This is a genomic window from Acinetobacter qingfengensis, from assembly GCF_008693185.1.
Lineage (GTDB): Bacteria > Pseudomonadota > Gammaproteobacteria > Pseudomonadales > Moraxellaceae > Acinetobacter > Acinetobacter qingfengensis.
Genome location: NZ_VXKN01000003.1, coordinates 115,344 through 173,014, shown reverse-complemented (window position 1 = coordinate 173,014; position 57,671 = coordinate 115,344). Strand labels below are relative to the sequence as shown.

The following is a 57,671-nucleotide window of genomic DNA, read 5'->3' as shown; positions in this document are numbered from 1 at the left end:
ATAAAGAAGGTTGGTCGTTGACATAAAAAAAATTATACTATCGCCAATCATTTATATCAGGTGAAGCCGCAGTGCCTATTCAAGAAATCCGCCATCCATTGATTCGTCATAAATTAGGTTTATTACGCCGCGCAGACATCAGTACGAAAAATTTCCGTGAATTGGCGCAGGAAGTCACCATGTTATTGACCTATGAAGCCACTAAAGATTTGCAACTTGAAGATCATGTGATTGATGGCTGGGCTGGAAAAGTGCACGCACAGCGTATTGCCGGTAAAAAAATTACGGTAGTACCGATTCTAAGGGCGGGAATTGGCATGCTTGACGGTGTTTTAAATTTGATTCCAAGTGCCAAAGTGTCAGTACTGGGATTAGAACGAGATGAAGAAACTTTACAGGCAAGAACATACTATAAAAAACTGGTGCCTGATGTTGCAAACCGTATTGCCATGATCATTGACCCAATGTTGGCTACAGGAAGCTCCTTGGTCGCAGCCATTGATGTATTAAAGGCCAGTGGTTGTAAGGATATTCGGGTGATGGTATTGGTCGCTGCACCTGAAGGTATTCAAAAAGTAGCAGAGCTTCATCCTGATGTGCTGATCTATACAGCGTCTATTGATGAGAAGCTTAATGATCAAGGATATATTATTCCGGGATTAGGCGATGCTGGTGATAAAATCTTTGGCAGCGTACAGAAGTAAGCTTTTGATTAACAGGATATAAAAATATTTACATCCTGTTAATCGTGATGAGAATACAATTTAAATTTCTTTATTTACCTGATCTTCACAGAATTGCATGAAGGCTTTTAGTCCTGGTCCCTGATATTTTTGTCGATGAATCAGCATAAATAATGGACGAGTAAGTGTCCAGAAAGGTGTATCCAAAATCACCAGTTGACCTTGTTCCTGCAAAGGAGTGATAGTTAATTTAGAAACACAAGCTACACCTAAACCCCCAGCAACAATTTTTAAAATCGCTTCATTATGTCCCAGTGTCAGACGGATATTGGCATCCGGTAAATCTTGTAAAATACTATTATCGAAAACTTCTCTTGTGCCGGAACCCTCTTCACGCAAAACCCATTCAACAGCTTTAAAATCTTCAACAGTTAATATACGATCAAGTTGTGCTAAAGGATGTGATGGCGCACAACATACTGCCAGCTCATCGTCTTGCCAATGAATACATTGTAATTGTGGTAAATGACAGGAACCTTCAATCAGCGCTAAATCCAGTTGAAATTGACTTACTGCTTCAATGATTTGTCGAGTATTTCCAACCTGTAATTGTAAATGTGCCTGTGGTTGTTGCTGCAAAAAATTCGCCATTAAATCTGGAATAAGGTAATCACTAATGGTCAGGGTCGCACCTAAACGTAGATCAATACCTTGTAGTTCACCTTTCGCTGCTTGTTCAAATGCTTCACAGCGGCCTAGAATTTCTAATGCCTGCGGTAACAAGTAGCGACCTAAGTCATTGAGTTGTAATCGTTTTCCTTGACGGTCAAATAAAGGTGATCCTAAGCCATCCTCCAGATCAGACAGTGCCATACTTGCTGCACTTTGAGTCAGCTTTACTGCATCACTGGCACGAGTTACGGTGCCTTCCTGAGCAACAGCAACAAAAACAGCCAGTTGGCGAAGTGTCATACGCATGGATTGACCTTTAAATAAGATAAGTGTTAAGACAGAACAACTCATGCTACCATGAGCGCTTTATAGTATGCCATGAAGTTATGATGACTGAGGAAAAATATACTTTAGAAACGGTGCTTTCTGTCAAAAAATGGGCTGCAAACCTGTTTAGTTTTACCATGACACGTCCTGCACATTTTCGATTTACTGCTGGGCAATTTGCCAGAATTGGCCTTCAATCAGACGGCGAATTAATTGTTCGTGCTTATTCTGTTGTGTCATCGCCCTTTGATGAAACACTGGAGTTTTTCTCTATTGTTGTGCCAGATGGTGCATTTACTTCTAAATTACAAAATCTTAAAGCAGGTGATCAGCTTTATCTGGAAAAAATTCCGTATGGATTTTTAACGCTGGCACGTTATCAGCAGCCTACACCTCATGATTTGTGGTTATTGGCTACGGGCACGGGTCTTGCACCATTTTTATCTATGTTACAGGATTTTGATACATGGCAAAAATACCGTTATATTGTTTTGGCATATAGTGTACGTACATCAGATGAGTTAGCTTATGTTGAACGGATCCGTGAAATTCAACAGATATTTGCACAGGAAAGCGATGCAGAATTCATTTTTCTACCTATCATTACCCGTGATCCATTTGCCAGCCTTAATCAGCGTTTACCAAAACTGATTGAATCAGGTCAATTGGAAAAGGCTGCTGATTTAAAGCTGCATATAGAAACTAGTCATGTGATGCTATGTGGCAATCCGCAAATGGTTGAAGATACCAAAGAGGCTTTGAAATCCATAGGATTAGTGATGAATCGTCGTGGTGTAGGGAATATTGCAGTGGAAAATTACTGGTAATCTTCTTCAATGCACAAACATATCCATAAACTCACGGATTTCCTTAATGGCATGATTTAAATCGGTATTTAGCCATGTTGCATCAAAAATTCCTGCATAGGCATCCATACGATCATGAGGAATAATGAGTCGGATTGGGCAATCTTCTTCTTGAAGACGCCAAGGTGTTAAAACCGCATCATTATCAATAAAAGCCTGAAATTCCTGAATATCAATAATCATGGCTTGAATACATTCTGGAAAAGGCATGACTGACATTTCTTCAATACGGCGACGGCAATATTCTATATCTGCCCAAGTAAATTCAGTTTCAGGTTTACTAAATTTTAGAATGCCAATCAAATAATTATCGCGGGTACGATGAAGCCAGCACTGATGAGAAACATCTGTAGCCAAAGACAAATTTACAGGGATAAGACGATAAGCCATAAGTGGCCGTACCAAGAAAAAAACTAGGGTATTATAGGATGACTGAGGCAGAGTGCAAGCTATACTTGAATAAGGATAAAATGTACTTCAAAAATGCCAACAAATTCACATTATAAAATAATTAAAATGATACATTTGCTTCATTATTGATCTGCTAGACTAAAAAATATACAAAAAATCACAAGGGAGGATACAAAAATGTGGTCAAAACAACCTCAACAGGATCCGCAGGAATTAAATCCAAAAGAGAAGACCAAACGTGTTAGATACATCACGACAGCAATTATTTTATTTTTTCTAATTGTCTTGGTCTTTATGCTTTTCAATATGTAACGATAAATAAATTTTTTCAGCCTAATTCCTATCTTGTAACAGATGTGATTTGAAACCACTTGCTTGATGTGTCAGCCGAAATCGGTTGGCATAAATTTATACACAAATGTATGTGTTCAATGACGTAAATAATTAATTTACATCAAAAAAATAACTGGAGAGAGAGTATGAATAATGGGTTCGGTATGGGCAATGCGCCACAGCGTTTTGACCTGTATTATTTCTGGGATCAATTTCACCCTGTACTAGGTGCAGTCGTCATCTTTATTGTTGGATGGATTATTGCATTGCTAGTTTCAGGTGGAATTAAAAAACTACTGGCAACTGTTCATCTTAACCAAAAAGTAAATCAGTCGACACAATCGGCTGCTTCTCCAGATGTAGAACAGATCCTTGCCAGAATTGTATTTTGGTTTATTTTGATTATTGCAATTGTCGCAGGTTTGAACGTATTAAATTTACATGCGGTAAGTGCGCCATTCTCGAATATGATTGGTGAAGTGTTAGCATTTATTCCAACCCTTATTGCTGCCGTAGTGGTTGCTCTGGTGGGTTGGTTGGCAGCAACTTTGGCTAGAACTGGCTTAAACAAAGCTCTTGCTAGAACTCAACTGGATGAAAAACTTAGTCAGGATGTTGGTGTTGCACCATTAAGCCAAAATATTGCTGAAATTGTTTATTGGTTAATTTTATTACTATTTTTACCAATTGTTTTATCAATACTTGGTTTAAATGGACTACTGGCACCTGTTCAGGTCATGTTAACTGATGCAATTTCTTATATTCCAAATCTATTTATTGCAGGCATTATTGTTTTTGCAGGTTATATTCTGGCAAAAATTTTGCGTGGAATTGTGGAAGGCTTGGTTAACAGTGTTGGTTTACAGACGCAAGCAGAAAAAATTGGCGTATTTAAATCAACTAACTTGGGTAAATTACTGGGTTCATTTGTTTTTGCTGTAGTGATTATTACTGCATTGATTATTGCATTTGATGCACTAGGTGTAGAAACCATTTCTCAACCAGCAACAGCAATGCTTAATCAATTCTTGCTTGCCATTCCAAATATTCTTGCGGCTGTGGTCATTCTGATTATTGCTTATGTCGTGGCAAAATTTGTAGGTAAACTGGCAACAGAAATTTTGGCTGGCACAGGTGTTGACGAATTACCTGAAAAAGTGGATTTACAACGCTTTTTAGGCACACAAAAAATTTCAGCAATTATTGGTTGTTTGATAGTATTTTTTACCATGTTATTTGCAATTTCTGAGGCAGCTAATCGTTTAGGCTTCCATCAGGTGAGTGAGTTAATCGCAATCTTTATTGCTTTTGGCGCGCAGATTTTATTGGGTGCTGTTATTTTGGTGATTGGTTTTTGGCTTGCCAATGCGGTTGCCAATGTTGTACAACGTGGTGAATACAAAAGTTCTCGTTGGTTGGCAACATTAATTCGTGTGTTGGTGATGGGATTGGTATTGGCAATGGGATTGCGTGCAATGGGGATTGCAGACTCAATTGTTAATCTGGCGTTTGGCTTAACACTTGGTGGTGTTGCGGTTGCTTTTGCACTGGCATTTGGTTTAGGAGGGCGTCAACCAGCCGAACGTATCTTGACCAAATTGATCGATAAAGCAGAAAAAGAAGCATGTGAGCCTAACCCTCAACAGCCATCTGCATCGGATGCTCAGGTTAATTTACCGGTAGGTGTAGAAAATATTAACTTACACCCAGAAGATCCTGTGAATCCAGTTCAGGATGATCTAAATAAACCTTAATCAGCAACATTGTACATACAATTTGTAAAAGCCACTGCGGTGGCTTTTGCTATATGATCAGAATTAAGATAAAAGAGTGAGCATATCGCAATGAAAAAATTTAATAAAAAACTACCACCATTATTGATTGCTGGCGCAGCAATTTTTGCTTTAGGTACGGCTTATAAATTTGTTTTTGGCAAAAAATCCGTTGATCAGATTGCTGATGACACGCCAGAACCAATTGATCAAACTCAGCCTCAACATGATGCGCAAACACCTTTATCAGATCGTAATGAAGAACATGATGAAGCCGCTACAGCATCATCAGACGCGACTGAAAAATCTCCAAATGCGTAAAACATAATTTGAGTTGTTCAGTTACACAACTGTTCCAGCAGCATAGGCGGATGACCAAGCCCATTGAAAATTAAATCCGCCTAAATGTCCCGTTACATCTAGCACTTCACCAATAAAATATAGTCCTTCTTGCTTTTTACTTTGCATTGTTTGAGAGGAAACTTCATTGGTATCAACACCACCTAAAGTCACTTCTGCGGTGCGATAACCCTCTGTACCTGAAGGTTTTACACGAAAACCATGTAGTTGATTTGCAATCAATTGTAGTTGTGCATCGCTAATATTGCCAATGGCTGTTTCACTTTGTGCTGACCAAATCAATTGCTGTAATTCTTGTATAATGCTTTTGGTGGTGAAAACTGTCAGTAGAGTGCGTAATAAAACTTTGGGTTGCGATAATTTTTTTTCTTTAAAAAAAGCATATAAGTCTTGAGCTGGGAAAAAATTAATTTGAAAATCTTCACCACTTTGCCAATAATTGGAAAGTTGTAAAGCGCTTGGCCCACTTAATCCGCGATGAGTAAAGAGTAAGGCTTCATGAAAACTGTTACGGTGGTTACTCAAACTCACATCAAGGGCGTTACCACTTAAACGAGCCATGACCTCTTTCAATTGGTCAGAAAAGGTAAATGGAACCAAGCCTGCACGAGTTGGATACACATGATGTCCAAATTGTTGTGCCACTTCATAACCAAAACCAGAGCCACCTAAGGTTGGGATAGATAAGCCACCTGTCGCGACCACTACAGCTTCGCATTGAAAATCACCCTGATTGGTTTGAACATTAAATCCACCCTGTGTTAAGGCAATGACTTTTTGTACTTCACACTGGGTTTGAATTTCAACTTTTTGGGTGTGATGACATTCAGTAAACAGCATGTTTAAAATGTCTTTTGAACCGTTTAACGTAAACAATTGACCGTGTTTTCGTTCTTCATAAGCAATACCATAGTCGCAAACTTTAGCAATAAAATCCCAGTTGCTATAGCGGGCAAGGGCAGAAATCACAAAATGTGGATTATGGGAAATATAGTTGTCGGGTTCTACATATAGGTTCGTAAAGTTACATTTTCCACCACCAGACATTAAAATTTTTTTACCCACTTTATTGGCTTTTTCCATTACCAGTACTTTGCGACCACGTTGTCCTGCATGTACTGCACACATTAAACCGGCAGCACCTGCACCAATAATAATGACATCGACATGGGAAATAGACATAAATTTACTCGTTTATGAATGGTCAGAAGAAAAGGGCAGTAGTTTAGCATGCAGAATAACAAAGCAAGGCAGACCCTTGAGTCAAGCTGCTTGTTTTTTGTTTCAATGACAGATATCAAGTTTAATGAGTGGTGTGATTATATCTTTTCCATAATTCAAGAGAACAATATGACTTTTACAATTTAGTCTTTGATCAAAGTTCCTAATCAGTTTTATTTTGAAAGGCGTAAAATATTGATGATTATTTTTTGCTTCCAATCACTCCCAGGTGAGTAAAGTGAAATCCATTGGAGTACTTAAGGCCATAACCTAACATACGATCAAAGCCAATGTGAGCAGTCCAAATAATAGCTGTAGCCCACATAATTGACACATTAAAGTAGATTCCTAGTCCCAGGATCACAAATGGAAGCAAGTATGAATGTGCTGCATTATAAAAAACAGAGCCGATTTTTGAGTTTAATAAATATCCGAGCAGAGAAATATCTGGAGTAAGAAAAAATATAGCAAACGTACCCCAACCTATTCCGAATTTTTCATAGACGATTAGAGATAAAACCAATACACAAAGACCTTCAATCTGTAGGATTTTTCTAACGTTACTTTGAGTGGATGTTAATGTATTTTTCGTATCGTTCATTATTCTCTATTCGCTGTATGATATATAATTATATTAACAAAAGTTTTATTCAAATGTATTACTTCAGGATTATTTTCGATCTATTTTTATTTTATTTCAATCTGTCATTCCGATGATTTTTAGTTTTAATATGATACTTTTAAAAATAACAAGAATTACTTAATAAATGTGTGAAGCAACGTGGAAATAAAATTGAAAGAATAAAAAATCAACGATAGATTAAATATTTATTTGCCTTGTAGTCCACCCGAATGGATCACTAATATTCGGGTATTTGGGGGAAAATAGTTTTGTTGAATTAAATCAGAAATCCCCATCATCATTTTCCCAGTATAAATAGGTTCTAAGGGGATCGAATAATCTTGTTTAAAATCTTTGATAAAATTTAATAATTCAGTGGTGGTTTTAGCATAGCCGCCACAACAATAGCTATCGATGATTGACCAATTATTTTTTTTTGTCCATTTGCGAATATCATGATCTAAAAAATTACCTTTTAACGCAGAAAAGCCTAAAATTTTTTGCTGTGCTGAACTGGCATTGATTAAGCCGGATATTGTGCCGCCTGTGCCCACTGCACAACAAATCACATCAAAATTTTGTAAATCTGTATCATTCAAAATTTCCTGACAACCTTGTACTGCCAATGTGTTTGTCCCACCTTCTGGAATGATGTAACTGTTTGGAAATTGGTGTTGAAGTTGTTTTAAATATTCAGCTTCATGTCGTTTTCGATATTCAGTTCGAGTAACGAAATGCAATTGCATGCCTAAATGTTGTGCTTGTTGTAAGATTGGGTTTAAAGCTCGATCTGCCAGCTCATCACCACGAATAATGCCAATACTCTGAAAACCATAAGTTTTCGCTGCATGTGCCAAAGCAAAAATATGGTTAGAATAAGCTCCACCAAAACTTAATAATTTTTGATATCCAAGACGTTGTGCTTCAAAAAAATTATATTTTAATTTAAAAAATTTATTGCCGGAAATTTTTGGATGAATCAAGTCAATTCGTTTGATGGTCACAGAAATGTCATGTGTTAACATTATGGTTTGATAAGGGACATCAGATGAATTAAACATGTTTTACACGCAAGATTGGAAATTTTAGCTTTTCAACCGCAACAGAACAGCGGAAAATAGCCTTCAGTATAAGTAAGTTGGTCAAAAAAATCATGAATCAAGCATTGCCCCTTTATGTCACTAGTGGAGAACCTGCTGGTATTGGGCCGGATATTTGTCTGGATTTGGCGCAACGTCATGATAGTCGTCCGATTGTGGTTTTGGCGGATCAGCATCTATTACAGCAACGTGCGCAAATCTTACAAAAACAGATTCAATTTATTCCTTATCATGGTCAGAGTGAACCCTCATCCAGAGGGCAACTTTATGTACAACACATTGCACTCAATCGCGATGTACAATGTGGGCACTTGGATGTTGACAATGCTGATTATGTGATCCGCCAATTAAGTTTTGCTGCTGATCAGGCTCTGGCACATCACAGTGCTGGAATTATTACAGCGCCTGTACAAAAATCAGTCATTAATCAGGCAGGGTTACACTTTAGCGGACATACTGAATTTTTTCAGGAAAAAGCAAGTGTTCCACGTGTAGTGATGATGCTTGCAACTAAAACTTTACGTGTTGCTTTGGTAACAACGCATTTACCTTTAAGGCAAGTTGCAGATGCCGTGAGTAAATCGCGTTTGATACAGGTTTTGGATATTTTGCTTGCAGATTTAAAACAAAAATTTAAAATCGCATCACCTCGTATTCTGGTCTGTGGTTTGAATCCACATGCTGGAGAAGGTGGCTATCTGGGAAATGAAGAAATAGAGATCATCAATCCGGTACTGGATTGTTATCGTCAGCAAGGTATCCAAATCAGTGAAGCATTGCCTGCGGATACTTTATTTACTCCTGAACATTTACAACATGCCGATGCAGTGTTGGCAATGTATCACGATCAGGGGTTGCCTGTGCTAAAATCACAGGGTTTTGGTGAAGCTATAAATATTACTCTTGGTTTACCGTTTATTCGCACATCGGTCGATCACGGCACAGCATTAAGTCTGGCAGGTACAGGTCTGGCAAAAAGCTCAAGTCTGATGGTTGCCACAGATCTGGCATTAAATATGGCAGAATCAGCATAATTTAAATTTTTGATGTCAGGAAGAATTGCATGTATCAAATTAATGCCCTAAACCCTAAAGAAGAAGGGCATCAGGCTCGAAAACGTTTTGGTCAGAATTTTTTACACGATCAGCGGGTTATCGAAAAAATTGTACGTGCGGTTAATCCCCGTCATGATGATAATCTGGTTGAAATTGGACCGGGACTTGCTGCTTTAACTTCCCCATTAATCGGGGAAGTAGATCAGCTAAAAGTTGTCGAACTGGATCGTGATCTTGCAGCAGGATTGCCATCTCGAGTCCCGCATCCAGAACGTTTACAAATTATTGAAGCCGATGCACTTAAATTTGATTTTGCGACATTGGTTCAAGATAAACCTTTAAGAGTAGTGGGTAATTTACCCTATAATATTTCGACACCATTACTTTTTCATCTGGTGCAACAGGGCGTAGCCATTCAGGATATGCACTTTATGCTGCAAAAAGAAGTCGTGGAACGTATTACGGCAAAACCCAATAGCAAGGAATATGGCCGCTTGTCCATCATGTTGCAATATTACTGTAAAGCAACCTATTTGTTTGAAGTTCCGGCAGGTGCATTTAACCCACCTCCAAAAGTTACTAGTGCAGTGTTTAGACTAGAACCTTATGCAGAAAAACCATTGACTGCGCAAAATGAAAAAAACTTTGCGGCATTGGTTGCTCATGTGTTTACCCAGCGTCGTAAAACTTTACGCAACAGCTTGAAAGGCAAATTGGATGAAGCAGGCTTTATACGTGCTGGTATTGATCCAATGGCTCGTCCAGAAACGCTTTCCCTTTCAGAGTTTGTAGCATTGTCTGATGCCTGTGTTGAGCTATTTTAATCGAGTAAAGTTATGAAAAATTATCGTCATGTCTATGCAATTGGAGATTTGCAGGGATGTTTTGCAGCATTAAAAGCACTATTGAAAAAAATTCAATTTGATCCTACTCAGGACTTTATTTATTTTGCAGGAGATTTGGTTGCACGTGGTGAAGATTCTTTATCAACATTACGCTTTGTAAAAAAACTGTGTGATCAAGGGGCAGCAGCAACAGTATTAGGTAATCACGATTTAACCTTGATTGCCTGTGGGCGAGGTTTTAAAAAAGTAAAAGACAAAGATCAGACCCAACCCATATTTGATGCACTTGATGGTAGTGATTTAATTGATTGGTTACGTCATCAGCCCTTACTTATAGAAGTTGATTCGGTACATGTGCTCACACATGCAGGTATTCCACATATTTGGTCACTTGAGCAAAGCAAACAATATGCGCATGAAGTTGAACAAGTATTACAGGCAGACTTGCCTGATTTGGATCATTTTTTGGCAGAAATGTACGGTGCGCAACCAGATATATGGTCTGATGCTTTGCAGGGAAATGCCCGATTGCGTGTAATTACAAATTATTTTACTCGTATGCGAATTATCGATCAGCAGGGCCATCTGGATTTTGTGTTCAAGGAGAGTTTGGATGATCCTATGCCGGCAGGATTTTCGCCGTGGTTTAGGTATCAAAATCGAGTCACAGCAACACATAAGATTTTATTTGGACATTGGGCAGCATTACAGGGCCAGGAAATTCACCCACAAATCATTTCACTTGATGGAGGTTGTGTTTGGGGAGGGGAGTTAATTGCCTACGAATTGAAAAGTAGACAAAAATACTCAGTTTTCAATCCTTTGTCAGTGGTTTAGCTTTTAAAGTAAAGTGTGATTAAGTTAACAAATTATATTTTACAAAAGCATAAACAAAGATTGGAAAAGCCACTAAACTGTGTTAAAAAAAGAGCTTGAAAATGTAGTTTATTGTTACTGAAATGCTACGGGTTTGAAATTGGGATAACGAGTAAAATGAAAGATAAACTAAGCGATCTAAAAGTCATGATAGTTGATGACTCAAAAACAATCCGCCGTACAGCAGAAACATTGTTACAACGTGAGGGGTGTCAGGTTGTAACAGCTGTCGATGGATTTGACGCTTTATCCAAAATTGCTGATACCAATCCTGATATTATTTTTGTAGATGTTATGATGCCACGCTTAGATGGCTATCAAACTTGTGCCTTGATAAAAAATAATCAAAATTATCAAAACATTCCAGTCATTATGTTATCTAGCAAAGATGGTCTTTTTGATCAGGCAAAAGGTAAAATTGTCGGATCAGAACAGTATTTGACCAAACCATTTAGCAAAGATGAGCTATTCGAAGCCATCAATAATCATGTTGCTGTGTAATGTTTGCACATTGATCAATAGGAAATCAAAATGGTTCGTATATTAATTGTTGACGACTCACCAACAGAAACATTCAGATTTAAGGAAATCTTGGTCAAGCATGGTTTTGAAACATTAGAAGCTGCTAATGGCGAAGATGGGGTAACTTTAACTAAAACTGAACAGCCTGATTTGGTATTAATGGATGTTGTTATGCCTGGTGTGAATGGTTTTCAGGCCACACGACAAATTACACGAGCACCGGATACTCGACATATTCCAGTCGTGATTGTCAGTACTAAAGATCAGGCAACAGATCGCCTTTGGGGCAAAAGACAAGGGGCAAAGGATTATCTGGTTAAACCAGTTGATGAAGTACAATTGATAGACACGATTAAACAATATATTAATGTGAACTAATTTATGGCCGCCAAAGGTTTTATTGAACTGCTACGTCTGGCAGATCGGGGTAAAAAACGTCAGGTTAGTCAAATTGACCAAACGTTACGTTGGTCAGGTGTTGCATTTGAGATTTTAGGAAGACAATTTGTAGCGCCTTTGGGTGATATTGCAGAAGTGATCTATGTACCTGAATGGACACCTGTTCCAAGCACACAGAAATGGGCATGTGGTGTCGCGAACATTCGTGGTCGCTTATTATCTGTAAGTCATCTGGCCGCATTTTTAAATCATAGTGTAAATGAAGTCAAAACTGACAGTAAAGTACTCTGTCTAATGCATCCCAAACATTATTGTGGGGTGATCGTTGATCAGGTTTTCGGGATTCAGCATTTTAATCAGCAAAGCTATTTCAAACAAGCGAATGATTTGCCCCCGGAACTGCAAGAATTTTGTCAAGGCTACTTTATGTACCAAAGTAAACCTTGGCATGTCTTTATGTTTAGAGATTTACTAAATAATCCAAGATTTCTGTCCCCATCTCACTAAGCTCGAGATGGATAAATATTCAGGGGAGAGCTTACATGGCCTTTGGTCTAGGTAAAGGTAACAGCACTGTTCAGGCGAAAAAAGATCGTCCTGTGTTCCAAAAAGCAAGTAAAATAATTGATCAGTTAGCCGTATTCTTTGGTGGAGATCGTGAGCAGGTTACACGTTATCTTACGCTACTTTTACTGGCATTAATTATTTCGGTTGTACTGTTTGGCGTACTGTTATGGGGTAATAGTAAAGAAACTTCCCTGACTCGAGCGGTGGGGGATTTACGTTATCTTTCACAACAAATTTCTCGTCAATCCAGCGAAGCCGCTGTAAGCGGTGACGATAAAATTGTGGCTGAACTGAAAAAAAGCCAGACACAATTTAGTGATGCATTGAAAGTTGTTGAGAGTTCACACAGTGATAGCACCAATGTAAAACAACTAGAATCGCAATGGAATACAGTAAATGCTGGGATTAATACCATTGTACAACATCAAAAAACAATTAATACCTTACAAACATTAGGTTTACAAATTACCGAGTCTGTTCCGGGTATTCAGTCTGAATATAATTTGTTGGTTGACCAGATGACTCGCTCTGGTGCTTCTGCATCACAGGTCGCCTTGGCAAAAAATCAGGTTTATTTGGCAGAACGTATTTTACGATCAATCAATGCGGTGTTGACAGGGAAGCAAACTGCCATTGAATCAGCAGAAAATTTTAGTAATGATACCGAAACTTTTGGTACATATCTAAAAGGTCAGATTCAAGGCGATGCTGTCAATGGCGTAGAACGTATTGCTGATCCTAAAATGCAGCAAATTTTAGCAGGTATTCAAACTGAATTTGATCAGACTCTGAAACATACTGCTTCACAGATTTTGGATAATTCCAAACAGATTCTGGCGGTAAATGAAGCTTCTGGCAAAATCTTTGCAACGTCAGATGAGATGTCAACGGTATTAAATACCATGGCTGAGGATACCAAATCTATCTGGTTAACGCTTTTACCAATCTTATTGTTGCTTTCTATTTTGATGGTTGCTTTTGTTTTATTCAAACTGGTTACTTTGCGTAATAAGGGAGATCAGAAGCGAGTGCTGAGTTTGCAGGCTGAATATGATCGTAACCAAAATGCAATTTTAAGGTTACTAGATGAAATTGCCGACCTTGCAGATGGTGATTTACGCTCTTATGCGACAGTATCTGAAGATTTTACTGGTGCGATTGCAGACTCTATTAACTTCGCAATTGACCAATTGCGTGATCTTGTGGCACGAATTCATACCACCTCAGAAGAAGTATCCAAATACTCTCTGGAAACACAACAATTGACCATGCAATTATCGGAAGCTTCTGAACATAATGCACAAGAAATTGCAGGTGCGTCAGCAGCAATTAATCAAATGGCCATCTCAATTGACCACGTATCTAATAATGCATCAGAATCTGCTGAAGTGGCAAAACGTTCGGTAGATATTGCCGCTACGGGTGCTGATGTGGTAAACCGTACGATTGAAGGAATGGATACTATTCGTGAACAAATTCAGGAAACTTCTAAACGTATTAAACGTTTGGGTGAGTCTTCACAAGAAATTGGACACATTGTATCTTTGATTAACGATATTGCCGACCAAACCAACATTTTGGCATTGAATGCGGCAATTCAGGCATCTATGGCAGGTGAAGCTGGTCGAGGTTTTGCTGTCGTTGCAGACGAAGTACAGCGTCTGGCAGAACGTTCTGCGGCTGCAACCAAGCAGATTGAATTGTTGGTGAAAACCATTCAGACCGATACTAATGAAGCAGTAACATCAATGGAATTAACCACTACAGAAGTGGTAAAAGGAACAACACTGGCTAAGGATGCAGGTGTTGCACTGGATGAAATTCAAAATGTATCCGGTACATTGGCAAGCTTGATTGAAAACATTTCTGATACTGCAAGAGAACAGGCAGGTTCTGCAAGTCATATTTCTCAGACCATGAATGTGGTACAGGATATTACTCACCAGACAACATCTTCTACTATGGATGCTGCACGCTCAGTAACAGAATTGGCACACATGGCAGAAGCATTGCGTGAATCTGTAACCGACTTCAAGTTACCAGAAAATATGTAAATTAAATATCAGGAGTTGATCTATGTATTATCTCCTGAATCTATATAAAATTGTTTTATTTGACATGATGCAATACAACTCATGTACAGTGCTTTAAGCTTGATGAAATAAAAACAAATTAAAGCATTTGTGTTGTGTTGATCATTGTAGGGGTTTAAAGAAGCAAGCTTATGAGTCAAAGTTTAAAAGAAATCGTTCACCATATAGAGCTTCCTCCTGATCAATTACAAGATCAGGATCCTGAAATTCGAGAAATTTTTGTTGAGGAAGTACAGGAAATTCTGGAATTTCTCGATGATGCCATTCCTAAATGGATTAAAACACCGTCAGATAAAGATTTACTCACAGAAATTCGCCGATCTTTTCATACATTAAAAGGTTCGGGTAGAATGGCTGGTGCAGTGCAATCTGCAGAATTGGCATGGGCAATTGAAGACATGCTAAATCGGGTCATGAGTGGTAGTATCAAATTACATCAACAATTACAAAAATTAGTGTATTCAGTTGCAAGATTATATGAAGTTCTAGTGAAGGATTTTATCAAGGCGCAGGCACATCAAATTGATTTACGCCCATGGATTTTGACCGCAAATCTGCTGAGAGATCAGCAAGAGATAATGACCGCTTTAAGCTACACGATTGATTATTATCAAACACACGATATTCCTGAACAAGAGACTATTATTGATGATACATCACATCTTGAGCAACAAGATAATGTTGATGTTTCTTCATCAGATCGTGCAAATGTAAAAGAAACCGTAATATTGGATCCGACACTGGAAATTTTTCTGGAAGAAAGCAACGAGCACTTACAAACTATTTCCGAGTTCTTACATCTGGATCATGCAGCCAATATTGATGAATTTAATCAGTTATTACGTGCTTTACATACCATTCGGGGGAGTTCCGGAATGGTTGAGCAAAATGCTATTTTCTCAGCAAGCAGTCAGGTAGAACAAATATTTAAAGGCTTCGACATCGAAACCTTGCAGCAAAATGAAAAAACACAACAATTATTGCTGAATTATTATAATTATATTTCAGCCAGTTTAACTGTACTTGCAGATAATAATAAGGAAAAATTAGAGCTTTTAGACACACAATTTACCCAAAATTTACAGAATTATCAGGCGCAACAAAGCCCAAATACCGAAGCATCTACACAAGGGGTTGTTGCACAGTTACTCGAATTAAATATCAACGATTTGCTAGATGCCGAGTTTACTTTTGTTGAGGAAATTCAAAAAAATGCCTCAAATTACTTGCAGCATTTAATTGAACAAGCTGACATACTGATTGTGCATACAACTAATGCACAAACTGCAAACCTGAATATCCTGGCAAATGAATATCAACGTTGCTATCAGGCATTATTTGAAACGCCTCAAGCACAATATAGCATTGAAATTCTTGAAACTGTTCAGGGCTTACATCAATATTTGATAGATGTATTTGACGGATTGGCATCTGGACAAAATGTCACTATTACTCACTTAATTGAAGAAGAATTTGAACAGGTATTAGGTCAGATTGCACAAGTTTCTACTGATAACAAAGCTGATGTAAACAAAGTTATTGTTGAAGAAAATACGCATCTTAATGTCAATCTGAAAACAGCTACGCCAGTAGAAACTGGACAAAATCAACATATCGAATTTGATCCTGATCTATTGGCCATTTTCCTTGAAGAATCTGAAGAATTAATCAATCAGATGGATCTGGATTTTTCTTTATGGGAAAAAGATTTACAAAATAATCAGGTTTTACAGCATTTATTTCGTTATTTACATACGCTCAAAGGCGGTGCAAATATGGTACAGGCAACACAGCTTGGCCTGTTGGCACATGAATTAGAAACAATTTATGATCGTATCCTAAAAGGTGTATTGAAACCTTCTAGCAATGCAGTACAAATGATTCGCTACGTACAGGATAATATTGCGATCCGTTTACAGCGTTTACGCGATGAAAATATTGATCTAGATGCAAGTGCAATGATTCAGCAGCTTCAAGCAGTTATATTACATGGTGCTGAATTAACGACCGTAACTAATTTAAATCAGGCTTCAGATCTGGAAAACTCTGTGCGTCAAAGCGGCACACAAGAAAGCAAACTTCAGTCAGAAATTATAGATGCAGTGACTTCTGAAGCTGCTTGGCAACCAGTTAATCACCACGTATCGATAGATAAATTAGTAACTGAGTCGAAAATAATCCAGCACCAATCAGAAATACGGCCAGCAATCGTACAGACTGATCATCATGACATTGAAGAAAAAAATGCATCATTAGAATTTGATTCTGAGCTTCTGGCAATTTTTGTAGATGAATCGACAGAATTACTGGAATCTTTAGATGAGAAATGGCTTGAATTACAGAAACAATCTATTAATGACGAACTGTTAAATGCTATTACCCGTGATTTGCATACTTTAAAAGGTGGTGCAAATATGGTGCAAGCAATACAACTAGGGCAAAAAGTTCATGCGCTTGAAAGTGTTTATGAAGCAATTATCCGTCATAAATTAACTCTGTCTGATGAGCTGATGTTGCAATTGCGTACAGCTCAGGATCGATTACTAACTCATGTTCAGCAATTAACTTATCAACAGATTGATTCGGACAGTGCAGATTTTGTTGCTCAAATGCACAAGATACTGACACAAAATCAAACACCTGTGCTTGCTGTAACACCAATTGTATCGACTCAAGTAAATGATGATGTTGTTAGCGTTAATGAAATAAATCCCTTGCTTGAACATGCAAGAGCGACAGGGGATGATCAGCATGTTGCCATGGTTGAAAGTTATCTGGATGAAGCTAATGAGCAACTTACAGAAGGTGAAGCATTATTTGCTAAATGGGCAAACCAGCGTAATAATCGTAATCTATTATTGGTTTTACAACGTAACTATCATACTTTAAAAGGTAACTCACGTCTGGTTGGCGAAGAGTTGATTGCCAATATGGCTTATCAACTGGAATATGTGTTTGAACAATTTGCCTTACATCAATTTACCGCAACCCGTTATGACGAACTGATTCGTCAAACGCAAGCATGGTTAAGACAAGCCATCGAACATGGCTTATACGAAGGTGCAGAGTCTTTGCAACTTCGTCTAACAGCAATGAGTTTTGAAGCTTTATTGGTAGATGATCTGGAACAAAACGCTACAGATCACGTAAACTTTGACCATTATAACGAAATTAAAACTGTGCAGGGCGATGGTTCCCTGCCACCAGCAATGTATGCTGATTACACATCAAATCAGCCAAAACAACATTCTCAGGAATTGATACGTATTTCTGCTGATCTGGTTGAAAAAATGATTGACCTTTCAGGAGAAAGTGCCATTAACAGATCAAGGATCGAACTTGATCTGGGACAAATGGCTTTTACTCTGACAGAAATGGAGTTGGCCATTCAACGTTTGGCTGATCAGTTGCGCCGAATGGAAGGTGAGCTGGAAACACAAATTCTGACTAAACATGAAAGTGATGCTTTACGTTATGAAGATTTTGACCCACTGGAAATGGATCAATATTCTGCATTGAATCAATTGTCCAAATCTCTTGCCGAATCTGCCTCAGATTTGATTGATTTTAAAACCACACTTGCAGATAAGATTCGAGATACAGAGAATCTATTATTACAACAATCTCGTATTCAGAACGAACTTCAACAAAATCTAATGGGAACACGACTGGTTCCATTTTCACGACTGATTCCTCGATTACAACGTCTAGTAAGACAAATCTCTACACAGCTGAATCGTCCGGCTGAATTATTGATTGACAATACGGAAGGCGAACTGGACCGTAATATTCTGGAACGTCTGGTATCGCCCTTAGAACACATGCTGCGAAATGCAATTGACCATGGTATTGAAGATCAGGAAACTCGTTTGCAGCTAGGTAAACCTGCCATAGGCAGTATTCAACTTTCCATTGCCAGTGAAGGGCATGACATTCTTGTGATGTTCTCTGATGATGGGCGTGGTATTGATACTGCGGCAGTCAAGGAAAAAGCGATTCGTAATGGCTTAATTTCACCTTCAATACAGGTAAGTGATGATGACCTAATGCAATATGTGTTCCATTCGGGTTTAACTACGGCCAAACAGGTGACTCAAATTTCTGGACGTGGTGTCGGTCTGGATGTGGTACAAAATGAAATTAAATCTCTTGGTGGTAACGTAAGTGTTAGCTCAAAAAATGGGCAAGGCACTGTATTTACTATTCGTGTACCAACTACCGTATCAGTGAGTGATGCATTGATGGTAAAAGTAGCTGATCAACAGTTTGCTTTACCACTTGCACAAATTGAACGTATTGTACGCGTTTCCCCAGTAGCCTTGATGGAATATTATGACGGTGATCGTGAGGAATTTACTTTGGATCATCAAACGTATCGCTTGCGTTATATGGGTGAGTTTATTCAGGGTAAACATCAACCCGAACTAACCAATATGGGTTCTTCTGTTCCTGTCATTATTTATAATAGTGCAGGTCGATCTATTGCCTTGCAGGTTGATCAACTGGTCGGTTCTCGTGCGCAAATTGTAATGAAACCCATTGGTGATCAGTTATCATCTGTCGGATATTTAGGTGGTGCAACTATTCTTGCAGATGGTCGGGTTTGTTTAATTCTGGATGGTGCAAGTATTTCGCGTAGAGTATTGACGACTTCTCGTATTCATCAACAATCACAACCTGTACAGCCATACGAAGTTCGTCAAGCCAGTCGTAAAACCATTATGGTTGTCGATGACTCCGTGACAGTAAGGAAAGTGACTTCACGGTTACTAGAGCGTCAAGGTTTCGAAGTCATTACAGCAAAAGACGGTGTCGATGCAGTTGAGAAACTAACACAAGTAACTCCAGACTTGATGTTACTGGATATCGAAATGCCAAGAATGGATGGTTTTGAAGTGCTTAATTTTATTCGTCATGATTCCAAACATAAACAGCTTCCAATTGTTATGATTACATCGCGTACTGGGGAAAAACATCGTGAAAGGGCATTTGGTCTGGGTGTAAACCGTTATATGGGTAAACCATTCCAAGAAGCAGACCTGATTGAAAATATTCAGGCTTTACTTGAAGAAACACAGGTTCATTGATTGTAATGAACCTTAAAAGGAAGTTTTGTCATGCAGAATAATTTAATTCACCATACTGTTGCACATTTATCGCAAGAAAATTTACAAAGTTTGATTGCAACATCAACGGGTTTTATTGATGCATACGATATTCCTGTCCATGATGATGCAAATATTTTATTGCCGCAGAACATGGTACTATCTGCCATGAAAGTTGGCGCAAATAGTCATTATGTGGAATGGCATGAAAAGCAATTACCGACTTACAATTTGTGTACACCAGAAGCCGATGATGTGACTGCGTTAGTCATAGAGGGCGAGGAAGAAAATACACGTTTTGCTTTATTGTGTGACCATATGCCTGAATCTCTGCGATTACGAATTTCGCAGGTGAGTGATATTAATAGACCAGTCTCAGATACAGTTTATCAATATGTTGAAGTAGATGGTCATGTGTATCAAATTCCAAATTTGGCTAATATACAAAAGCAATTATTTACTAAAAAATAATCAGCTCAGTTTTAGGATAAATGCTTATTGCTATATACAATAAGCATTTTTTATAACTAAAATTAATTTAAGCCAGTAGATTAACTAAAGTTTGTTCATAGATCTTGGCTAGAGGTTCTAGATCATCTACATTTACGTGTTCATTAATTTGATGAATTGTTGCATTTAATACACCAAGCTCAATAACCTGAGCTCCTGTTGGTGCAATAAAACGTCCATCTGAGGTACCGCCACTCGTAGAAAGCGTCGTTTCACTTCCTGTAACTTGCACAATTGCTTGTTGTGCAGCTTCAACTAAATCTCCTACAGGTGTTAAGAATGGTAAACCGGATAGATTCCATGTAATATTGTAGTTCAAATCATATTGATCCAGAATAGCTTTTACACGTGATTTAAGTTGCTCAACAGTTACTTCTGTAGAAAAACGAAAATTAAAAGTTACAGTCAAGATATCGGGAATGACATTGGTTGCTCCAGTTCCAGCCTGAATATTTGAAATTTGGAAACTGGTTGCCGGAAAATATTCATTGCCGTGATCCCAAACTTCCTTACATAAATCATCAATTGCTGTAGAGGCAAGGTGAATTGGATTTTTGGCAAGATGTGGATAGGCAACATGCCCCTGTTTTCCTTGAACAGTTAATATGCCATTTAAAGAACCTCGGCGGCCATTTTTAATAATATCGCCAAGTTTATTGGTGCTGGAAGGCTCTCCGACCAAACACCAGTCAATTTTTTCCTGACGAGCTTCCAGTGTTTCAATTACTTTGACTGTTCCATTAATTGCAGGTCCTTCCTCATCGGATGTAATTAGATAGGCAATAGAACCACGGTGATTAGGGTATTTTTCAACAAAGCGTTCGGTTGCAACCACCATTGCGGCCAAAGCTGTTTTCATATCTGCACTGCCACGACCGTATAACTTACCTTCGCGAATTTGAGGGTCAAATGGTGCAGAATGCCAAGCATCTGATGCGCCAGTTGGTACAACATCGGTATGACCTGCAAAGCAAAAAACTGGAGATTCTTTTCCACGGCGTGCCCATAAGTTATCTACATCAGCAAAGCGCATAGATTCAACATTAAAACCAATATTTTTCAGGCGATTTGCCATAATGGTTTGACAATCGAAATCGCTAGGAGTAACAGAGGGTTGTTTCAATAATTCTAGGCTAAGTTCAAGCGTATCAGAGTGTGGCATAAAGTAATGAAGTTTTATAAATTAGAAAAGACAGCTAATATCTTAGCGTATTCGCTACAGTTATTATAAAAATTATTTTAAATCTATAAAAAATTAAAGAAGACCATGATTAGCCTTCTTTAATTACACTGGTCAGATTACAGTTTGTCCTGTGTTTTCTCAGCAGTTTGAGATACTTTATCACCAGCTTTGGACACATCCTGACCAATCCCTTTAAATGTATTACAGCCTGTTAGTAATACTGCTGAAGCGATGGCTAAAGTTGCTAGAATTTTCATGTTATTACTCCTCGGGTTTTTAGAATCGTCTTGTTTGTAAGTCATTGGACGTTTTTAAGATTGCTGCTTTTTGATCAAAAGAACAGTATTTGCCTTGTTAATTGGTGTAATAATTTGTATAAAAAATAGTTATTTTGTAAAAATAGTTCTGAAATTGAGATCTAATTTTAACATTAAGAAATAATTGTGATCAAATTGGTAATATAGTCCATCAGTCCACCAATATATTTTTTGTTGGTTTGAATAATGTTGCTCATATACTGGACATAACCATTCTTGCCGACTTAAACGGCGTAAACCAGACAGATGTTCAGGAATACGATTTTGCCAAGTGCCTAATCTCCTCTCAATATTAATCCATGACGGAATTTTTTGATGGTTCCAAGGTAAAAATAATTGTCCTTTAATAACTATCCAGCGTTTTTCGATAGGGTGATTTAAAGCTCGTTGGAATTTAAATTGTTGTTGAACCAGATGTTGTAATTTTTGTAAAAAGGTATCTTCAGGATTTAAACCGATCCAGCCATGAATACTCAAATTAGGTTCTGCCAGATAGTACTTTAAACAAACTTCCCAGTGTTCAATTTCCCCCGTTTGTCGATTGCGTAATAAAAAATCAATTTCCCCTAATGTTATGGAACCCTGATGGTATTGGATGCTGTGACCAAGTAAATCATAGTAACCATTACAGGAATCTTGTAACCAAAACCAAAGTAAGCCTTCAAATCTTAAACCTAAACGAGTACTCTTAATTTGAGATAAAAAATCCAGTAATTGTTGCGGATATTGATCCAAAAAATGTAGACGGGCGTGGTAATGTTTAAAGCAATTTTGCCAAAATGTTGATGAATGCATTTGAATATCTTGATTCAAATGCATACTTTTAGGAAATTGTGTAATTAAATCAGGGCTGGCAATTGCAAAAGCCAATTGACGAACAATTGGATGCTTGAATTCCAGCCAAGGCTCATAAAAAGACATGAATACCTTTCATTGATTTCGTTAATATATAGGATAAGAAAAATCACGGTACATCATGGATGAAAATAATTATACTAGCAACATAGTTTTTTTGAGTACACATTATGCGGATTTTTTTCTGGCGCATTTTGGTGATTTTTTTTCTTATTCTTGCCATGATTGGTGCAATTTTACCAGGTATGCCAACCACAGTTTTTCTGATTCTGGCAGCATGGGCAGCATCAAAAGGATGGCCAAGTATGGATGCATGGTTACTGAATCATCCTAAATATGGACCAACATTGCGTCAGTGGCGAGAGAATGGCAGTGTACCACGCAAAGCAAAATGGATCGCTTCAATCATGATGCTGATCAGTGCAATTATCATGTTATTTACCACAGCACCTTTTTGGGTGAAATTAATGACAAATAGCATTATGTTTGTGGTTGCAATCTGGCTTTGGTATCGTCCAGAATCTGATTTTGTGGAAAAAATTGATATGGAAAAGGATTAGATTTGCATAAATAATCAACGATTTAAGTGTTACTACAAATAATTTATTTATTTTTTATACAAATGAATGTGAAAATTAAAAAAAACGGCAAAAGCGTTTGACACGGCAATAAGAATCTCTATAATGCACCTCACAAGTTAAACACTATGGGCGCTTAGCTCAGTTGGTAGAGCGTCTGCCTTACAAGCAGAATGTCGGCGGTTCGATCCCGTCAGCGCCCACCATAGTTTTTATACAGATTGTTAAGTGCAGCGGTAGTTCAGTTGGTTAGAATATCGGCCTGTCACGCCGAGGGTCGCGGGTTCGAGTCCCGTCCGCTGCGCCATTTAAGAATATGTAATCTAAAAATTTTGTGTTGACTTAAATTTTCTTGCAAGTGCAGCGGTAGTTCAGTTGGTTAGAATATCGGCCTGTCACGCCGAGGGTCGCGGGTTCGAGTCCCGTCCGCTGCGCCATTTACAAGAAATCTTATTAAAATTGGTTATCTAACTAATTTTACATAAGGGCGCTTAGCTCAGTTGGTAGAGCGTCTGCCTTACAAGCAGAATGTCGGCGGTTCGATCCCGTCAGCGCCCACCATAATATTTATTTTATTATTTTCAAATTTACCTATATCCTACAATTCTATGTTAATCAAACATTGCTAATATTCGTTAAGTTTTATATTTTAGGTTTTTGTTGATCGATACTTGATGTTTTTCTACTTTTGTTGAAGAAAAAATAGAAGCGTAATCAATACGTTTATCAGGTTGTATTTTTAGCTTTGGTTTATTTTTAATAACACATTTTAGATTAAAAATCCCCAACTTGATCTGGAGTTGGGGATTTAAAAGATCAGTAGGATATATTAATACACATCACGGCGATAGCGATCATTTTGACGTAGTTCATCAACCTGTGCTTCCCCGAGAAGTTCATTTAGAGCTTCATCCACTCCAGTTGCCATTCCTTCGATGCTGCCACAAATATAAATTACAGCACCTTCATCTAACCAAACTTTTAAACGTTGTTCCTGCTCACGAATTTTATGTTGTACATAAATTCGTTGTTCCTGATCTCTAGAAAATGCAAGATCTACATGTTGCAAATGACCTTGTTGTAGCCATAGCTCAATTTGATCATGATAAAAATAATCTACAGCCTGATGGCGTTCACCAAAAATCAGCCAGTTTTGATGGAAACCCAACTGTTCACGTTGTTTCAGTAAGCTTAATAAACCGGCGATTCCTGTACCATTACCCATAAATATAGCTGGTCGATTATCAGTAATTAGATGAAAACTACTGTTTGTGCGAATACGTACAGGAATATTTTGTTGTAGTTCAGCATGAGCAGTTAGCCAGCCTGAGCCTAGTCCTAGATCTTGTGAGTATTGTTTTTGACGTACAACAAGTTGTAACTGTCCCTGTTCAGGAAGACTGGCGATTGAATACTCACGAGAAGGCAATTGATCAAGTTGTGTGATCCAATCGGATTGTGTGCAATCGACTTGAAGGTTTTGGCTTAAATCTTTATAACGCAATGCATTCATCAATTGTTCAGTTGTGTTCAGTTGGTGCGTTTGTATAAACTGTTCAATACGCTCCAGACTATTCCCTGGTTGTATTTCGGCAATATCTCCCGCCTGCCATATTTGTTGATTGAGTGGTTTTAGACAAACTTCATAAGCAGGTTCACCAACACTATTTGCGTTGAGTAGACTACGGGAAATGAGCAGCCAGTCATCAAAGACTTTCTCATTAATCACGGCGTGTACATCTTGTTGTGTAATTCTGGCTAATTGCGTAAACCAGTTTTCAAGATCTGTACTACTACCGTTATCTACTTCAATGACATCAAAAATTGGTTGTGCCTGATTTTGTTTTAACCAGTGATACAATTGATGTCCAAATAGGCAGTAAGTTTCTGCATATTCCTGTGAGCCCATGGCTAAAACTGCACATTTTACCTGAGAAAAATCTACTTGTTGATGCATGTATTTTTTTACAAATCCTGTTGCGAGATCTGGTGCTTCTCCTGTTCCGTAGGTACTCACCACAAATAATATTTGTTGTAACTGCTGTATTTTTTCAACATTCACATCTTTGAGTGCAATAACTTCTGTAGCAATACCTGCTTGTTGTAGACTGGTCGAGGTGTTATAAGCGACTTGCTCTGCCATTCCAGTTTGAGTGGCGTAGATAATGGCCCATTTTTCTGTATTAGTGTCAAATGGCAGGGCAGTGCTTGTTATAGCACGGGCTGCAAGGGTAAGTTTTTTCTGTCTGCGGCGTTTTAAATATAACATCCAGCCAGTGATAAAGAATAAAGGCATGGCTAAAGATGCTAATGCGGCAATGAAATGATAAACGGGACCAAAGAAATTCCCACGATGCACAGGTAACATACTACTCATGATTTTTTCATTCAGTTTTTTATCTGCGTATAAAATAACTTTTTCCAGTTTACCATCCTGATAATTATATATTGCACTATTACGCGCCCGATCATGTTGTTGTTCTAAATCGAAGAAGCTAAGTTCTATTTTACCCTGATTATTTTTGGGTAAATTTAATGTTACCGATGAATACTCACGTTGAATTTTCTGATTAAAGCCAGCCCAGGTTAAATCAAGCGCATTAATCATTTCTACAGAGCTTAATTGTTGTTTATCTTGTTGTTGTGAATTGCCACGATTCTGCTGTGATTGCATGGAGTTTGATGTACGTTGATTTCCTGTTATTGCAGCTGGTGAAGAATGATCTGTATTTGCTTGTATTCTTGGGCGTTCGCCACGAGCTATATTCGGATTCGGTACATTTGCTGGAGTGCGATTATTCCCCGGTTGCATTTGCATTGGCTGAGGACGTTCTACGCCTAATACTTTAAACATTCCATTACGCCACCATTCGTATGACCAATATAAACCTGTCACGGCAAAAATCAGATAAAAAACAATGACCCATGTTCCTACTACAGCATGTAAATCCCAAATAAAGTTACGTCCTTTAAGTTTGGGTTTGACAAATAACCATTGCTTTAAGGTATGTTTTTTTGGCCAGCGTAAATAAATACCACTAAGGACAAAAAATATCAGCATTAAGGTACACGCACCTGTAATTTGCTTACCTACTTGACCTACGGTTAGATTACGGTGTAATTGCATGATGAACATGAAAAAATCACGACCTTTGATCTCTGGCAGGATTTCTGCATTATAAGGGTTGACCATGATATTTTTGCCACGGCGTTCACCTTCTTTTGCGATATTAATAGATGACGACTCTGTTGGTGTTGGTGTAACAGTAATGCTATTAATCTTAAGATTGTTATCTTGTTGAATAAAATGTTGATAAAGTTGTGCAGGCGTTAATTTTGGCTGAGCTTGTGCAGTAACAACATAACTATCCTGATTAATCCATTTGAGGATTTGCTGGTCGTATGAGTAAATTGCTCCGGTAATTCCCATTAGTGAGAGAATTAATCCAGCAGTGATCCCTAAAAACCAGTGGATCTGGAAAAAAATTTTCTTGATCATGCGTAAGAAATGAAAGTATGAAAAGTTGCGCTGAATTATACGTGAATAATGATTAAATTAAATATTTTTACGAATAATATTAATTATCATTATTATTGTTAAAAGTTTATTTTGGCTAAATTATTGAATTATAAAAGGGATCCATGCTAACTAGCGGATCCCTTAATCCATTTGAAATTTGACTCTTTAGATTTTTTTCGGCTCACCGACAGAATCTTTTAAATGTTTACGAATGGTGGAAAAAGGAAAGTTTTTATTGTCCATCCGTTTTGGTAAAAAGAAAGAACCCTGTTGGCCTTTTGCCGTAAATGTCATTAGGATAAAGTCTGGATGATCATACCATTCAGAAACATCTTTCCAGCCAATATTTGCCATGCCTTGTTGCATGCCCATTTGTTGTTGCATGATCATGCCATGAGGTTGTACGCCTAATCTAATACCTTTAATTTCCTGTACAGGAAATTCCCGCATCTTGCGTTTGGCATACCATTCCAGACCATAAATACGTACAGCAATAAAGATAATTAAACAGATTAAAATTACCCAGCAAAAAATAGTGGAGTAGTTCTGAATAAAGATTAATCCTAAAATGGCAAGAAGTGATAGCACGCCTATAATTAACCACGTACGGGTACTGATTTTATTGCTGCTACGCCACATCATAAGTTGTGCGGCACGTTGTTCTTCTTCAGAAACTGCGTAAGGGACTGGCTGTAAAGTATAAGCGTAGTTGGTCGATGTCATAAGTGTTTACAAGTGAACAAAATCATTACAGTATTTTATCATTAAACCCTGCGCAAAAGGGAATCTTTAATACTATAAAGATGCAAGTGCGGTTGCATGAGGGTCATCTGTATCGTTCAAATTTTGTTTAAGCTGGCTAAGTTCAGGTAAAATATTGAGCATTAAGACAATTTGTTGCAAGACTAGTGTGGCAGGTTCACTGATTAAAAGATGGTCTTTTTGAATATGTTGTCTGAGTGTTTCAATGGCTGCTTGTGCTTTAAGCTCAGGTCTTTCATCAAATAATAATGCACCTTGAATATCTGAAAATGCCTGATCCAGAACATCGAGAATCTCTTGTTCATCCAGTTGTTGTCGGTGGGCTCCTAAAGCAGCAATATAGCTTAACATTGTGTGATTTAGACATAAAAATTTAAAAGCTTGTTGTTTTCTTAATGCATCAAATTCAGGTTCAGTGGCTAACGTGGAAATCAATGAGGCTAGCTCAGCATCCATCACATGTGCCTGACGGCGAACCAGACGATAATCCAGTCCATTATTTCGACCGTTATGATATTGTTTTACAATTTCAGCAAGATATGCACACTGATTAGTTAAGGTGCGTTGTAATACATTGGGTAAGCGACGAAATTTCCAGTCCGGCCATATAAACATGACACCAAACCATGCTAGACAACAGCCAATAATCGTGTAAATTGCTCTTGGTAAGGCAGCATTTAATTGTGGATCGGCAAAATGGAAATTAATGAGTGCCAATAGTGTGATAAACATTGTTGCTTGCGCATATTGTTGCGACCGTAATTGCAAAAATAACACGCCACTGATAATAGAAATAATCAATAAACCTTCATTGGACGGAATAAAATGCAGAAAAAATGTTCCCAGTAATACACCAGCCAGCGTGCCAATAATCCTGAGTTTTAAACGGCGTCGTGTTGCATTAAAATTTGGTTGGCAGACAAATAAAACCGTTAATAAAATCCAGTAACCGTATTCTAGATCCATCAGTTGTACCACGACGTGAGAAATCAGCAAGAGAATTGAAAGGCGTGTGGCATGACGAAACAATCCTGATTCAGGGCTAAAATTACTCAATATACGTTGTTTAATGTCTTTCCAGCCAGTTAAGTCATCATCTTTGAGTGCATCATCTTTTTGTAAAGTCTTATTCTTCATAAAAGCACGTTCAGACTCAAGATTGAGTAACTGTGCATCAATTTCTTTTAAATTCTTTTGTAGAGAATATAAGGATTTAATCCAGACCATATCATAATGTTGTTCCTTGGTCAGTTGTTCAAGGGAGTTGTTTAAATTTTTAAAAGCATATTTAAAGCGGGAATTGTGGTGGTAGGGTTGTCTGTTGGAAATTGCGTAGGCCAAATCCTGACAAGCTTTGGCCTGTAGACTCAATATTCGTTGAAAGCGAAATAAAATATCTCGATGCTGAAAAACCTTTGCTAATTGTAAATAATCAATGTGTGCCGAGTCAGTGCGCTCATGGATATCTTGTGCAATAAAGTAATATTGTAGGCTGCGCCGAGTATCTTTTTGTCCACGGTCACCTTTAAGACGTGTCAGTAGCGCAACGCGTGTTTCATTAAAAATACTGATCACTTTCCCACTGGCTAACGATAAGTCGATCATGGATTGCTGATAACTTTCAGATGTCATATCTACATCAAATAAATTTGATTTTACAAATAAGAAGTTACCAAGCTGCCGATAACATTGATCCAGTTGATCCTGAACAACTCGTACAGGAAACAATAAAAAACTGATGGTGGATAATATGCCATACCATGCTGCCCCTGCTACCAACAAAGCAGGTTGTTCATACCAGTTGGGAAATAAATCTACTCCTAGCATGGTGTAGACAGAAATGACCAAACAACCATAACTAATCGTTGCATAACGTTTACCAAGTGATCCCAGTAAAATTAAGCTAAAGCACATTAAGATCAGCGCAAAAGCAAAAAGAATCGGATGAGGGAAAAGTACTTCAACCAGAGCTGCAGTGGTAAAAAAACCGACATAGGTAAAAAGTAAATTACGCAAGCGAACGGAAAATCGGTCATCGATATCGCTGAGTGCAGCAGCAACAACACCAAGTGTCAACGGAATAGATAGAATCTGATAATTAAGCCAATAGGGGAAAAGCGCTGTGCCAACAAAGGCTATTGTCATTCTAACATTATACATTACGGTAGAATTATAGCCCAAGCGTTTTATTGTAGTGAGATCAATCACAAATACATCTCAGTTATCGACTTTAGGGTCATATTATATGGAAAATATGTTGTTGACCAAATTAAAATTGATGCATATAGCTTATTTTATTTTTTAATGGTCTTTGGCATTTTTGTGGTGTAATCCTATTTGAGTCAAGGCAAATTTTCTATATAAATTCTTTATAAATCCTAGATGAATTGATACTCTTATTGCACTCTGATAGTTTGAAAATTTATGACAACCTCCAAAGTACAATCACAGTCTTCCTCTACACAATATTCATGGCAGTGGATTACCTTGCTTGGGTTGTTGACAGCACTTGGCCCTTTATCTATAGATATGTATCTGCCAGCATTACCAGAGATGGCAGCACAATTTAATACAACCACATCTAGTATTTCCAGTTCAGTACCAGCTTATTTTCTAGGATTGGCAATTGGACAATTGATTTATGGCAGTTTGAGTGATCGTATTGGACGTAAGAAACCTTTGTATATTGGTTTGGTTATTTATATTTTAGGTTCAATGATCTGTGCAATGACAGCAAATGAATGGATGCTTTATCTGGCACGTGTATTACAGGCATTAGGGGGATGTGTTGGTGTTGTGATGGCACGTGCTGCCATACGTGATTGTTTTGATATGAATACTTCTGCGCAGGCATTGGCACACATGGCCATGATTTTGGGTATTGCGCCAATTATTGCACCAATGGTGGGATCAGTTCTTATTTCATTTTTTAGCTGGCAAAGCATTTTTATTTTACTTAGCCTGATCGGTATTATTGCTTTATTTTGTGTACATTTTTTCTTTAAAGAAACTTTGCCTGTAGAACGTCGCCTACATTTAAATTTATCTCAAATTATCATCATGTATGGCAGTATTTTTACGGATTCAAGTTTTCGTACGCCAATGTTGGCAATGTCATTCTTTTCAGGTTTGATGTTTTGTTATATTACTTCGGCTTCTGCTTTATTTATGGAATCTTTTGGTTTTAGTCAAAAACAATTTGCGTTGGTGTTTGGATTGAATGCCTTGGGTCTTATGTTATTTTCATTTATCAATAGTAAAGTTGTGCGGAAAGTTGGTCCTTTGCCTTTATTACAATTAGGGGGAACTATACAACTGGTCGGAGTGATTTTATTAAGTTATGTGGCATTTTTAAAACTTGAAAATCTTCATATTGTAATGTTTGGGTTATTTTTGGTTGTGGCAGCCATTGGTCTGACGGGGCCAAATGCGACAGCATTGGCTTTATCAAAACAGCAACAACGTGCTGGTATGGCGAGTGCATTGATAGGAAGTATTCAGTTTGCTTTCGGTCTATTGGCAGGGATTATTCTTCATTTATTTGATGGTTCACAATTACAAGATATGGCATCTGCCATGTTGGTTTATGCGTTGATCGGTATGAGTTGTGTATATGTTTTGAGATTTCGACATCGTACATAAATTCGGATAATTATTATAGTTGCATTGGTTTGTTTGAGTTTTATTCATTAACGAATTTAAAATAAAGCTTAATAAATTTTGTCGATGTGCTGATGGATCTTTTGGAATAAATTTTTGTGAAAGTATTGTCATCGATTTAAATATTATTTAACGCTTGAAAATTCAGGAACTTTCTCAGCCACGTTAAGTTTAATCTTGCAAAGATTATCAATTTTTGTAGAGCTAAAGGCATATTTTTGATATACGTCTTAATATTTTATCTTTGAATTATTTTGTTTAAAAAATATTTATAAAATCTAAGAAAACCAAGTAATTTTTCTAATCTAAAGTATAAGTTAATTTAAAAATGATTATAAGTATATGAATATTAAATATAATTTTAGGTATTAGACTTTTGTCTAATTAGGGTTATTTTTTTTAACAAAATGTTCACAATAGAGAAACAGTTTTGAAAGAATTTGAGTGGATGGATTTTATCAAAAGCTCAGGTTTATTTGAGGAAAGATTGCCAGTTGATATTAACCAATATAAATGGGGCAAACTGGCGTATTGGATTTTTTAGGAGAGATCAATGAAATTAGCTTTAAATCAAAAGGGATTTGTGAAGAAAGCAATTGCAGTGGCAGTGGTAACATCTGCAATTCAGTTTGTACATGCAGGGCCTGAACAGTCACAAAGTGAAATTGAACAACTTCGCGCAGAAGTTGCAGAGCTTCGTGCTTTAGTACAGCAACAGCAGAATGTACAGCGTGTAACTCCACCGCCAGCACCACCTACTGCACCAGCAGTACGCTTTGATCCAAAAGATCTCAAAGTAACCACTCAAAAAGGTGCTGAAGTTAAGTTGTATGGTTTTGTACGTGGTGATGCAAACTATATTATTGAAGGTTCTGATACCGACTTTAACGGTGTTGCTTCAAGTACAGGCGCAGCCAAAGACAAACTACGTGCGACTGCGCAAACTACACGTTTAGGTCTGGATTTTAATACGCCGGTTGGAGATGGTAATAAAGTCGGTGGTAAAATCGAAGTTGACTTTGGTGGAACAAATGAAGCATTGCGTATTCGTCATGCTTATTTAACGTATAACAACTGGTTGTTTGGTCAAACAACTTCTAACTTCCTGTCTAATCATGCCCCTGAGATGCTGGATTATGGTACTAACGTGGGTGGCGGTACTTCACGTATTCCTCAAGTACGTTATGGTTTTAATTTGGCACCAGCAACGAAAGCATTTGTAGCATTGGAAGAAGGGCAAAGTTCAGAGTCTTATCTTAACGGTTCTACAGTTGCAACACGTGATTTAAAATATAAATTACCAGTGTTGACTGCAAAACTGACCCAAGGATTTGCACAGGGTAAAGGACAAGCATCTGTACGTGGTCTGGTTGAGCAATATGATTTAGCTGCTGGTACAGGGAGTAATGGTTCAGATAAAACCGGTTGGGGCTTAGCAATTGGTGCAGATTATCAAATTAGCCCAGAGTTAAAAGTCTTTGGTGATTATTCACATGTTAAGGGTGATAATAAATATCTTTATGCAAGTAATACCGCTGCAACGATTGTTAATGGTCAAGCAGAACAAAATGAGTTTGATACTTTTCAGGCAGGTCTAACTTATAAAATTTTACCAAATTTGCGTACAACTTTAGCGTATGGTGGTATGTATGCTGATGATAGTAATGCATATGCTAACCAATTACGTACATATGAAATTGCTGGATATGGTAATGCCAATAAAGAAGTTCGACATGCATGGATTAACTTGGTTTATACACCAGCTAAACCAATTGACTTGGGTATTGAATATGTTGATGGTCAGCGTAAAACGTTTGATGGCAAAAAATATGATGATAATCGTGTTGGTTTAATGGCAAAATATTCATTCTAAATATTTATTTAACTAAACGAATTGAAAAAAACAATCTCAAGAGATTGTTTTTTTATATTTGATGAATAAGGCGTAAGTTACATTGAGTCACTTACGCCATAAATTGAGTAATAATTGATTACTCAAGGAATTTAACGGTTACACCCGGTTTTACTCGTTTTGCCAGATCTCCTGCATCCCAGTTCGTCAAACGAATACAGCCGTGGGAAGCAGTTTTGGAAATTAAAGATGGGTTTGGTGTCCCATGGATACCAAATGATGGTTTGGATAAACCAATCCACATATTCCCAACAGGATTATTAGGACCCGGTGGTAATGAAAGCGGTTTAGTGTTTCCACCTTGGATAAAGTTTTTAGGATTGTAGCCATACCATGGATTTGGTGCAATATTTTTGACCGTATATGTTCCTGCTGGTGATGGTGTATCTGTACTACCAATCGTTGCAGGGAATGAAGCGATCATTTTATTTTTACTATTAAATAGATACAGTTGTTTTGCACCCTTATGCGCAATAATCAAGTGAATATCTTCTGGTAGATTATTACGTACATTGGCAACAATAATTTTTTCCCCAACTTTATTAAAAGTTGCTTTAGGATTAAGTTTTTTCAGGAATGTTTCATCCATGTGGAATTTTTCACCCAGCATTTCAGTTACACGGGTGTAATACAGGCCTTTCATTTTGGCCTGATCTGCATAGTTTGATGGAATAGCATTTGCGTAAGGACCTTTAAGATCTGCCGCAGTAATGGTGTATTCTTCAAATACAGGTGTATTTTCCCCTGAGTTTAAGCTTTGCCAAGTTGCTTCATCTAGATTGCCTGTTGCAGTTAAACCGTTCATGGTTTGATAGGCAGAAATCGCTTTTAGGGTATTTTTACCTGTTGCACCATCAATTGCACCTGGAGATGCATGTTTACGATTTAATAAAACCTGTGCTTTTGCATAAACTGGTAATTGGCCACGTTGTAGATTGTTTGACCATGTTGCATTGTTTAACGCATTCAAAGACCATCCTGTCGCAGATGCTGTCGGTGAACTGTTTGTTGGTGTACTTGTCGGTTGTTCAACTGGTGTAGGTGTCGATGGACTTTCGGCAGAGTCAACTTTTGTACTATCGGTTGGTGTTGTATCTACTGCTGAAGCATCATCGCTTGCAGGTGCCGGATTTCCGCTACTTTGAGCAACTGGAGCTGAAGTTGCTGCTGGTGCAGAAGCAGCCACAGGTGCAGATGTACTTTGTGACAATGCATAATTCTGAATTCGTGGGCTGCTACCTGTAGCGGGTGCATTTTCTGCAAAAGCAACAGACGACATTGCACAGCCTAAGCTAATGGCAAGTATTGTGCGTGAAAACATAAATCATCCTAAGTTATACATTACTTTTATTGATGGTTTGCGTAGTATGACAAAGGATAAACTGAATTACATTATCTTTTTTGTACGACTGATTCATGTTTTGTAGAAAAATGATATCGAGTTCAAATAAATAATTAATTGCATAATAAAATATATAGTTCATCTCGTGAATTGTCTTAGCCTTGTGGGATTAAATTTTAAAATATTCACGATAAGGAATGAATTTTGTTATGATGCTGAGCAATGTAAAAAGTTCAGCGGATCACTATGACCACGTTAAAAAATGATCGATTTCTACGTGCCTTGTTACGTCAACCTGTAGATACTACCCCTGTATGGATGATGCGTCAGGCTGGGCGTTATCTCCCTGAGTATCGAGAAACTCGTGCGAAAGCAGGTGATTTTTTATCGTTATGTAAAAATACTGATTTTGCCTGTGAAGTAACTTTACAGCCTTTACGTCGCTATGATCTGGATGCGGCAATTTTGTTTTCTGATATTCTAACAGTTCCTGATGCGTTGGGATTGGGCTTATATTTTGAAACTGGAGAAGGGCCAAAATTTAAAAAAACCATTCGAACCGAACAGGATATTGCAGGGCTTGGCAAGATCAATGTTGCTACAGATCTAGACTATGTCGTAAATGCAGTGCGCACGATCCGTCAAGCATTAAATGGACAAGTACCGCTTATTGGTTTTTCGGGAAGTCCTTGGACATTGGCCACTTATATGATTGAAGGTGGTTCGAGTAAGGAATATCGTTTCACCAAAGAAATGTTATATAAAACACCAGAATTGCTACATGCATTACTGGATCATCTTGCCGATGCAGTGACTGACTATTTAAATGCACAGATCGAAGCTGGTGCGCAGGTTATACAAATTTTCGATAGTTGGGGTGGGGCGTTGGCACATCGTGAATATATCGAATTTTCGTTAAACTATATGAAAAAGATTGTGTCTGGTTTAATCAAAGAAAAAGACGGTCAAAAAATTCCAGTAATTTTATTTACTAAAGGTGGTGGACAGTGGCTATCACAGATGCTGGATAGTCACGCAGATGCATTAGGTCTGGACTGGACAACTTCGTTGACGCATGCGCGCCAAGTTGTACAGGGTAAGGTTGCCTTGCAAGGAAATCTGGATCCTGCAACTTTATATGGTACGCCACAAACCATTGAAAAAGCAGTTAAGTTGATGCTGGATGATGCGTATGCTGGTGGCGAAAAAACAGGTTATATTGCAAATCTTGGGCATGGAATTACGCAATGGGTTGATCCAGCACAGGCAAAAATCTTTATTGATACCGTACATGATTATAGCCAAAAATATCTAGGGTAAACTTTGCGTCATTTCATTTTATGTTGTGGGGAATTATTCTCTAAGGCAGTTTCGGCTGCCTTGTTTGGTATTTTATTACTGTTGGCATTTATGCTGACGGCACCTATGGCTGATCAAGCTTACTGGGGATTATATCGTTATGATTATTTATTAATTTTTGCCTTACTTATTCAAATTTTATTGTTGTACTTTAAGCTGGAAAGCTGGGCTGAAGCCAAGGTTATTGCACTATTTCATATTATGGCTATGGGGATGGAACTGTTTTTAACACATCCTGCGATTGCTTCATGGCAATATCCTCAACCTGCGATTTTTAAACTTTATACTGTGCCATTGTTTGCCGGTTTCATGTATTCGGCGGTAGGGAGTTTCTTTGCCAGAAGTTTGCGGTTATTCCATGTACGTTTTCAAAATTTGGCTAATTTTAAAGTTATGCTTATGTTGGCTGTTTTGTCTTATATTAATTTTATGAGCAAATTTTTTATTCCTGACATTCGTATGATTTTATTTGTCTGGTCAATTTGGATGTTTTGGAAAAGTAAAATCAGTTTTTTAATTCAAGGAAAACGTTATCAACTTCCAATGTTGCCAGTTTTGGTATTATTGGCATTTTTAATCTGGATTGCAGAAAATATCAGTACTTTTTATAAAATCTGGTTGTATCCAAGTCAGATTGAGGCTTGGCACATGGTCGGCTGGGAAAAACTGGGATCGTGGTATTTATTATTGCTATTAAGTTTAGTGCTAGTGATTCGTGTATTGACGAAAGATTCATTGGTGCAACAGAAAAATAGTCATTAAATTTATTTTTTATATATATTTTATAAAAACTATCTACAACTTTAGTCAAATAAAAGTAATGCTCTATATATAATTTCTAATGTTTTTAATTAGATAAGAAGTATTGGTCATACCAATAATTTTTTTAATGTAAGTTGTGTGTTGTAATTAATCATTTTATGATGCAAATGCTGAAATAAGCAGGGTATTTGTTTTTATTTTAAAAAATTGGTAATACCAATATACAGATTTAATCAGTTCAGGATTGAACAGATTTAGACAGCATCGAAGGAGATGTCCATGTCCACAATTTGGCAACAAGTGTATGACCCTATTGGTAATATTTGGCTATCGAGTTTAATTGCACTTATTCCGATCATTTTTTTCTTTCTGGCTTTAGCGGTATTTCGCATGAAAGGCAGTATCGCAGCCACCATTACGGTATTGTTAGCGGCTGGTGTAGCTTTATTCTTTTACCAAATGCCGGCATTAATGGCACTTGCATCTATTGTTTATGGTTTTTTCTATGGTTTGTGGCCAATTTCATGGATTATTATTGGCGCTGTTTTTCTGTATAAGGTATCAGTGAAAACTGGGCAATTTGATGTCATTCGCTCAACTATTTTATCTATTACTGAAGATCAACGGCTTCAGATGTTATTAGTTGGTTTTGCTTTTGGAACATTTTTGGAAGGTGCAGCAGGATTTGGTGCGCCAGTTGCGATTACAGCAGCTCTACTGGTTGGTTTAGGATTTAAACCTTTATATGCTGCCGGATTGTGTTTGATTGTCAATACAGCTCCAGTGGCATTTGGTGCCATGGGAATTCCAATTATTGTAGCAGGGCAGGTGTCTGGTGTAGATACCATGGAAATTAGCCAGATGGTGGGACGTCAACTTCCATTCCTAACCATTATTGTGCTGTTCTGGATTATGGCAATTATGGATGGCTGGCGTGGTGTAAAACAAACCTGGCCGGCTGTTGTGGTGGGCGGTGGTTCTTTTGCAATTGCGCAATATTTGACTTCTAACTTTTTAGGGCCAGAATTACCCGATATTACTGCTGCAATTGCATCCTTGGCGAGTTTGACAATTTTACTCAAATATTGGCAACCTAAATACATTTTCCGTTTTGACTCAGAACAAAATGCGAATGATGATTCAACGATCGCTACACAGCAGAAATATAGCATTGCACAAATTATCAAAGCATGGTCACCGTTTGCTATTTTGACAGCAATGGTAACAGTTTGGAGTGTTCAGCCATTCAAAAAATTATTTGCTAAAGATGGTTTGCTTGCGGATTGGGTTATTTCTATTAAAGTGCCATTTTTACATCAACTGGTTGAAAAAACTACACCGATTGTGAGTCAACCAACTCCGTATGATGCCATTTATAAATTTGACTGGTTTTCTGCTACTGGGACGGCGATTGTGATTGCTGCAATTATCAGTGTAATTTTTCTGAAAATGCGACCTGCACAAGCAATTGCGACATTTGGTGAAACCATTAACGAATTAAAAGTACCAATTTATTCCATTGGTATGGTGTTGGCATTTGCTTTCATTGCCAATTATTCAGGAATGTCTGCAACATTGGCACTGGCTTTATCACATACTGGACACCTATTTACATTCTTCTCACCATTCCTTGGTTGGTTGGGTGTTTTCTTAACCGGTTCGGATACTTCATCCAATGCATTATTCTCTGCATTGCAGGCGACCACTGCCCAACAAATTGGTGTACCGGAAGTATTACTGGTTGCTGCCAATACTTCTGGTGGTGTAACAGGAAAAATGATCTCTCCACAATCGATAGCAATCGCCTGTGCGGCAGTCGGTCTGGTTGGTAAAGAATCAGATTTATTCCGATTTACGGTCAAACATAGCATTATCTTTACTATCTTTGTTGGTATCATCGTGTCGGTGCAGGCTTATCTTGTCCCGTGGATGATTCCGTAAGGTAAATATTTGAGATGGTGGTATGAGAATATCTGATCAGTTGGTCAAACAGTTACAGCATTTAATTGCACAGCGAAATCTGAAAATTGGTGATCGGTTGCCTGCTGAGCGACAATTGGCAGAGCAACTGGGAATTTCTCGTCCATCATTGCGTGAGGCTATTCAGCAATTGAATAGTCTTGGTGTATTAAAAAGTCGCCGCGGAGATGGCACGTATATTCAAGTGTTACCTGAGCAATGGTCACAACAAAATATTGTTGATCCCATTAATATGTTAATGGAAGATGATCCGTTATATCGATTTGATGTACAGGAAACCCGGTTAATTTTGGAAGGTGGGTGTGCATGGTATGCTGCTTTGCGTGCGACAGAGCAAGATCGTGCCAAAATTCATCGTTATTTTGATGAAATTGCTTTACATCAAAATCAAGGAGATTCTGCCAAGGCAGCTATTGCAGATGCCAAATTCCATCTTGCGATTGCCGAAGCATCGCATAATGCAGTGCTTATTCAGATTATGCGCAGCGTCTTTGATTTATTGCGTTATAACGTATTTTTAGGGCGTAAAAAAGTCTATAGCCATCCTTTGAGTGCAGAACAATTGAGCGATCAACATTTACAGGTCATGAACGCAATTGATCGTCAAGATGCACAAGCAGCTAAAGATGCCATGTGTGGACATATTAATTTTGTTATTCATTTTGTTCGTTCTCTAGATGAAGATGATGCACGTTTAAAACGTGTCACCCGATTACACAGGATTCAAGACTCATGATTATTTCCTCATCCAATGATTATCGTGCTGCCGCAGAAAGCCGTTTACCACCGTTTTTATTTCATTATATTGATGGTGGTGCTTATGCTGAATATACCTTAAAGCGTAATGTCGAAGATCTTTCCAAAATTGCATTGCGTCAACGTGTATTAAACGATATGTCACAATTGGATTTATCAACAGAAATTTTTGGTGAAAAATTATCAATGCCATTGGCACTCTCTCCTGTGGGCTTAACAGGTATGTATGCACGCCGTGGTGAAGTGCAGGCCGCAGTTGCCGCAGATAAAAAAAATATTCCGTTTACTTTATCTACAGTTTCAGTTTGTCCGATTGAGGAAGTTGTTCCAGCCATCCAGCGCCCAATGTGGTTTCAGTTATATGTGTTGCGGGATCGTGGTTTTATGCGAAATGCGCTGGAACGTGCCAAGGCAGCCGGTTGTACTACACTCGTATTTACCGTTGATATGCCGGTTCCGGGAGCGCGTTATCGTGATGCTCACTCAGGTATGAGTGGACCAAATGCAGCCATGCGCCGTTATTTACAAGCATTTGCACATCCGCATTGGGCTTTAAATGTTGGTCTATTGGGACGTCCGCATGATTTAGGTAATATTTCCAAATATTTAGGTAAACCAACTGGATTAGAAGATTATATTGGTTGGTTAGGCAGTAACTTTGATCCGTCTATTTCATGGAAAGACCTGGAATGGATTCGTGAATTCTGGGATGGTCCAATGGTCATCAAAGGTATTCTGGATCCCGAAGATGCAAAAGATGCGGTACGCTTTGGTGCTGATGGTATTGTTGTATCCAATCATGGTGGACGTCAACTGGATGGTGTGATGTCTTCTGCTCGTGCATTGCCACCGATTGCTGATGCCGTTAAAGGTGACATTAAAATTTTGGCAGACTCAGGTATTCGTAATGGTTTGGATGTGGTACGTATGATCGCTCTGGGTGCCGATCTTTGTATGATTGGTCGGGCTTTTGTCTATGCACTGGGGGCAGCAGGACAGGCTGGTGTATCTAATCTATTGGATTTATTTGATAAAGAAATGCGTGTTGCCATGACATTAACTGGTGCAAAACGTATTACTGATATTACTCCGGACTGTTTGGTACGTTATGAACAGGCTGTTCAAAATGCAATGGAGTAATTAGAGTATGTCAAATCGCAGCACTTCAGCCACAATTATTGATGATTTAAATGCCATTGTCGGTTCACAACATGTTCTGACCGATGACCAGCAAACCCGATTTTACCGACAGGGCAGACGTTTTGGTGAGGGTAAAATTCTGGCAGTAGTCTGTCCAGGAACATTGTTACAGCAATGGCAAGTGCTTCAGGCTGCAATTGCTGCGGATTGTATAGTGATCATGCAGGCAGCCAATACCGGATTAACCGGAGGATCAACACCTTATGGTGATGATTATGATCGTCCGGTCATTGTGATGAGTACACGGCGTTTAAAAGGTATTCAGGTCATTCATGATGGCAAACAAGTCATTTGCTTACCTGGTGCAACACTAGATAATTTGGAACAAACGCTTAAACCCTTTAATCGTGAACCTCATTCGGTGATTGGCTCTTCTTGTATTGGTGCATCTGTTTTGGGGGGCGTATGCAATAACTCCGGTGGAGCATTGGTTCGCCGCGGTCCAGCTTATACCGAGCTTGCTTTATATGCACAGGTCAATGATCAAGGGGAATTAAAACTGGTTAATCATCTGGGCGTACATCTTGGAACAACACCAGAAGAAATTTTAACTCGTCTGCAACAGGCACAATATCAAAGTGCAGATATTTTTGATGATCCTAATAAACAGGCTTCAGATCAGCGTTATGCTCATGATGTAACATTAGTAGATGAGGATAGCCCAGCACGGTTTAATGCAGATCCATCCCGTTTATTTGAGGCTTCAGGTTCAGCAGGTAAAGTTTGTGTGTTTGCCGTACGTTTGGATACTTATGAAAAGGTATCGAGTAGTGTGTTTTATATTGGAAGTAATGACCATCAGGATCTAACCGCTATTCGCCGTTACTTGCTAACATCCTTACCAAGTTTACCGATTGCAGGTGAATATATTCATCGGGACGCTTATTTGATTGGCGAAAAATACGGTAAAGATACTTTTATGTTTATCGAAAAATTTGGTACGGTTAACGTACCTAAAGCTTTTGCATTAAAAGATAAAATAGATGGTTGGCTGGAAAAATTTTCTATTAAAGGGCTTACAGATAAAGTATTACAAATGATCACTGCAATCTTGCCGGATCACTTACCGCAACGAATGACACAATTCCGCGATCAATATGAGCATCATTTGATTATTCGAGTCGAAAATGACAGTAAATCAAAGACACAGGATTTTCTGACAGAATATTTTAATGTGCACCATTCAGGTGGTTTTTTCCTATGTGATGATGATGAAGGACGTAAAGCTTTTTTACATCGCTTTGCAGTTGCTGGTGCTGCCATTCGTTATCGAGATACGCATCGCAATGAAGTAGAAGATATTGTGGCATTAGACATTGCTCTACGGCGTAATGACCATGAATGGGTTGAAACTTTACCGCAGCAAATGAATGAAAAAATCCTGCATAAATTGTATTACGGACATTTTATGTGTCATGTATTCCATCAGGATTATATTGTAAAAAAAGGCGTCAATCCTTTGGATATGGAACATCAAATGTGGGCATTACTGGATAGTCGTCGCGCTGAATATCCGGCGGAGCATAATGTTGGGCACTTATATATTGCCAAACCAGCCTTGGCGAATTTCTATCAAAAACTGGATCCGACCAATAGTTTTAATGTTGGTATTGGGCATACCTCAAAATTAAAATATTGGGGTAAAACCAGCATAAAAAAAGAGAAGCAATGAGGCTCTCTTTTTGAAATATGCATCTAGACAGGCAGTTTTAGTATTGCCAGTCTAGCTTTAATAAATAACTACGTGGCGTGCCATAGAAATTATTCATACCGTTGATACGGGTACGTTGATTTTCATAATAACGTTTATCCGACAGGTTTTGCCCAATCAGATTTAAGGTAAGATTTGGAGTAAACTGGTAGCGGATATTGGCATTGTATAAGGTATAACCACCCTGTTTAACATCATATAGACTACTTGTATCTGTCTGTGCGCTAATGCCTGCGCCTATACTGAGATTTTCTAGAATACCACTGAATTGATAGCTGCTATAGGCTCTAAACATGTGTTCTGGTGTGTGCTTGCTAAAATTACTACCTTCAGTATAACGTGTGCTTTCTGTTTCTAGATACTTACTCTTATTATAGGTATAGCCGGCAAAAAGTTGCCATTGTGGCAAGATTTTGCCTGAAATTTCTAGATCTAGACCACGACTACGTACTTTACCTTCTGGAACAGAATAATTTGTACCTGATACAGAAATAGCACGATTTTCCTGTTCAATTTGAAACAGTGCAGCAGAAAGATTAAGATCACCGTCAAATAAAGCTGACTTTATGCCAAGCTCCTGATTTTTACCGACCACAGGATCTAGTAATTTACTACTACTATCTATATTACTTTGCGGTTTAAAAATCTCGGTATGGCTGATATAGGCACTGGTTGTTGAGCTAAGATCAAAAGTTAAGCCAGCATAAGGAATAAATTTTTTCTTGTTAACATCAGTATTTTTACCGTATTCCGAATCAGGAGCACCTGCCCAAGTATAATATTGATAATCGCCGCCTGCTTTAAAGTCGGTATAACGACCACCGGCAATCAGGTGTAAACGATCCAGTAGATTAAACTGAGTACCTAAAGAAATGGCTTTTTGTTCGATATGATTTTTATTTAAAACATCACTTTGCAAAATTGTAGAGTCGTTCCAGTCCGGTTCGGAAATTTGTGAAGATTGGAATGTATAAACATTATATGGTGTTTCGTCTATATGCCATCTCCAGTGAGAATCGTGTTGTTCCTTGTTATAACTAATTGTGCCGAATAATTGATGCTGTTGTCCAAATAAATAATATTTTCCAGTTAAGGTGCTGTTTATACTCCATTCCTGACTTTTGTTGTCATAAAATTGCATATTATTTAATTGAAGTAATCCGTTGGTACCAACACCTGTGTAACTGGTGCTACTATTGGCCAGTCCTGCAAATTTCTGCACAGACTCTGACCATGTAGCATTGGCTTTGGTACTCAATTTCCAGTCTTCAGAAAAATTATGTGTTAATTCAGCAAATATATTTGATTTTTTAAAATTATCTATAGACCAGTCTGCACCAAGATAAGTATTTCGATTTAAATTTAAGTCTGTAGCATTTGTACCCATGGGTAAACCATACATATCGGGAGTTTCTTTAACTTGTTGGTACAATGCACCGATACGGAATAATGCTTTATCACTCAGATCAAAATCCAGTACACCGTAAATGGTCTGATTATTTTTTTCCACAGATTTTTTGAAGGAATTACTATCACCGGCAACAGCAACCAAACGCCCACGTATACTTTTATTTTGATTTAAGCTGCCAGATACATCAATACTGGAACGAATATTATCCCAGCTACCATATTGCACAGAACCATTGGCTTGAAATTCTTCCGTTGGCTTTTTTCGCACGGCATTAATGGTGCCACCCGGTTCACCATTACCTTGGGTTAAACCTGAGGCACCTCGTAAGACTTCAATATGGTCATATATTTCCAGATCTGTCATGCTTGAAGCTGAACGATAAGCATTACTTGATGAGCCAGGAACAGTACTGCTCATACCATCTTCTTCAATCTGATCGATATAAAAACCACGGGATTGAAAGCGATAACGACCAGCTTCTCGAATAACATTGATACCTGTTGTTTGTTTGAGCACATCGGCAGTAGAGTTGAGACCAAGATTTTTGATTTCATTCTGATTAATTACACTGATAGATTGAGGTGTTTCCTTTACTGTGAGATCCATACCTGTTGTCGTACTCATAACGGAAGAAGGAATGGCTTTTACAATAATCACATCCAGTTGTTTAAGTTTTTTATTTTCTTCAGTCGTTGATTGTTCAATGATATTCTCATTATTTGCATGAACATAACTACAGTGGATCAGCAAAATGGCGAGGGAAAGTTTTGTTATGGAGATTTTCGGAAAATATGGCATATAAAATTCGCAATATTAAATTAAGTAAATAAATGTAACTTTATCTTATAATTAGTGATAATTATTATCAACACTATTGTTATTTAATTTTATAATTTAAGGTATTTGATATTTTTATATTATTCATGAGTATTTGTTAGGACTGGATCAATAGGTTGTAATCATTGCTGAGTTTTCAGCAACTTTTAAAGGTTTATGGTTAAAATTTACATAAATGTCATGACTTCCACTTAATACTTCATTTTGTCGTTTTAGCAAATAACGTGATACATGGGTAAAATGTCAATAAGGGCTAATTTAAGGTTTTAGCATTGGTTCAATATATTGCCAGGCAGAATTGAGTAAGAGAGGTTGTGCTTTGGCATTTGGATGAATAAGATCGTTTTGCATTAAATTACGATTACCTGCAACGCCGTGTAAAAAGAACGGAAGAAGTTTGATCTGGTATTGTTTTGCGATAACTGCATAGTTGTTTTCAAACGCTTTAGTGTATGCTGTACCATAATTTGGTGGGATTTTCATGCCAAATAATATGACTTGCGCCTGACCACGCTTGCTTAGATTTATTAGTTGTCCAAGATTTCTTTGGATAATTTGTGGGGGTTGTCCCCGTAAGCCATCATTACCTCCCAGTTCGATAATGACAATATCGGGTTTATGCGTACTCAGTAATTTAGGTAAACGTGCCAAAGCACCGCTGGTAGTTTCGCCACTCATACTGGCATTGATCACATGGTGTTGTTTTGGGTATTTTTGATCCAGACGCTTTTGTAAAAGTTTTACCCAGCCTTGTTCTGGTGTCATACCGTATGCTGCGCTAATGCTATCCCCAACAATCAGAATGGTTTTGGCCTGAGCAAAACTGCTGATGAATATCAGGATCAGGATTGATAGGGATAGATGTAGTTTTGGCATATACTGCTCCATTGATGTTCATCAATTTTTATTTTCAGGTTATATACATCATGCCACAAAAGCCACAACAACAGGTTATTCACACTAAAAATCTTTCACAAGTGATACAGTTTCATGATCAACAATTACATGTATTGCGTTCAATTGATTTAACTATTTTTGCACAGGAGCAGGTTGCCATTACAGGACGTTCTGGCTCTGGTAAATCGACCTTACTGGGAATTTTGGCAGCACTGGATCAACCGACTGAAGGTGAAGTCTGGTTATGTGGTGCTGCAATTCATCAACTAAATGAAGAACAACGTGCCAGAGTTCGATTGGAAAATATTGGTTTTGTCTTTCAATCTTTTCAGTTGTTGCCACATTTAACTGCGCTAGATAATGTATTGTTACCCTTACGATTACAAAAAAATTATGATTATAAAGTTGCTAAAAAACAAGCAATTGAAATGTTACAGCGAGTCGGTTTAGTGAGGCAGATTATGCAAACACCGAAAGTATTGTCTGGGGGGGAGCAGCAACGGGTTGCTATTGCTCGTGCGTTGGTGACACAACCTAAAGTGGTTTTTGCCGATGAGCCAACCGGAAATCTGGATGGTGAAACAGCTAGAGAAATTGAGCAATTATTATTTCAGATGAATCGTGAATTAGGTACAACACTGGTTTTGGTCACACATGATCCTAAACTGGCTGCACAATGCCAGCGGCAAATTTATCTTGCAGATGGTCGGCTTGAAGATCAGCTTCAGTATCAGGAGGCTTGATGATGTTGCGTTTATTCTCCAGTTTATTTCGACAGAGTTTATTTAGTGGCGGTATTGCATTATTAATTTTGGCTCTGTCCTTGGCGATTAGTGCGACAACAGCATTGAAATTTGCCAATCAGCAAATAGGTTATGCGATTGAACAACAGGCAGCAGAACTTTTGGCAGCAGATCTGGTGATTAGTGATAATCAGCCAATCGATGCCTTATGGCAACAGCATGCGCAGGCTGCCGGTTTAAAGATTTCCAATAATCTTGTTTTTGGTTCAATGGCACATAACGATGAAAATTTTGTTATGGTAAATGTTAAAGCCATTGATGACACATTTCCTTTGCGGGGCCAGTTACACATTTCTCCTCAACAAAAAAGCGTGCAACAAGGACAAATCTGGTTAAGTCCTCGTGTATTTGATTTGCTGAAAGTTAAAATAGGGGATCGTATTGCGATTGCAGATGCTGAATTTCTCATCAGCGGAAAAATTGATCTGGATACGAATCAGGAACTGGGGTTTTCAGGATTTTCCCCAACTGTTGTGATTCATCGGCAGGACGTTGCCAGAACCAATGCCATTCAGGTGGGTAGTCGGATTGATTATCGTTTATTGATGTCGGGAGAGCCTGAACAAATTAAGGCTTTTGTAACTCAATATCAGTCACAGATTAAACCACCTTTACGCTTACGTCAGGCAAATGATGATGATTCACGTTTGATGCGTCCGATTGATAACCTGTCAACTTATATGCAACTGGCAAATTTATTGACCTTGTTATTGTGTGGAATTGCCATTGCATTAACCTGCCAGCGTTATGTCAGTCAAAACCAGGATCATATCGCCATGCTGCGTTGTCTGGGCGCATCAAGAGTACAGATTTTGGGAGCATTCACAGCTTTATTGGCAATCATTGCAGCAATTGCAACACTGCTGGGTGGAATTTTAGGTGTAGCTTGTGGTTATGGTTTATTGCAGATTATGTTGCTAACCATGCCTCAGATCGAATTGCATTTTTCTATATGGTCAGTGATTTTGGGGCCATTACCAAATGCAATCCTGACTTGTTTAATCGTATTGGCTGGTTTTGTCTTACCAAGTATTTTTCATCTTGCCAAAGTCCCTCCTGTACGTGTATTGCGTCAGGGGCAACTTGATCAGGTGAGTGTCATTATTGTCATGGTTTCAGCGATAGCAAGTCTGGCTGTTTTTACTTTATATCTGACTGAAAATATATTATTCAGCCTAAGTGTCATGGCTGGCATTGTCGTATTATGTCTACTGTTGTTTGTTATCGCATGGAGTACTCTCAAGATACTAAAGCAACGATTTTTGCATTTGGAGCAGTGGATTCGTCAACCAGCCAAAATGAGTTTGCAAATGACCGCATTGGCTTTGGGATTAAGTCTGATTTGTGTATTATTTCTGCTTCGTACAGATTTGCTAGAGCGCTGGCAACAACAATTACCTGAAAATACGCCCAATCAATTTGTATATGGTTTACCACCAACTGATAAAGTTGCATTTGAGCAAGCACTATTACAGCAGAATTGGACTGCAACGCCACTCTATCCTAATGTTAGAGGACGGTTGGTTGCTAAAAATCAGCAGGCTTTTAGCCAGCAATTACGTGATCAGAATAATAGTTTGAAACGAGAGCTTAATCTGACTCAAAGTAATATTTTTCCTAAAGATAATTTGATCGTGGCGGGGCAGACACACTTTCAGCAGGCTAATCAGGTATCTGTAGAACAAAAAACAGCACAGGAATTAGGTATTCAGTTGGGAGATACTTTAACGTTTGATTTACCAGATGGTGCGGTCACCGCCAAAGTGGTGAGTTTTAGAGCCGTAGAGTGGGAAAGTTTTAGTCCAAACTTTTTCTTTATTTTTTCACCAAATACTCTGGATGAAAATGCTGGAAGTTATCTGGGCAGTTTTTATGTACCGGATACACAACATCGTCAGATGACACAGATGATTCAACAGTTTCCAACAACGGTATTTATTGATGTTAATGCCATTCTGGATCAGGTGAAGCGTTTGGTGGGCGTGATTACGCAAATTGTGACATTCCTTGCGGCGTTGGTGTTTACTGCTGGTGTTTTGGTTTTGTTGGCATGTCTGAATCTGATCATGGATGAACGCCGTCAGGAAGTGGCTTTATTACGAGCAATTGGTATGTCACAACGACAATTAAAACGTTATTTGACTTTAGAAATGGCATTCACTGGATTTGGTGCGGGTATTTTATCAATTGCATTTGCCGAGATTGTATCCTGGATTGTGGCACAGCGACTGGATTTGATTTGGGGTATTCATTGGCAATATTGGTTAATTTTACCGCTTGGCATGGCTGTATTGTGTGGTTTGATTGGTCGTTATCGTCTGAGAAAACTTTGGCAAATTGCACCATTACTCAGTTTAAGGCAGTTGAATTAGATGGTATGAGAAATGGACTGTGTGATGTAATTCAGTTTGGGTAAATATTTGTAATATTGCTACTGTTTTTACATCAAAAATGATCGCAGATCCATTTTTAGAAACGTTATACTGTAATTATTCAGGACACAGGATAAATCATGCGTGGCTTATACTTAATAACTAATGACGATCCACTTGATCTATTACTACAGAAATTGCAAGCTGCGATGTCAACAAGGCAGATTGCGTTGTTGCAATATCGGCGTAAAAAAGTCGAAAAAATTGAACAAACTGTGGAAATTGGCAGTATTCTGGCTTTAACAGAACGTTATGATGTGCCTTTGATCATTAATGATGATTTGGATCAAGCCAAACAATTTTCTGTCCATGTACATTTGGGACAAGATGATGGCTCTATTCAGAAAGCAAGGGCACTGCTTGGATCGGAAGCGATTATTGGACGTACTTGTTTAAACTCTCTGGAATTGGCAGAACAGGCGATTGCAGAAGGTGCAAGTTATGTGGCTTTTGGTGCAATTTATGGTTCTACGACCAAGCCGGAAGCAAAAAATATTGGATTAAGTGTGATCCAACAGGCCAGACAACACATTGATGTGCCGATTTGCACGATTGGCGGACTGACTGCCGAAAATTCTGAACCCGTGATTGCTGCCGGAGCAGATCTTTGTGCTGTGGTCAGTGATATACTGGCACTTGATGTCGCACATATCCCTGAGCGAGTAGATGCTTGGGCAAAACTTTTTTAACCTCCTATTGATCAAACAAATTAATCGAGATTGCTTATGTTCGTTTCTGCAAAACAGGCACAACTTTTTGAAGAAGCCAGTAAACACATTCCGGGAGGTGTTAATTCACCTGTTCGCGCATTTAAAAGTGTAGGGGGGACGCCTGTTTTCATCAAACGTGCGCAAGGTGCATATTTGTGGGATGAAGATGATAATCGCTACATTGACTATGTTGGTTCATGGGGACCAATGATTCTGGGACATTCACATCCAGATGTAGTGAAAGCTGTACAGGATGCTGCTCAGGATGGACTGAGTTATGGTGCACCAACGGTTGCAGAAACTTCTTTGGCTGATGTGATCTGTGAAATTATGCCATCCATTGAATTGGTACGTATGACCAATTCAGGTACGGAAGCAACCATGACCGCAATTCGTCTGGCTCGTGGTTACACCGGACGTGATAAAATCATCAAATTTGAAGGATGTTATCATGGTCATTCAGATTCCTTATTGGTAAAGGCCGGTTCAGGTCTATTAACTTTAGGTGAACCAACCTCAAAAGGTGTCCCGGAAGATTTTGCTAAGCATACGATTGTTTTACCTTATAATGACAATGAAGCTTTAACACAGTGTTTTACAGAATTTGGTCAACAGATTGCCGGAGTGATTGTAGAGCCTGTCGCCGGGAATATGAATCTGGTCAAACCACAGCATGGTTTTTTACAACATATTCGTCATCTATGTGATGAATACCATTCGGTTTTTATTATTGATGAAGTGATGACTGGCTTTCGGGTAGCATTAGGCGGTGCGCAAAGTGCTTATGGCGTGACACCGGATTTAACCACTTTAGGAAAAATTATTGGTGCAGGATTACCTGTAGGTGCTTTTGGTGGTAAACGGGAAATCATGCAATGTATTGCACCTCTAGGCGGTGTTTATCAAGCGGGTACATTATCCGGCAATCCATTGGCCATGCGTGCCGGTCTGGAAATGTTCAAACATATTCGTCAGGAAGGGTTTTATCAAAAGTTAGAATCGCAACTTGCAAAACTTTTGACTGGATTACAACAAGCTGCTGATGAAGCTGGTATTGCTTTCAAGACCCAACAAGCAGGCGCAATGTTTGGGCTATATTTTACTGATCAGGATGATTTATCGAGTTTTACTGCCATGCTCAAATGTGATGTAGAAGCATTCAAGCAATTTTTTCATGGTATGTTAAAACGTGGCGTATATTTGGCACCTTCTGCATTTGAGGCGGGTTTTATTTCTGCTGTACATAGCGATGAGGATATTGCCCAAACAATTCAGGCTGCCAAGGAAACTTTTGCAGACATGAAAACTGCATAAACCATAAGCGCAACCAAGCGCATGATAAAAATATTAATAAGGCTGCCAGTGTGCAGCCTTATCTTTTAAGATCGTGATGGTTTAGAACGATACCATTTTGCCGGGATTAATCATGGCACCTAATCCATACGCACTTTTTGCCATAGGAATTACAATCGGCGCCAACGCACGCCCTAAAGGAATATCTTGATGTTGAATTTGAGTTAACATCTCAAAGTCAGTCGATAAACCACAAAAATCTTCTGCAATGGCTTTACCGATCCTTACCGTTTGCGCAACACCATGACCGCTCCAGCCATGTACTGCATATACAGGAAATTTATCTCCAGATTTTCGGCTATCTGTTGCGCCATTTACAGTTAAGTCTGTTGTACCACTCCAGACAAAATCCAGTTTTACATGATTAAGTTGAGGAAATACTGTTTGAATACGACTTTTTAGATATTCGGCAGTTTTTTCACTATTCCAGCAGTTACCAGTGCCTTGTCCACCAAATAATAAGCGATTATTGGATACACCACGATAGTAATCAATCTGGAATTGGGTGTCATACACAGGATGATCATGCGGCAATAGATCAGACAATTTAATATCCAGTGGTGCAGTAGTGCAGACATAGGTATAAAACGGAATCGTGGTCTGATTATGTTCTGGTAGAAGTTTAAATGAAGCATGATGAACCCCGAGAACCACGCTTTTCTTGGCATGAATTACACCATGATGAGTAGTGACATATAATCCATCTGCTTTTTCTTCAATATCAATCACTTCAGTTTGTTCATATACTTTACCGCCATGCGAACAAAAACCATAAATCAAACCTCGGTTTAAAGCCAGTGGATGAATATGCCCACCCAAATCATCAATTAATCCGCCAAAATAATTTTCGGATTTAACATAGTCATATAACTGATGCTTACCGACAATATGGGTGTAATCTTCTCCTAGGTATTTACGGGCATCGGCACCTTGAGTTAAGGCCACCAAATGACCTTCATGTACGGCAGCCGTAATATGTCCTCGTTTACGTTGAGCTTCCAGTCCATAGCGGTCTAATATACGATCAATTAACTGCATGGCTTCGGTAGAAGTGAAGTGCCACAAACGTTTGGCATCGTCATAACTTAACTGGCTAATCATTTCTTCTGCTTCCCAACGTGCTAGGCCGGGTGTTAATTGCCCACCATTTCGTCCGGATGCACCACTACCAATCCGATTTTTTTCTACCAGAACAGTATCTACACCTTGTTCTGCCAAATGTAATGCTGTAGATGAACCGAGTAGGCCTCCTCCGATGACTAGAACATCACATTCAATATCTGCATTTAATGCTTCAAAATTATGCCAGTCTGCCAAAGAGCATTCATAATAATTGGCAGGTTGTACACATTCACCATGTTGAGGATTAATCCAGTTCCATTCCTTGCCACTTTGTGCATATTGACTGGATTTAAATTCAACATCATTCAGTAAAACAGGTTTATTCACTTGGATTGACATGTTAAGACTCTCTTTTAAATTCTCTTGAAAAATATAAATAAATTAAGCATTACTAATCACAATACTTTGCTTACGTAGTTTTTTATAAATAAACATTGCCACACCTATAGCTAACCAGATACAACCAAAATGTAGTGCAGAAGCTTCGAGATTGATCCATAAGGCAACGATTGCCAGTACAGATAAAAGTGGCAGTACAAGATTTAAAACAAAATTTTTAAGACCTTGGCGTTGTTTTTTATGAACATAAAAATGCATAAATACCGAAAAATTCACTGCTGTAAAGGCAATTAATGCACCAAAACTGATCAGACTCACGACTGTAGATAAATCCAGAAACATCGCCATCATAGAAATTAAACCAATGGTGATCACTGAATATAAAGGTGTTCCCAGCTTGTGATTGGTAGAACCGAAAATACCTTTATGAAAAATACCATCTCTTCCCATAATATGGATCAGTCGTGCCGCGCTGGCATGTGAAGCCAGACCGGAAGCGACAGTATTCATAATTTGACCCACCAAAAAAACAGCTTGAAATAATGCGCCACCAACATATAAAGCAATTTCAGGTAAAGCTGCTTCAGGATCCTTAAAGCGTGAGTTATCTGGAAAATACAATTGAATAAACCATGAAGCTGAAATAAAGATCACACCACCAAATAATGTGGTCAAAATTACTGCACGCGGAATGGTTTTTTTAGGATCATGTGTTTCGTGGGATAAGGTGGTGACTGCGTCAAATCCTAAAAAGGAAAAACATAAAATAGATGCACCCGTAATCAACGGCATAATACTGGTGTCACCATTAAATAAGGGAGTCAATGTCAATACATGCGCAGCACCGTCATGATCTACACCACGAATGACCAGATAAATAAATACCAATAGTAATAATAATGGCGCAAAGACAAATATCATGGATAGATTAGCAAGAATATGAATTCTAAAGCAATTGACCAGAGTCACCAGACCCGCAGCTACAAATACCCATGCTACGTAAGGAATTGCAGGAATTAAGGCATGTAGATAAATTCCTGCCAGTAATGCATTAATTAAAGGCAACAGGATATAATCCAGCAACGAACACCAGCCGACAAAAAAACCTGTCTGCGGACCACAACTTTCAGCGGTGTAAGTATAGGCTGATCCCGGACGTTCAGATTGGCGACTAAAACGGGCGTAGCTAAAAGCGGTTAGTAACATGGCAAATAAGGCAAAAATGTAGGCGAGGGGGACTCGTCCTTCAGTTACTTCCGATACAATACCAAATGTATCAAATACAGTCATAGGGGTCATATAGGCAATTCCCACAATGACCACTTGCCATAATGTGAGTTTGCGAATGTTAATATTACGATTGTCCATTTATTATAACCTGTAATAAAATAAACTCAATTGATTTTAAATTTGCAAACTCTGTGCCATATATTGATTTATTTTTAGATTAGATAGGAAATAAAAATGCCACGTTATTCACTTGAAATTCGCAAAGCAGCAATTGCTGCATATAAAAAAACAGATTACAAAGTTGCAGTTTGTAAGGAATTTAACATCTCCCGAGTCACCCTTGATGCATGGATTAAGCTTGAAGAGGAAACTGGAAGTTTACAACCTAAACCTGCACAAAAACGTGGAGCACCTGCACATATCAAGGATTGGAATGCATTTGTTGAATTTGTAAAAAACACTAAATTTCAAAATATTAGCGATTTACAGCCACTTTTTGAACAACGATTTGGTTATTCAGTTTCTTATGCAGTTTTAGTTCGGGCAATTCATGTTTTGGGTATGCGTCGTCGCAAAGGTCGTTTTTATGCTTAAAAATTTTATCAGAAAAGTGTTCAGTTAAATAAATAAAAAAGTAAAGTTTATTTTTATTAAAAAGTAAATTTAATTAATTTAAAAAGTAATATAGTTAAATTAAAAATGTAAGTTATTTATTTTAAAAAAGTAAATTTATTTTTATAAAAATGTATTTTAACAAATATTAAAAAGTAAAGTATTTTTATTTAAAAAGTAAATTTAATTTTATTAAAATGTAAGTTAATTAAAATAAATTGAGCCATTTGGAGGCATAAAATGGGCAATCTGTGTGCATGTTGGACTATAAGGCATGATAAGCATTAATCAGTCTTAACGGGTTTGGGTTGTCCAGATATCTCTATTGAAAGTTAAGACGCTTGATATTGAAATAAACCAGCCTGTACAGTTCCAGCCTTGGTTTGTTTGATGAGTTGCCAATTAAGGGGTAAATTTAAATTTTGTAAGGGTTGATCAGCTTCAACATAAATCAGGGCGTGATCTGCTAAAAGTGGCTGTAATTGTATCGAAAGTGCCTGCCATAAGTTTAAAGCATACGGCGGATCCAAAAAAATCACATCAAACTTTTCATTGAAGTGTTTGAGCGCCTGTTGTGCAGTCATTGCAAGAATTTGTACCTGATTGACATTTAACAACTTTAAATTCTGCCGTAGAAATTTGACTTGTTCAGGATGTGGTTCAATCATGATCAAATGTTTTGCCCCACGGGATAAGGCTTCAAATCCCAAAGCTCCAGAACCTGCACAAACATCTAATACCTTTGCACCCTGTATATCCCACATTAACCAGTTGAATAGAGTTTCTCGTACACGATCAGGTGTAGGCCTTAATCCTTCAATATCGGCAAAAGCTAATTGGCGGCGTTTAAATTCACCACCAATAATGCGTAGTTGATTTTTCATTATTCATCAATATCCTGTGACGATGGCGCTGGGGTAGCTGCTGGAGCTGAAGCTGGTAATAGACCGGCAGTTGGCAATTCAGATGGTTTTTTCCCGGCATTCATTAGGCCACCATTGACTTGTATTGCTGTTGGTCGTATAGGGTTTTTTTCACGTTGGATGAGCCAGTAGTCCATCACAGGCTTAGCAAGTCGGGCAGCAGAACCACCATGACGACCATTTTCCCAGACCACCACAATTGCAATGCTGGGTTTATCTGCGGGTGCAAAACCTACAAATAAACCATGGTCGAGTTGGCGTTCTTTAAGCGCAGCCTCATTGTAGCTTTTACCCTGAGCAATACTGACGACCTGTGCGGTCCCGGTTTTCCCTGCAATTTGATAAATGTTAGAACGAATTCCCCGACCTGTCCCATTATTGATTACACTGACCATTGCTGCATGCATTCTTTCCCAGTCATTTCGGGTACCGCTAAAGTTAATTTTTCCATCTGCACCGTTGAGGACAGTATAGCTTTTACTTCCCTTTGTTTCCCGTAAAACGTGTGGTTTGATATGTAGGCCATAATTTGCAGTAATTGCAGTTGCCATTGCTAATTGTAATGGGGTGGCGGTAAATGCACCTTGACCAATACTGACCGAAATAGTTTCACCTTTTAACCACGGTTTTTTACGGGTACGCATTTTCCATTCAGGAGAAGGGTATAATCCAGTGCTTTCGCTTGGTAAATCTACACCTGTCTTTTGACCAAATCCGAATTGCGTCATCCAGCTGTGCATTTTGTCAATGCCCATTTGATAGGACAGCACATAGAAGAATGTGTCACAGGACATGGCGATGGCTTTATCAATATCAACAATACCATGACCACTTTTTTTCCAGTCACGGAATTTGTGGCTATCGCCGGGTAAATGAAAATATCCGGGATCTGAAATTTTGGTATTCCAGTCAATATATTTATAATGAATACCCCCTAATGCTTCCATAGGTTTAATGGTTGAACCCGGTGGATAAGCACCCTGAACAGCTCGGTTATATAGCGGTTGATCGATATTATCCCGTAAAGCGCCGTAGTCTTTACCACTGATACCGGTAACAAACAAATTTGGATTAAAACTAGGACTGGATACCAGTGCCAGAATTTCTCCTGTGTTAGGATCCAGTGCGACAATTGCACCACGTTTACCAGCCAATTGTTCCGAGGCAACCATTTGCAAACCATAATCAATGGATAGATATAAATCATTGCCACGAGTTGCTTCTTTTCGGCCTAAATGTCGCAGTACATTACTATGTGCATCTGCTTCTACAGATTCATAACCCGGCACACCGTGTAATAACTCTTCATAAGATTTTTCTACTCCGATTTTTCCAAGCAGGTTTGTGCCGGCATATAGATTTTTATCCAGAGATTTTAATTCTTTATCATTGATTCGCCCGACATAACCAATAATATGCGCGAATAGATCACCATAAGGATAGTATCGAGTCATTTGTGTTTCGATACGAACACCGGGAAAGTTCTGTTTTAATTCACTAAAGCGGGCAATTTCATCTTCAGTCAGATTCATTTTAATGGCTAATACTTCAGTTTTTCTAGCCAGTTCAGCACGTTTCTTTACCCGATCAATATCTTCCTGAGCAAGATTAATCACAGGTGTTAAACGTTTGAGTACATCATCAATGTCCTGAATATCAGCCTTACTCATAACAGCCGTAAATACTGGATAATTATCTGCCAGTAAAATACCGTTGCGATCATAAATATAGCCACGTGCAGGTGGAAGTGCTTGCAAGCGAATACGGTTTGAATCGGATAGCGTGTTGAAATGATCATGTTGATAAATTTGTAAATAGCTATAACGGATGACTAATCCCAGTAAACAGACAAAGACCAGCCCAATCGCAAAAAAAATGCGATTGCGAAAGATATGTTTTTCCTGTTGCTGATTTTTGATGGGAGTGGGTTGTTTGATCATAACGGTAGCTGAGTAAAAATCGCCGTTATTTTAACGAAAGCCGGAGGTGAGGTATATGTTTTTTTCATGTAGATCTTGATAGATGACTGGTGAAAAATCCTGTATTGATCATTTTGACAAAATAATTCTACATGATGGCGCTATGGCGATGACTGATTTTCTGCTACATTGCAGACACAGGAATTTCTGCCATTTTCTGTATACACCCCTCTGGCATAACAAAAAATGAGAGTGATGAATGCTTGAGCAAATCGCACTATACTGGCATGAGTTTGCAAGCCGACCAGATTTTTGGGCAATTCTGAGTATTGTACCTGTTACGGCATTCGTGACTTGGGCACACGTCTGGATGGCTTTGAAAATGGTATTTTATCCGATTAAATTTTGGGGATTTTATATTGGTAATTTACCTATAGGCTGGCAAGGCATTGTGCCGCGTAAAGCAGGGCGGATTTCAGGCATTATTACCGACAATACTTTGTCCCGACTTGGCTCATTACAGGAGTTTCTGGATGCAATGGATCCAGAGGAAATGGCCAATATCATTAGTCAACAGGTCGGTTTAGAGCTAGATACGCTGATTGATGAGATTATGCTAGATCGTAAAGCAACGCTTTGGGAAAATTTGCCTTATGCCATTAAACGCCGTATTTATGCACAGGCACACGCCCAAATCCCTGCTGTATTGAAAGAATTGGTGACAGAGCTTAGCCACAATGTTGAACAACTGGTGGATATGCGCAGTATGGTGGTCAATAAAATGGAAAGTGACCGTAAGCTCATGGTGCGTATGTTTTTAAAAGTTGGGCAAAAGGAAATTAATTTT

General features: G+C 38.3%; 46 protein-coding genes, 4 tRNA genes and 2 pseudogenes (1 of these 52 only partly in view). 34 read left to right on the top strand and 18 right to left on the bottom strand.

Going from position 1 to position 57,671, the window contains the following annotated elements; genetic code table 11:
- Positions 1 to 71: 71 nt before the first annotated feature.
- A complete protein-coding gene (gene upp, locus F4V57_RS05710; protein WP_070069192.1) occupies positions 72 to 704 on the top strand; it encodes a uracil phosphoribosyltransferase in 633 nt (210 codons plus the stop codon).
- A gap of 60 nt (positions 705 to 764) precedes the next feature.
- Here the strand turns inward: upp and gigC are convergent, their stop codons facing one another.
- A complete protein-coding gene (gene gigC / locus F4V57_RS05705; RefSeq protein WP_070069191.1) occupies positions 765 to 1,661 on the bottom strand; it encodes a LysR family transcriptional regulator GigC in 897 nt (298 codons plus the stop codon).
- 83 nt (positions 1,662 to 1,744) lie between these two features.
- On the opposite strand from gigC, the gene F4V57_RS05700 reads away from it, so the two are divergent.
- Positions 1,745 to 2,509 (top strand): ferredoxin--NADP reductase, encoded by a 765-nt coding sequence (locus tag F4V57_RS05700; protein ID WP_070069190.1) that lies wholly within the window; start codon positions 1,745 to 1,747, stop codon positions 2,507 to 2,509.
- A 6-nt stretch (positions 2,510 to 2,515) separates the two neighbouring features.
- Here the strand turns inward: F4V57_RS05700 and F4V57_RS05695 are convergent, their stop codons facing one another.
- Positions 2,516 to 2,938, bottom strand: coding sequence for a hypothetical protein (locus F4V57_RS05695; protein ID WP_070069189.1), 423 nt, complete (start codon positions 2,936 to 2,938; stop codon positions 2,516 to 2,518).
- A 198-nt stretch (positions 2,939 to 3,136) separates the two neighbouring features.
- Between F4V57_RS05695 and F4V57_RS15010 the strand changes: the two genes are divergently transcribed.
- The 4 genes and pseudogenes from F4V57_RS15010 (at position 3,137) to F4V57_RS05685 (ending at position 5,385) form a co-directional block, all read left to right on the top strand.
- Entirely contained in the window at positions 3,137 to 3,271 is a 135-nt protein-coding gene (locus F4V57_RS15010) for a hypothetical protein (RefSeq protein WP_264754215.1), read from the top strand.
- A 185-nt stretch (positions 3,272 to 3,456) separates the two neighbouring features.
- Positions 3,457 to 3,601, top strand: a pseudogene (locus tag F4V57_RS15100) (membrane protein); the annotation flags it as partial.
- A 71-nt stretch (positions 3,602 to 3,672) separates the two neighbouring features.
- Positions 3,673 to 4,953 (top strand): annotated as a pseudogene (locus F4V57_RS05690) (mechanosensitive ion channel); the annotation flags it as partial.
- A 183-nt stretch (positions 4,954 to 5,136) separates the two neighbouring features.
- Positions 5,137 to 5,385, top strand: a complete 249-nt coding sequence (locus F4V57_RS05685; RefSeq protein ID WP_070069187.1) for a hypothetical protein — start codon at positions 5,137 to 5,139, stop codon at positions 5,383 to 5,385.
- Positions 5,386 to 5,406: 21 nt separating this feature from the next.
- Here the strand turns inward: F4V57_RS05685 and F4V57_RS05680 are convergent, their stop codons facing one another.
- From F4V57_RS05680 to F4V57_RS05670, 3 genes are all read right to left on the bottom strand, one after another.
- Positions 5,407 to 6,606, bottom strand: coding sequence for a BaiN/RdsA family NAD(P)/FAD-dependent oxidoreductase (locus tag F4V57_RS05680; protein ID WP_070069186.1), 1,200 nt, complete (start codon positions 6,604 to 6,606; stop codon positions 5,407 to 5,409).
- Positions 6,607 to 6,847: 241 nt separating this feature from the next.
- Positions 6,848 to 7,246 (bottom strand): DUF4260 domain-containing protein, encoded by a 399-nt coding sequence (locus F4V57_RS05675; protein WP_070069185.1) that lies wholly within the window; start codon positions 7,244 to 7,246, stop codon positions 6,848 to 6,850.
- A 227-nt stretch (positions 7,247 to 7,473) separates the two neighbouring features.
- A complete protein-coding gene (locus F4V57_RS05670; RefSeq protein ID WP_070069184.1) occupies positions 7,474 to 8,328 on the bottom strand; it encodes a 1-aminocyclopropane-1-carboxylate deaminase/D-cysteine desulfhydrase in 855 nt (284 codons plus the stop codon).
- A gap of 92 nt (positions 8,329 to 8,420) precedes the next feature.
- On the opposite strand from F4V57_RS05670, the gene pdxA reads away from it, so the two are divergent.
- The 9 genes from pdxA (at position 8,421) to F4V57_RS05625 (ending at position 20,300) form a co-directional block, all read left to right on the top strand.
- Entirely contained in the window at positions 8,421 to 9,401 is a 981-nt protein-coding gene (gene pdxA, locus F4V57_RS05665; RefSeq protein WP_070069183.1) for a 4-hydroxythreonine-4-phosphate dehydrogenase PdxA, read from the top strand.
- Positions 9,402 to 9,430: 29 nt separating this feature from the next.
- The gene (gene rsmA / locus F4V57_RS05660) at positions 9,431 to 10,246 is read left to right on the top strand and encodes a 16S rRNA (adenine(1518)-N(6)/adenine(1519)-N(6))-dimethyltransferase RsmA (protein WP_070069182.1); all 816 of its coding nucleotides are present in this window, start codon (positions 9,431 to 9,433) and stop codon (positions 10,244 to 10,246) included.
- 12 nt (positions 10,247 to 10,258) lie between these two features.
- A complete protein-coding gene (locus F4V57_RS05655) occupies positions 10,259 to 11,104 on the top strand; it encodes a symmetrical bis(5'-nucleosyl)-tetraphosphatase (RefSeq protein WP_070069181.1) in 846 nt (281 codons plus the stop codon).
- 156 nt (positions 11,105 to 11,260) lie between these two features.
- Positions 11,261 to 11,644: a twitching motility response regulator PilG gene (pilG, locus tag F4V57_RS05650; RefSeq protein ID WP_070069180.1), complete on the top strand. Its 384-nt coding sequence runs from the start codon at positions 11,261 to 11,263 to the stop codon at positions 11,642 to 11,644.
- Between the two features lie 30 nt (positions 11,645 to 11,674).
- Positions 11,675 to 12,043 carry a response regulator gene (locus F4V57_RS05645; protein ID WP_070069179.1) on the top strand — a complete coding sequence of 123 codons (369 nt, stop codon included), beginning with the start codon at positions 11,675 to 11,677 and terminating at the stop codon, positions 12,041 to 12,043.
- Positions 12,044 to 12,046: 3 nt separating this feature from the next.
- Positions 12,047 to 12,571: a chemotaxis protein CheW gene (locus tag F4V57_RS05640; protein ID WP_070069178.1), complete on the top strand. Its 525-nt coding sequence runs from the start codon at positions 12,047 to 12,049 to the stop codon at positions 12,569 to 12,571.
- A gap of 35 nt (positions 12,572 to 12,606) precedes the next feature.
- On the top strand, positions 12,607 to 14,685 hold the full coding sequence (locus tag F4V57_RS05635; RefSeq protein ID WP_070069177.1) for a methyl-accepting chemotaxis protein: 2,079 nt from the start codon (positions 12,607 to 12,609) through the stop codon (positions 14,683 to 14,685).
- Between the two features lie 170 nt (positions 14,686 to 14,855).
- Complete coding sequence (locus F4V57_RS05630; protein WP_070069176.1) at positions 14,856 to 19,811, top strand: Hpt domain-containing protein; 4,956 nt, start codon at positions 14,856 to 14,858, stop codon at positions 19,809 to 19,811.
- Between the two features lie 30 nt (positions 19,812 to 19,841).
- A complete protein-coding gene (locus F4V57_RS05625) occupies positions 19,842 to 20,300 on the top strand; it encodes a hypothetical protein (protein WP_070069175.1) in 459 nt (152 codons plus the stop codon).
- A 67-nt stretch (positions 20,301 to 20,367) separates the two neighbouring features.
- Here F4V57_RS05625 and dapE read toward each other — a convergent pair whose 3' ends face one another.
- The 3 genes from dapE to F4V57_RS05610 form a co-directional block, all read right to left on the bottom strand.
- A complete protein-coding gene (dapE, locus tag F4V57_RS05620) occupies positions 20,368 to 21,501 on the bottom strand; it encodes a succinyl-diaminopimelate desuccinylase (protein WP_070069174.1) in 1,134 nt (377 codons plus the stop codon).
- Between the two features lie 137 nt (positions 21,502 to 21,638).
- Entirely contained in the window at positions 21,639 to 21,779 is a 141-nt protein-coding gene (locus F4V57_RS05615) for an entericidin A/B family lipoprotein (RefSeq protein WP_070069173.1), read from the bottom strand.
- A 129-nt stretch (positions 21,780 to 21,908) separates the two neighbouring features.
- Positions 21,909 to 22,760 carry a DUF1853 family protein gene (locus F4V57_RS05610; protein WP_070069172.1) on the bottom strand — a complete coding sequence of 284 codons (852 nt, stop codon included), beginning with the start codon at positions 22,758 to 22,760 and terminating at the stop codon, positions 21,909 to 21,911.
- 104 nt (positions 22,761 to 22,864) lie between these two features.
- Between F4V57_RS05610 and F4V57_RS05605 the strand changes: the two genes are divergently transcribed.
- The 5 genes from F4V57_RS05605 (at position 22,865) to F4V57_RS05585 (ending at position 23,833) form a co-directional block, all read left to right on the top strand.
- Positions 22,865 to 23,254 (top strand): YbaN family protein, encoded by a 390-nt coding sequence (locus F4V57_RS05605; RefSeq protein WP_070069171.1) that lies wholly within the window; start codon positions 22,865 to 22,867, stop codon positions 23,252 to 23,254.
- A 148-nt stretch (positions 23,255 to 23,402) separates the two neighbouring features.
- Positions 23,403 to 23,478, top strand: a tRNA-Val gene (locus F4V57_RS05600).
- Between the two features lie 24 nt (positions 23,479 to 23,502).
- A tRNA-Asp gene (locus tag F4V57_RS05595) sits at positions 23,503 to 23,579 on the top strand.
- A 53-nt stretch (positions 23,580 to 23,632) separates the two neighbouring features.
- Positions 23,633 to 23,709, top strand: a tRNA-Asp gene (locus tag F4V57_RS05590).
- 48 nt (positions 23,710 to 23,757) lie between these two features.
- Positions 23,758 to 23,833: transfer RNA gene (locus tag F4V57_RS05585), tRNA-Val, on the top strand.
- A gap of 268 nt (positions 23,834 to 24,101) precedes the next feature.
- Here the strand turns inward: F4V57_RS05585 and F4V57_RS05580 are convergent.
- From F4V57_RS05580 to yccS, 3 genes are all read right to left on the bottom strand, one after another.
- On the bottom strand, positions 24,102 to 26,771 hold the full coding sequence (locus F4V57_RS05580; RefSeq protein WP_070069170.1) for a PepSY domain-containing protein: 2,670 nt from the start codon (positions 26,769 to 26,771) through the stop codon (positions 24,102 to 24,104).
- 186 nt (positions 26,772 to 26,957) lie between these two features.
- Complete coding sequence (locus F4V57_RS05575) at positions 26,958 to 27,515, bottom strand: SdpI family protein (RefSeq protein WP_070069169.1); 558 nt, start codon at positions 27,513 to 27,515, stop codon at positions 26,958 to 26,960.
- Positions 27,516 to 27,587: 72 nt separating this feature from the next.
- On the bottom strand, positions 27,588 to 29,762 hold the full coding sequence (gene yccS, locus F4V57_RS05570; protein WP_227515662.1) for a YccS family putative transporter: 2,175 nt from the start codon (positions 29,760 to 29,762) through the stop codon (positions 27,588 to 27,590).
- Between the two features lie 216 nt (positions 29,763 to 29,978).
- Here yccS and F4V57_RS05565 point away from each other — a divergent pair, with 216 nt between their 5' ends.
- Both F4V57_RS05565 and F4V57_RS05560 read left to right on the top strand, forming a co-directional pair.
- Positions 29,979 to 31,196 (top strand): multidrug effflux MFS transporter, encoded by a 1,218-nt coding sequence (locus F4V57_RS05565; RefSeq protein WP_070069167.1) that lies wholly within the window; start codon positions 29,979 to 29,981, stop codon positions 31,194 to 31,196.
- A 571-nt stretch (positions 31,197 to 31,767) separates the two neighbouring features.
- Positions 31,768 to 33,087 carry a DcaP family trimeric outer membrane transporter gene (locus F4V57_RS05560; RefSeq protein WP_070070079.1) on the top strand — a complete coding sequence of 440 codons (1,320 nt, stop codon included), beginning with the start codon at positions 31,768 to 31,770 and terminating at the stop codon, positions 33,085 to 33,087.
- 118 nt (positions 33,088 to 33,205) lie between these two features.
- Here the strand turns inward: F4V57_RS05560 and F4V57_RS05555 are convergent, their stop codons facing one another.
- Positions 33,206 to 34,447, bottom strand: a complete 1,242-nt coding sequence (locus F4V57_RS05555) for a L,D-transpeptidase family protein (RefSeq protein ID WP_070070078.1) — start codon at positions 34,445 to 34,447, stop codon at positions 33,206 to 33,208.
- 267 nt (positions 34,448 to 34,714) lie between these two features.
- Here F4V57_RS05555 and hemE point away from each other — a divergent pair, with 267 nt between their 5' ends.
- The 6 genes from hemE (at position 34,715) to dld (ending at position 42,197) form a co-directional block, all read left to right on the top strand.
- A complete protein-coding gene (gene hemE, locus F4V57_RS05550) occupies positions 34,715 to 35,788 on the top strand; it encodes a uroporphyrinogen decarboxylase (RefSeq protein ID WP_070070077.1) in 1,074 nt (357 codons plus the stop codon).
- 3 nt (positions 35,789 to 35,791) lie between these two features.
- The gene (locus tag F4V57_RS05545) at positions 35,792 to 36,589 is read left to right on the top strand and encodes a DUF817 family protein (RefSeq protein WP_070070076.1); all 798 of its coding nucleotides are present in this window, start codon (positions 35,792 to 35,794) and stop codon (positions 36,587 to 36,589) included.
- 273 nt (positions 36,590 to 36,862) lie between these two features.
- On the top strand, positions 36,863 to 38,530 hold the full coding sequence (gene lldP / locus F4V57_RS05540; RefSeq protein WP_171257545.1) for an L-lactate permease: 1,668 nt from the start codon (positions 36,863 to 36,865) through the stop codon (positions 38,528 to 38,530).
- A gap of 22 nt (positions 38,531 to 38,552) precedes the next feature.
- Complete coding sequence (lldR, locus tag F4V57_RS05535; protein WP_070070074.1) at positions 38,553 to 39,305, top strand: transcriptional regulator LldR; 753 nt, start codon at positions 38,553 to 38,555, stop codon at positions 39,303 to 39,305.
- Positions 39,302 to 40,465 (top strand): FMN-dependent L-lactate dehydrogenase LldD, encoded by a 1,164-nt coding sequence (gene lldD / locus F4V57_RS05530; RefSeq protein WP_070070073.1) that lies wholly within the window; start codon positions 39,302 to 39,304, stop codon positions 40,463 to 40,465. Before lldR ends, lldD begins: the two co-directional genes overlap by 4 nt.
- Before the next feature lie 7 nt (positions 40,466 to 40,472).
- Positions 40,473 to 42,197, top strand: a complete 1,725-nt coding sequence (gene dld / locus F4V57_RS05525) for a D-lactate dehydrogenase (protein ID WP_070070072.1) — start codon at positions 40,473 to 40,475, stop codon at positions 42,195 to 42,197.
- A gap of 37 nt (positions 42,198 to 42,234) precedes the next feature.
- On the opposite strand, the gene F4V57_RS05520 is transcribed toward dld, so the two are convergent.
- Positions 42,235 to 44,445 carry a TonB-dependent siderophore receptor gene (locus F4V57_RS05520; RefSeq protein ID WP_070070071.1) on the bottom strand — a complete coding sequence of 737 codons (2,211 nt, stop codon included), beginning with the start codon at positions 44,443 to 44,445 and terminating at the stop codon, positions 42,235 to 42,237.
- A gap of 297 nt (positions 44,446 to 44,742) precedes the next feature.
- A complete protein-coding gene (locus F4V57_RS05515; protein WP_070070070.1) occupies positions 44,743 to 45,360 on the bottom strand; it encodes an arylesterase in 618 nt (205 codons plus the stop codon).
- Positions 45,361 to 45,410: 50 nt separating this feature from the next.
- Between F4V57_RS05515 and F4V57_RS05510 the strand changes: the two genes are divergently transcribed.
- From F4V57_RS05510 to hemL, 4 genes are all read left to right on the top strand, one after another.
- Complete coding sequence (locus F4V57_RS05510) at positions 45,411 to 46,124, top strand: ABC transporter ATP-binding protein (protein WP_070070069.1); 714 nt, start codon at positions 45,411 to 45,413, stop codon at positions 46,122 to 46,124.
- 2 nt (positions 46,125 to 46,126) lie between these two features.
- On the top strand, positions 46,127 to 48,556 hold the full coding sequence (locus tag F4V57_RS05505) for an ABC transporter permease (protein ID WP_070070068.1): 2,430 nt from the start codon (positions 46,127 to 46,129) through the stop codon (positions 48,554 to 48,556).
- A gap of 140 nt (positions 48,557 to 48,696) precedes the next feature.
- Complete coding sequence (gene thiE, locus F4V57_RS05500) at positions 48,697 to 49,305, top strand: thiamine phosphate synthase (RefSeq protein ID WP_070070067.1); 609 nt, start codon at positions 48,697 to 48,699, stop codon at positions 49,303 to 49,305.
- Positions 49,306 to 49,341: 36 nt separating this feature from the next.
- Positions 49,342 to 50,640 (top strand): glutamate-1-semialdehyde 2,1-aminomutase, encoded by a 1,299-nt coding sequence (gene hemL / locus F4V57_RS05495; RefSeq protein WP_070070066.1) that lies wholly within the window; start codon positions 49,342 to 49,344, stop codon positions 50,638 to 50,640.
- Between the two features lie 81 nt (positions 50,641 to 50,721).
- On the opposite strand, the gene F4V57_RS05490 is transcribed toward hemL, so the two are convergent.
- Positions 50,722 to 52,140: an NAD(P)/FAD-dependent oxidoreductase gene (locus F4V57_RS05490; RefSeq protein WP_070070065.1), complete on the bottom strand. Its 1,419-nt coding sequence runs from the start codon at positions 52,138 to 52,140 to the stop codon at positions 50,722 to 50,724.
- A 42-nt stretch (positions 52,141 to 52,182) separates the two neighbouring features.
- Positions 52,183 to 53,508 (bottom strand): APC family permease, encoded by a 1,326-nt coding sequence (locus tag F4V57_RS05485; protein ID WP_070070064.1) that lies wholly within the window; start codon positions 53,506 to 53,508, stop codon positions 52,183 to 52,185.
- 96 nt (positions 53,509 to 53,604) lie between these two features.
- Between F4V57_RS05485 and F4V57_RS05480 the strand changes: the two genes are divergently transcribed.
- The gene (locus F4V57_RS05480) at positions 53,605 to 53,964 is read left to right on the top strand and encodes a COG3415 family protein (RefSeq protein WP_070070063.1); all 360 of its coding nucleotides are present in this window, start codon (positions 53,605 to 53,607) and stop codon (positions 53,962 to 53,964) included.
- Between the two features lie 350 nt (positions 53,965 to 54,314).
- Here the strand turns inward: F4V57_RS05480 and rsmD are convergent, their stop codons facing one another.
- Together rsmD and mrdA are read right to left on the bottom strand one after the other, a co-directional pair.
- Entirely contained in the window at positions 54,315 to 54,866 is a 552-nt protein-coding gene (rsmD, locus tag F4V57_RS05475) for a 16S rRNA (guanine(966)-N(2))-methyltransferase RsmD (RefSeq protein ID WP_070068916.1), read from the bottom strand.
- Positions 54,866 to 56,842 (bottom strand): penicillin-binding protein 2, encoded by a 1,977-nt coding sequence (mrdA, locus tag F4V57_RS05470; RefSeq protein ID WP_070068975.1) that lies wholly within the window; start codon positions 56,840 to 56,842, stop codon positions 54,866 to 54,868. The genes rsmD and mrdA overlap by 1 nt, the downstream gene beginning before the upstream one ends.
- Positions 56,843 to 57,083: 241 nt before the next feature.
- Here mrdA and F4V57_RS05465 point away from each other — a divergent pair, with 241 nt between their 5' ends.
- Positions 57,084 to 57,671, top strand: the 5' end (the start) of a protein-coding gene (locus F4V57_RS05465; protein WP_070068917.1) for a hypothetical protein. The gene runs 729 nt beyond the window's last position; 588 of the gene's 1,317 nt are visible here — the first part of the coding sequence; its start codon is at positions 57,084 to 57,086; its stop codon lies beyond the right edge, outside the window.

Bases quoted from the DNA above. Each gene is read 5' to 3' on its own strand.
- gigC (WP_070069191.1), bottom strand. From the start codon at position 1,661: ATGCGTATGACACTTCGCCAACTGGCTGTTTTTGTTGCTGTTGCTCAG.
- F4V57_RS05700 (WP_070069190.1), top strand. From the start codon at position 1,745: ATGACTGAGGAAAAATATACTTTAGAAACGGTGCTTTCTGTCAAAAAA.
- F4V57_RS05695 (WP_070069189.1), bottom strand. From the start codon at position 2,938: ATGGCTTATCGTCTTATCCCTGTAAATTTGTCTTTGGCTACAGATGTT.
- F4V57_RS15010 (WP_264754215.1), top strand. From the start codon at position 3,137: ATGTGGTCAAAACAACCTCAACAGGATCCGCAGGAATTAAATCCAAAA.
- F4V57_RS05685 (WP_070069187.1), top strand. From the start codon at position 5,137: ATGAAAAAATTTAATAAAAAACTACCACCATTATTGATTGCTGGCGCA.
- F4V57_RS05680 (WP_070069186.1), bottom strand. From the start codon at position 6,606: ATGTCTATTTCCCATGTCGATGTCATTATTATTGGTGCAGGTGCTGCC.
- F4V57_RS05675 (WP_070069185.1), bottom strand. From the start codon at position 7,246: ATGAACGATACGAAAAATACATTAACATCCACTCAAAGTAACGTTAGA.
- F4V57_RS05670 (WP_070069184.1), bottom strand. From the start codon at position 8,328: ATGTTTAATTCATCTGATGTCCCTTATCAAACCATAATGTTAACACAT.
- pdxA (WP_070069183.1), top strand. From the start codon at position 8,421: ATGAATCAAGCATTGCCCCTTTATGTCACTAGTGGAGAACCTGCTGGT.
- rsmA (WP_070069182.1), top strand. From the start codon at position 9,431: ATGTATCAAATTAATGCCCTAAACCCTAAAGAAGAAGGGCATCAGGCT.
- F4V57_RS05655 (WP_070069181.1), top strand. From the start codon at position 10,259: ATGAAAAATTATCGTCATGTCTATGCAATTGGAGATTTGCAGGGATGT.
- pilG (WP_070069180.1), top strand. From the start codon at position 11,261: ATGAAAGATAAACTAAGCGATCTAAAAGTCATGATAGTTGATGACTCA.
- F4V57_RS05645 (WP_070069179.1), top strand. From the start codon at position 11,675: ATGGTTCGTATATTAATTGTTGACGACTCACCAACAGAAACATTCAGA.
- F4V57_RS05640 (WP_070069178.1), top strand. From the start codon at position 12,047: ATGGCCGCCAAAGGTTTTATTGAACTGCTACGTCTGGCAGATCGGGGT.
- F4V57_RS05635 (WP_070069177.1), top strand. From the start codon at position 12,607: ATGGCCTTTGGTCTAGGTAAAGGTAACAGCACTGTTCAGGCGAAAAAA.
- F4V57_RS05630 (WP_070069176.1), top strand. From the start codon at position 14,856: ATGAGTCAAAGTTTAAAAGAAATCGTTCACCATATAGAGCTTCCTCCT.
- F4V57_RS05625 (WP_070069175.1), top strand. From the start codon at position 19,842: ATGCAGAATAATTTAATTCACCATACTGTTGCACATTTATCGCAAGAA.
- dapE (WP_070069174.1), bottom strand. From the start codon at position 21,501: ATGCCACACTCTGATACGCTTGAACTTAGCCTAGAATTATTGAAACAA.
- F4V57_RS05615 (WP_070069173.1), bottom strand. From the start codon at position 21,779: ATGAAAATTCTAGCAACTTTAGCCATCGCTTCAGCAGTATTACTAACA.
- F4V57_RS05610 (WP_070069172.1), bottom strand. From the start codon at position 22,760: ATGTCTTTTTATGAGCCTTGGCTGGAATTCAAGCATCCAATTGTTCGT.
- F4V57_RS05605 (WP_070069171.1), top strand. From the start codon at position 22,865: ATGCGGATTTTTTTCTGGCGCATTTTGGTGATTTTTTTTCTTATTCTT.
- F4V57_RS05580 (WP_070069170.1), bottom strand. From the start codon at position 26,771: ATGATCAAGAAAATTTTTTTCCAGATCCACTGGTTTTTAGGGATCACT.
- F4V57_RS05575 (WP_070069169.1), bottom strand. From the start codon at position 27,515: ATGACATCGACCAACTACGCTTATACTTTACAGCCAGTCCCTTACGCA.
- F4V57_RS05565 (WP_070069167.1), top strand. From the start codon at position 29,979: ATGACAACCTCCAAAGTACAATCACAGTCTTCCTCTACACAATATTCA.
- F4V57_RS05560 (WP_070070079.1), top strand. From the start codon at position 31,768: ATGAAATTAGCTTTAAATCAAAAGGGATTTGTGAAGAAAGCAATTGCA.
- F4V57_RS05555 (WP_070070078.1), bottom strand. From the start codon at position 34,447: ATGTTTTCACGCACAATACTTGCCATTAGCTTAGGCTGTGCAATGTCG.
- hemE (WP_070070077.1), top strand. From the start codon at position 34,715: ATGACCACGTTAAAAAATGATCGATTTCTACGTGCCTTGTTACGTCAA.
- lldP (WP_171257545.1), top strand. From the start codon at position 36,863: ATGTCCATGTCCACAATTTGGCAACAAGTGTATGACCCTATTGGTAAT.
- lldR (WP_070070074.1), top strand. From the start codon at position 38,553: ATGAGAATATCTGATCAGTTGGTCAAACAGTTACAGCATTTAATTGCA.
- lldD (WP_070070073.1), top strand. From the start codon at position 39,302: ATGATTATTTCCTCATCCAATGATTATCGTGCTGCCGCAGAAAGCCGT.
- dld (WP_070070072.1), top strand. From the start codon at position 40,473: ATGTCAAATCGCAGCACTTCAGCCACAATTATTGATGATTTAAATGCC.
- F4V57_RS05520 (WP_070070071.1), bottom strand. From the start codon at position 44,445: ATGCCATATTTTCCGAAAATCTCCATAACAAAACTTTCCCTCGCCATT.
- F4V57_RS05515 (WP_070070070.1), bottom strand. From the start codon at position 45,360: ATGCCAAAACTACATCTATCCCTATCAATCCTGATCCTGATATTCATC.
- F4V57_RS05510 (WP_070070069.1), top strand. From the start codon at position 45,411: ATGCCACAAAAGCCACAACAACAGGTTATTCACACTAAAAATCTTTCA.
- F4V57_RS05505 (WP_070070068.1), top strand. From the start codon at position 46,127: ATGTTGCGTTTATTCTCCAGTTTATTTCGACAGAGTTTATTTAGTGGC.
- thiE (WP_070070067.1), top strand. From the start codon at position 48,697: ATGCGTGGCTTATACTTAATAACTAATGACGATCCACTTGATCTATTA.
- hemL (WP_070070066.1), top strand. From the start codon at position 49,342: ATGTTCGTTTCTGCAAAACAGGCACAACTTTTTGAAGAAGCCAGTAAA.
- F4V57_RS05490 (WP_070070065.1), bottom strand. From the start codon at position 52,140: ATGTCAATCCAAGTGAATAAACCTGTTTTACTGAATGATGTTGAATTT.
- F4V57_RS05485 (WP_070070064.1), bottom strand. From the start codon at position 53,508: ATGGACAATCGTAATATTAACATTCGCAAACTCACATTATGGCAAGTG.
- F4V57_RS05480 (WP_070070063.1), top strand. From the start codon at position 53,605: ATGCCACGTTATTCACTTGAAATTCGCAAAGCAGCAATTGCTGCATAT.
- rsmD (WP_070068916.1), bottom strand. From the start codon at position 54,866: ATGAAAAATCAACTACGCATTATTGGTGGTGAATTTAAACGCCGCCAA.